This is a genomic window from Bacillus seohaeanensis (genome assembly GCF_042684945.1).
Classification (GTDB): domain Bacteria; phylum Bacillota; class Bacilli; order Bacillales; family Bacillaceae_B; genus Rossellomorea; species Rossellomorea seohaeanensis.
Genome location: NZ_JBHUMF010000012.1, coordinates 1 through 57,671 on the forward strand (window position 1 = coordinate 1; position 57,671 = coordinate 57,671).

The following is a 57,671-nucleotide window of genomic DNA, read 5'->3' on the forward strand; positions in this document are numbered from 1 at the left end:
AGCAAGTGAAAGGGAGGCATTCATTTGATTGAAATCCAACATCTAGTAAAAGAGTATCGAGTTAAAAAGACAATGGTTCGAGCAGTCGACGATGTATCTCTATCTATTGAAAAGGGAGAAGTCTTTGGAATAGTTGGCTATAGTGGGGCAGGAAAAAGTTCTTTGCTAAGATGTTTAAACCTATTGGAGAAGCCGACAGAGGGAAAGATTTTTATTGAGGGAGAAGAATTAACTGCATTGAATGCTAAACAGTTAAGAAAAGCAAGACAGAAAATTGGGATGATCTTTCAGCATTTTCATCTAGTATCCTCGAAAACTGTTTTTGACAATATTGCCTTTTCGTTAAAAGCTGCTGGAATCCCTAAAACAAAGACGAAGAAGAGGGTGGAGGAATTGCTTGACCTTGTTGGCTTGGCTGATAAAAAGAACGATTATCCATCGCAGCTTAGTGGTGGACAAAAACAGCGAGTTGGTATTGCGAGGGCGTTAGCAAATAATCCTACAGTTCTTTTATGTGATGAAGCAACGTCGGCATTAGATCCAAGCACAACGCAAAGTATTCTTAAATTGTTAAAAGAGATTAATAAGAAACTTGGTTTAACAATTGTTTTGATTACACATGAAATGGAAGTCGTAAAAGAAATATGTGATCGGATGGCGATTATGCAAGATGGAAAGGTTATTGAAGAAGGTTTAGTCTATGATATCTTTGCCTCTCCAAAACAACCACTGACAAGAAACTTTATTGAGAGCGTTCTTCAATTTGAAATACCAAAAACAGTATTGGAGAAAAGGGTTGGAGAGATTATTAAAATACAATTTAAAGGATCTATTGCGGAAGAAGCAGTTGTTTCGGATGTCTTTCAAAAGTTCAATGTAAAAGGGAATATTTTGCATGGAAAGATTGAATACATACAAGATGTTCCGCTCGGGATTTTCATCATGGAAATTATAGGAGATGCGGCTGAGATAAAGACTGCTATAGAGTATATTAAAGTACGAACACAAAGCTTGGAGGTGCTAAACAGTGCTGCCTGAATCCATTGTAACTATTCTTCCAGAACTAAATAAGGCATTTTTTGAGACAATATATATGGTAGGAATTTCACTATTAATTGCACTTATATTTGGATTGCCTCTAGGAATTTTATTATTTGTAACTGATAAGGGATTGTTTTTGCAAAATAAATTAGTGAAAGCAATAGTAGGTTTTGTAGTGAATATGGTTCGATCTGTTCCATTTATTATCCTTTTAGTTGCACTTTTACCACTGACAAAACTTATAACAGGAACAACGATTGGACCTACTGCAGCTTCCGTTTCACTTTCTGTTGCGGCCATCCCGTTTTTTGCAAGAATGGTAGAAACGTCTTTAAGGGAGATTGACAAGGGAGTAGTGGAAGCTTCGGTTGCTGTTGGAGCTACCCCTTGGATGATTATAAAGGATGTATTGCTTCCTGAAGCGAAACCAGGAATTGTTCAAGGAATTACCATCACAACAATCAGTTTAGTCGCTTACTCTGCAATGGCTGGAATTGTTGGCGGTGGTGGAGTTGGAGACTTAGCAATTCGCTTTGGGTATTACCGCTATGATAATACAGTGATGTTAACAACAGTTATCATTTTAATTTGTCTTGTACAGTTAATCCAGTTAGTTGGTGATCAATTAGCAAGAGTAGTAGATAAAAAGTCATAATTATTGGGGGATAAGGAAATGAAAAAGTGGATTTATTTTTCTTTATTAATTTTTGTTGTAGGTATTTTAGGGGCTTGCAGCAACAGTGAAAATGCAAGTTCGGAAGATAAAAAGAAGTTAGTGATTGGGGCAACGGCGGGTCCATATAGCGATATGGTAACCAAGGCAGTTAAACCATTAATGGAAGAAAAGGGATACACTATCGAGGTAAAAGAATTCAGCGACTATATTCAACCAAATATCTCTCTATCCGAAGGAGATCTAGACGCTAACCTTTTCCAACATAAAATTTATATGGAAACATTTGCGGAAGAACATAATATTGAACTCTCTGAAGTGAAAATTGTACCTACTGCACCAATGGGAATTTACTCAAATAAATTTGAAAGTATAGAAGATATTAAAGAGGGCACTCCAATTGCTATTCCAAATGACCCAACAAATGCTGCCAGAGCATTTCAAATTTTAGAAGATGCTAAACTAATAACGTTAAAGCCTGATACAGACCCTTTAACTGTATCGGAGAAAGATATTCAAGAAAATAAGCTTAACTTAAAATTTGAACCTCTTGAAGCAGCACAATTGCCTAGAGCAGTAGAAAGTGTGGATTTATCGGCAGTTCCTGGTAACTATGCTCTTGCTGCTGAGATGGATTTATTAGATGCATTACAGTTAGAAGATATGCCAGATGACTATCGTAATCGTGTGGTAGTGAACACAGAAGATGTAGATGCTACTTTTGCCAAAGATCTTAAAGAAGTAGTTGAATCGGCAGAATTTGAAAAAACAATTGATGAAGAATTTAAGGGATTTGGAAAACCAAAGTGGATGACAGAAGAATAATAGTATAAAGCAGCGTCTTAGGGCGTTGCTTACTTTTTTAGTAAGTGTGAAAGAGAGGGAGATAACGATGAATGCTTCATTAATAGTAAGGGGCGCTCCTCAATACTACGAATGTCGAGTAAATATATTGAAGGAACTTGAGTCATTATTGTTACAAAGGAAGAAAAGTCGTGTGCTAATTATTCATGGACAGAAGTCGTTGCATGCTGTTCAGTCTTTTCTACCTTCTTTTCAACAAGTTGAATACAAGTATATGGAATACCGCGGGGAATGTTCATTAAAAGAAATAGAAAGAATTTCAAAGTTTTACATACAAGGGGACTTTGATAGCGTGATAGGAATTGGTGGTGGCAAGGTATTAGATCTAGCGAAAGCAGTCAGCAATGAAGTTAGAGGTTCATCTATACTAATTCCCACGCTAGCTTCTACATGTTCAGCTTGGACACCGCTTAGTGTTATTTATGATGACGCAGGAAAGTTTCTTTATTATGAGATTTTTCCACAGAGTGCAGATGTTGTAGTAGTTGAACCCGAAGTAATCTTATCCTCACCATCAAGATATTTAAGAGCTGGGATAGCGGATACTATTGCAAAGTGGTATGAAGCGGATGTTGTGATTCGCAACGTAGCGGAGCCACCTGTTCCAGTCATGGTAGCCCATCATTCCGCCCGTTTATGTAAGGATATTCTGCTTGCAAAAAGTGTAGGGTGTTTGGAAGATATGGAAAAACAGCGATTATCAAAGGATTTTGTAAAAGTAGTAGAAACGAATATTATGCTCGGAGGAATGGTAGGGGGATATGGTGATGATTACGGGAGAATAGCAGGAGCACATGCAATTCACAATGCATTAACGGAATTTCCGTCCACCCACCATTTATTGCATGGGGAAAAAGTTGCCTATGGGATTCTCGTTCAATTGGCAATAGAAGGACAGTGGGAAGAGATTGAAGAATTAGTTCCTTTTTATAAAAAGCTTGACCTTCCTATCACACTAGGAGATGTAGGGGTTTCTGGGCAAAAGGCTATAAACGATTTAGCGAAATATGCTATGGAAAATGCTTCATTGCAACTAGTGGATTCTGCTATAAGTGAGGATGGAGTTAGAAGTGCTATAGAGGAATTAGAAGTGAAAGTGTCTGTGTTAGTATGACTTTCTAACTTGCTATCTAGAAAGAAATGAAAAAAGCCGATGTCTGCTATAAAAATAGTAGACTCGGCTTTTTTAGGTTTTCTGTTCTTGAAATGGGAAAGCTGCTTGGTCAATTTATCGATGAAACGACAAATGTCGACAGGTCTCCAAACTTTGATGCTGTTTACTCTGACAGTTTCCCATCTTCTATATAGACAACCCGGTCACATAGCTCTAACATTCGTTTATCATGTGTGACCATTATGGCTGCTTTTTCTCGTGAGTGTACTTCGTCGGCTAGCATTTGTACAACAGTTTTTCCTCGTTCAGAATCAAGGCTTGCTGTTGGCTCGTCAGCAAGAATTATCTCTGGGTCATTCATCCATGCGCGAGCAATCGCAACACGTTGCCGCTCTCCGCCGGATAAACTTTCTGGGTAATGATTTCGACGATGACTTAGTCCGAGTTGATTTAACAGGTTATTTGCTCTTTGTTTAGCGGTTTTATTGCGCTTACCCGCAAGTTCTGAAATGAGCAGTAACTGATCATAAACAGTTAAATACGGTATCAAATTGGATGATTGAAAAACGAACCCGATTTTTTCTAATCTAATTTGATTCATTTTTTTAGGAGAAAGTGTGTTTATTTCCTGATCTCCTAGGACTACCCGACCACTAGTTGGCGATAGTAGGGCACCTGCGATGGAAAGAAAGGTACTTTTACCGGAGCCAGAGGGACCGACAATCGCAACAAATTCACCGGCTTTCACTTGTAAGGAAACACTATCCAAAACTTTTACTGCTGTATCTCCATCTCCATAAATTTTATTAATATTTTCAAGTAGAAGTTTCGTACTCATTATGCAGCCCTCCCAATTGCTTCCATTGCATCTATTTTTATGACGCGATATAAAGATAATAATGATCCAACAACGGAGACAGCTAAAAATAGCATAGAACAAATTAAAGCTAGTTGTGGATCAAGGTCAAACGGCATACTGGCAGGGAGAATGGCTGATACACTATAAGTTAGTGCAACACTAATAACAAGACTCAAAGTCGAAAGAGCCAATACTTGAAAAATAATATTTCTAGCTAGCTGACTAGACTTAGCTCCGATTGCTTTCAAGACACCAAATTGGTTGATTTTTTGAATCGTCATCACATAAAAGAACACGGCCAATACAACTGCTGCAATAATAAAAAGGAATACAATCATCATTAGTAGTGACCCTTGTTCCTGTTGGTATCCTGGAATCCCTTCTAACGCTTTGTCTTTACTGATTACGCTAATACCGGATACTTCTTTTTCAATTTGCTGTGCTTTATCGTGATTTGCTGTTAAAGCAATTGCGTTAAATGGTTTATTTCTAGAAGATGGACCTTGGGAGGACACCTTCTTGTTAATAGAAGCCCATTCTTTAAAATTAATGTGAACTACTGGTGTGTGACTATAAGATTGTCCTTTGGTAAACCCGACAATTTTAAAATCCTTCCCTGAGGCTTGATCTGTTACATAATCACCAATTTTAACGTCGTTATCTTTAAACGACTGATCTACTACTACTTCATTTGTTGTTGTGTTATTGATCATTTTCCCTTCAACAAGACCGGGAGAGAGCATACTATTCACATCAATAGCAAAAAACGTTGCATCGATTTTTTTAGATGACTCCTTTTTAGTAAGGGTGGCCATTTGCACACCTAATGGAGTTGCCGCTGTTTCGTCGAGATATTGGCGGATATCGTGAAACTTTTCTTCTAATAATAGCGAACGATTTAATCTATTATCTGACTCCTCTTGTACTATTAAATAATCTGTGTTCATTGTTTTTATGGCAGAAGCATTGTCAGAGGCTAGTCCGTTTGCTAAGCCCGATACGAAAAGAACTAACCATCCAATCAAAATCATAATTAATGCTATTAAAAAATAACGTAATTTAGCATATTTCAATTCACGTAATGCAAGAAACATGCAAGTTCATCTCCATTCCTTAAGTTTTTTTCCTTGATTTAAAGTATAGGAAAGAAAAATGAACGGAGTATGAACAGTTCATTACATTAAGGGAAGGTGGACATAAAAGGTAGTACCCTTACCGACTTTGCTTTTCGCATGGATTTGTCCACCATGTAATTCGATGATTTTTTTGGTAATAGCAAGTCCTAAACCACTACTGCCTTCTTTGCGGTTCCTCGCTTTATCAGCTTTGTAAAAACGATTAAAGATAAAGGGGAGGTCACTTTTGGAGATACCTATTCCATTATCCTCAATCTCTATGTGGCATCCATCATCGTTTTTTGAAAGCTTGATGGATATCGTTCCGCCCTGATTGGTAAATTTAATACTGTTTGTAATAAGGTTTGTCCAGACTAAATGAAGTAATTTTTGATCAGCATGGATGACAGTTGAAGGAAGCTCCATGTCAATGGCTATGTCTTTTTGTTGCCAATTCCACTCTGTCATAAATAGCACTTGCTTCATTTGAGCAGCAAGATCAAAGCTATCTTTTTTCATTATTTTGTCTTCTTTATCTAAGGAAGCGAGTGTTAATAATTGTTTGCTTAATAACGACAATCTCCTACTTTCATCTTCAATAATGGAGAGATATCGTTTCCGCTCTTTTTTCGATAATTTTTCTGTTTGTAACGTTTGCGAAAATCCTTGTATCGAAGAAAGCGGAGATTGAATTTCGTGTGAAACGTTTGAGACGAACTCTTGGCGCATTTCTTCTAGTTGTTCTAAGCTTCCTGCCATTTGCGAAAAGTGATTAGCTAAATTGCCTATTTCATCCCGCCGTTTTACGTTTAAATCAATAGTATACTTTCCTTTTTCAATACTTTTTGTTGCTTCTGTCAGTCTTTTTAGCGGTTTTACAATATAACGGGTACTGATCGCAACGAATAGAATACTGATTAAAATTGTTAATACAAGTAGAATAGCAAAAAAGATTCTCAGTTCTCCAAATTGAACTTCAACATCAGGCCTTATGAAAAGGGCATAGGGCTTACTATCGACTGTTACCTTTACACCTATTGTGTTTGTTAGTCCATTTTCAAAAAAACCAGTAGTAAAAAAATTTGTCGGAAAGCGGCTAATACCATGATATACATCGCCATTTAATACACTTTTTATAACCTTTGACTCTATATTCTTATCTTTAAATGCTTCGCCATAAAATGAACCTTTTCCATCTTTATCTACTAAATAAATTTGATAACCGAGACTCCCAACATTGTTTAAGTAGGCGTCAATATTGACATTGGAATTTGATTTATAAAATACTTGAATATCTTTTGCCATACGGGTTACCTTTTTATCGTTGTATGGTTTTAAAAATTGTTGGTAGTAAATATTTGAAAAAATAAAGGCAAGAACACTGCTTATGATCATAACGACAATGGTTGTTAACACAATTCGTGAGTAAAGTGTTTTCATTTTTTTGTAACCTCTAGTTTATAGCCAACTCCTCGAACAGTTTTAATAGAAAAATCATCAGTTCGATTGGAAAAACGTTCTCGTAATCGTTTGATATGTACATCAACTGTACGATCGTCTCCTTCGAAATCTACTCCCCAGACGAGTTGAATTAATTCCTCACGGGAGAATATTCTGCCGGGGAAACTAGCAAGTTGGGTTAATAATTCAAATTCTTTCATCGGAAGCATAAGTAGTTTATTGTTGCATGTAACTTCATAACTTTTTCGATCAATAACAGTTCCATTAAGCTCAATCTTTTCGGCATTTACCATTTGATAACGGCGGAGTAATGCTTTGATTCGAAATAATAACTCTTTTGGCTCAAATGGCTTTGTTAAATAATCATCTGTACCGACAGAGAACCCCTTTTCTTTATCGGAAAGTTGGTCTTTCGCTGTTAGTAAGATAACAGGGAAGTCATAGTATTTTCTTATTTCTTCACATAATTGAAATCCGTCTTTATTGGGCATCATTACATCTACAACAGCTAAATGAATCTGCTCTTTTGTAATCCAAGCGGATGCTTCTTCGCCATCGGCTGCTTCAAAGACGACAAAACCTTCCGCTTGAAGATAGTGTTTTAATAACTCGCGAATGTGTGTGTCGTCGTCTGCGACTAAAATGTGGATCATGTGTTTTCATCTCCATATATGCACTTTTTTACAAGGCTGCTTTTGTAAAAGTTGTTGTTTGTGGGGAAGGGGCCGTTCCTTTCTACTGCAGGCACCCTATGTTTTCAACTGTTGTTAAAAGCAACCATCTTTAGAAATCAACGTTTTATAAAAGTAGTGTTTTAGCAACAAAAAAGGAGCATTTTTTGTTAAGTGTACCTTTTTTCCTCTTCTATTTCTAGGTAAACAAGTTTAATAGGTAGAAGAGATATTTTCCTCTAAAGGATAAAGTAGTGGTAAAAGGTGAATGTAAACCTTATAAAATGAAGAGAAGTATCCCAAAAGGCGTGGTGTGTAGTTATCGAATTGTATAGAGAAGAAGAGGAGCGCGTTATCTTTATTAAAGAGGGAGGGGGGAGACATAGGAACAGCACCTTATGTTATCGAGCGAATAAAAGGTGGAGAAAAGAGCTATGACACTTATTCGAGGCTAAGGATCGGAAAGGAAGTCTATGATTATGTAGCAAATAGTGTTGTTGCTCAACGCCTGTCTTTTGCTGCAGAAAACAATGTCAATTCTCTTTATTATAGTAACAAGAAATATGTAATAGAGGAGAGGCTCTGATGGTAATCAGAACCTCTAACAGCGTAAACCGCATTGAAAGTACAGCGACTTACTAAAGTTAATCCAATGAGGTAATCATTAATACCCCGAATAGATGGCAGTTACCAGTTTTCCCAACGTCCTTCTGAATCAACACTAGCAAGTCGAACCCAGCCATTTTGCACTTTTTCCCGAAATGCGGAATCGTTATTTAATAAACGTTTTATATGCTTCCTAGGTGCTTGGATGACAATCAGCAAACGAAGAGGAGAGTGATAAGCCTCATCATCTGATTTCATAACGGATTGCCAAGGTAGTCCGGATAATAAGTCACTTGCATTCCCCTGCATCACACCGAGACCTGCTGTTACCGTTTGTGTTGCCTTATTTCCACTACCATAATAATGAGGGGCCACCGTTGAAGCATAATATTGTAGATTAATCCATTGGGCCACCGTTCCTGGTCCTGCAATAATGTTAGCTAAGACGTCACCACTTTCATCCTGCTTCCAATTATAATTATGAAGGAATGCTCTACCTTCTAAATCACTGCCTTGAGTTAATTCACGCTGACCGATAATAAAAGATGCATTACGAGCTAATCCCCATTCCGGACGTATCTCACTCCAATCTTCTGCAAATCGGTGTGCTTCCGCTGTCGGATTTTTAAATGTAGATTTGAAATTCGGTAATTGAGCTAGACGTTCTGTATTTGCATTATGACTTACTTTCGGCATAATAGCTTCAATACGATTAAATGCTTCTTGGGCAGGTTCGGAAAGTTCAGGGACATAAATCCATTGTAATTCATCCACTGTTGTTTTATGTTCAGCGGCTGCGAAAACCGTGTCCTTAGGGATTGTAATTCCTTCAGTAGAAAGCACTTCTCTTACTTCTGGAAGGTTGCATAAAGTAGCTAAAACCCTTGCATTGAATCCACCTGCCGCTCCACCACAGGCACCACATTCAAGAGAGGCAGCGTACGGATTGTTGGTACTTTGGCTACCGTGTCCGCATATTACGACTAATGGTGCGAAATTTTCTGTTAGCCCCATCATTTTTAACGTTTGTCGCACATAATTTATTTTTTCTTCTTTAGAAAAACCAACCGGTATTTCCGTATCTGTGTCATAAACATGATTAATGGAGAGTCCTGTATCAGGTTTGCGTAACCAAGTTTTACGAAGGTTACGAATAAAACGACCTGCCTTTGTTGGCACAAAACTTCGTGTTACCATTTGTAGACTAAGCCAAGGTCCACTTAATTCAGGTAAAAGTAAGCTCGACAGTACATTCTGTTTCATTATTTTAAATGTATAGCTTAATGAATTGTCTACCTGCTTGCGTTGTAGGTAAGATTCCAGTTCATTTTCACCTGTCAGTTCCTTTATCTGATGTTGAGGTTTTTGAATAATCGGCAAGGAAGGGTGGCTGTGATTACTACCAAGGTCACTAGTTGCAATCGGCACCCCGAAGAAACCAGCAACTCCAATTGTTTCAAACGGGCCTTCTTTTTCAAGTTGTCGACGAAAAGGCTCTGAACGTACATCAATACAGAATGCTAATTGAGCTAACGCAGCCTTTTTATCGTTAGTTACACCTTGTTTAGAGATTATCTTCTGACTTAATCGCTTTGTGTGTGTTTGTTCCCAAGCTTCCAACCAAAGCTTCCTGCGAAGTCTCTCGTCAAAACGATAGGCAAGTGATAAAAATTCGTTTTGTTCAGAGACGGACATTTGCGACCATTCCTCGATGGAAAGGTCCCCCCAATGGATCCAAGATGCTAAAAGGGGTGCAATCGAAACTTCTTTCTTAGGTCGTTGAATGGACAAAGGTAAATAAGGTTTTAGGAGAACCCATTCCATCGAAATTCGAACGGCTAAATATTCCGTTAAGAGTGCATGTTCGTGGCTCGACTGTTGGGAACGCCAAAGCATCATTCCTGCCCACCCAGGTAAGGAAAGCAAATGGCCTTCCAAATAGTTCTGTACCTTTGACTCAGGGATTTCCAGTGCAGATAATGCTCCTATTAAAGCCGTCTGTGCATCTTGTGGCCAATCTTTTAAACGTTTACGCTGATTTTTACTAAGTGCTGGATCGTATTGAATGAGACGACGCCATGCACGATAGAAACCTTCTTCACGATTTGGCATTGTCCACCCTGCCTCGGAGTCATCAAGATATAATTTACACCACTTGATAACATGATGATCGAGAATATTAACTAAGCTTTCGCCATCTTGATTCCCTATAAGCGCACTTATTGGTTGCATGGAGAAGTTCTCGATACCCTCAGTGTTTAATCCACTTGTTTCCTCTACTAACTTATTTAATTCAGGTGATGCTAAAAGGCTAGAAGGCAATGTATTTAACTTTAAAGCTTCCCGACAAAAATGTTCTGCTGTCTTCCGTGGTATATGAAAAGAATGAGAGTCAAGCCAACGCTGCAACCCCAATTGTAGAAAAGATTCATCAATCTCATCCCGTTCTTTTGCAGAATGAATGATAGAAGCACTAGGGTATATATCTACATCACGAATACTTTTTAGCCAGTCTGCAACTTGTTCAAATGATTGCTTTTCAAGCCCTGCCCAAGGGCTACGCGCTGCAAACATAGAAATGGGAGAAAGTGGTGTGATTACTCGGCTAGCAGCTTCAACTAAATCATTCATATCATTTCCTTGAACATCAGTAGTTGTATTTTTTTTAGTTACATCTTCTTTCGTTAATACGGATGTTGCGCTCATTACCGATTACCTCCTTGAGATGCATATTGTTTAAGGTAGTTTGGATGACGTTCTACTGACTTTTGTTTTGCCTCACCAATCTGAACTAACCAAAGATAAAGTACAGAGAATAAAACAGAGGACCGATTACGAGCAATCAGAGCACCAATAGAGCTACCAAATAGCAAGAGGCATACGGCAAAGATAACGGCCCACATTGGAGGTTGGGCACTTTGATAAATGGTTGTATGCAGCCACTCATAGAAGAGGTGATGAATGATAAAGTAAAGGATGGCAGAGCCAACTAAAAATGATAAGCCAGCAATTCGACCGATTGTTCCTTTTCCAAAGGCAACAAGCTGTTTCCAAGACAAGGATAATGACCACCCTAGGATTAGTGCACTAATTAATTGATAACCTTCTCCAGGGGCCGACACCCAAAAAGCAATCCCTATAAGTAAGCCTAAGCCACGTCCAGCCATGATCCATAAATAGGATGACTTGTCATTAACATGAGTCGAAACTTCAAAACGACGTACTGCTGAACCAGCCTGTAAAAACAATGTAGCTTTGAATAAACCATGTAAAACAAGATGAATAATAGCGGCTAAATAAGCACCTAATGCACACTGAATGAGCATGAACCCCATTTGTGACATCGTTGAGCCAATTAGCTGACGTTTATAGTCAACTTGGACTAAACTAACGCCAGATCCGATTAATACGGAAATACTAGCGAGAATAAGTAAAACAATTTGCGCTATATCACCATTAAAAAGAGGTGAAAATCTAGTTAACATTATCCCACCTGCATTTACTAAACCAGCGTGCATAATTGCAGAAACAGGAGTCGGAGTTACAACAGACTCTATTAGCCAGCGTTGGAAAGGCCATTGTGCTGCTGGAATTATTACGGTTAACACAATTAATAGACTAATACATGTTTTCTCCAATGTTCCAAGTTGAGCTAAGCTTTCATTCGTTAACACTAATGATAACTGCCATTGACCCGTAACTTGAGAAAGCCAGATGACCGCGGATAACAGAGCAAACCAACTTATTGTAAATAAACGACTGGAAACCTTTGCTGCTTCATTAGCTACTTTCCAGGTACTGTTTAACCTTATGAGTAGAGTCAACCCGACAAGAGTTGCTCCCCAACAAATGACCATCAAGCGAAGATCATTACTTAACCATGCAACGGAAGCGGCACTTGTAGTAAATGTGAAAAGCGTAAAATATTTTCGATACGAGCGATCTCCCATTAAGTAACGTACGGAAAAACGCTGAATGATTAAGCCGATGGAAAGAACAAAGAAGGCCATTAGCCAAGCTAAGGAATCTAGATGCCAAGGACCGACCACTTTATTAACGTTAGTATTAACAAGTGCAAGTAAGGAAACCAATGGTGGTAAAGCAACGATACCAATATGAATACGAATAAAACTTAAGGGGATCCGTGGATGTAAAAACAATAGTCCACTTAGCCAAGAAACAATAAGCATAATAAAAAATAATGTTATAAGTGTTGACGAACTCAGTGAAACGAACATTTAAAATTCTCCCTTTTACTGGCATTAACGTATAAAAAAATCCTTTTCATTAAGGTGATGTTTTTTCTCGAATTTCATGTATTTTTATTTACTCTTTGTATTATTGGTTAGATGTTTTTACTCAATAAAAAAACCGACAACTTTCACAATTCCATGATGTTATAACATCACGGAATTATGAAAAATTGTCGGTTTCACTTCAACTAGCTTCAGCAAAGCTTTTTGAAGAGCTCCCTTTTTATAGGATATAATAATTTATGTTTTCCTTTTTATTCAAAGACAAAGTCGGTGCATCACTAATCCGATACTCTAGATTATGAAATATATCGATTTATGTTACTTTCCCGTTCTTATATTAGGAAACTTTTTCATTCAGTCAATAGTAACTATTAAAAAAATGCTAAAGCCCTAATTTTTATAAAAAGGTTAAAATAAACATCTACCGATTTTTTAAGTTAACTATAAATTATACCATATTATAGAATTTGTCAACTTCTTCATGAGCCGTTTTTATAAGCTTTTTTAAATTATAGTTTAAAAAAATAAAAAATTCGCTAAATTGTCTGTTATCTCCAACTCGCCTTAATCCTTTTACAGAAAGCCCTTTATTGTTGTTTTCCCTTATAAATTCTGCCTGTTGATTACACTTAATTTGTAGTTAAAAAGCAACAAATTTTATGAAGATAACCTTAAGATTAAAGTTTTTTCTCAAGATCATTAAATAACTTAAAAACCATTAGTCGTTCTCCTGTACGAGAGCTTATATCAGTATGAAAACTTTTCACTTTTTCTCCAGTTACAGTTAGTACAATATCTTTAAGATTTTCTACTCCTGATTCAACTAACTCCGAACGTGTTTTCTTTATAGTTAACATGCCATCCTTTGTTTCACAAACGGTATATTCTGCCGGTGTTAAAATACCTTGTAAATTCACAATTACCATATCCCGTAATATATCTGTCTTGCATGAAATAGATCCACGCCCAAGATAGTCCTTTTCCCATTGAGTAATTGCCTTACTTATCTCTGATTCAATAGAACCTTTGGATTTTTTCATATAGTATATATCCTCCTCGAACAAAATATGTTAATACTACTAACCTATCAATCTAGATTATTCTATTTTCATTCACTGTGGGGAAGGTTAACAGATAGGATAGTATAGAGTTTTTAATTAAAAACTAACAAGCCTTTATCATAGTAATCAAACAACTATACCTAAGTATAACATTTTTGTACAACTCTCCTGCATACGAGTTAAAACGGCCAATCGCTTATCCGGAAATTTTGTTGCTCTGAAAGACTCGTACTGCTTTTCCTCAATAAAGTTGTTGGTGAAATCTAGAATATTATCCGATGGTGAGCCTTTTTATCCCTTAATAAGCTTTCTCTTTTATTTTAAACTTTCCGTGAGATCTAATTAGTGGAAACTAAAGATAAGATAAACTTTCTTATGTAGTTTTAGTATGGTTGCGAGTAGATTGTATAAGACGTAGAAAATGAAGGGGAAAAAGCTAACCTCCATACCACCCGTTTTTGTCGGGTGACAATGGAGGTTAGTGTTCTTTATACTGTTTCTATATTAAAAATTACTTCCGTTTTTTTAGTATACTCCTACAGCATCCCATGCAGATTTAACAGCATTATATGTGGAGCTTCCGTTGCCATAAAGATCAGCAGCAGACTGAAGAAGTGCCGCACGAGCATAGCTGAAGTTACTTGTTGGTGTTAAGTAAACAGTTAAAGCTCGGTAGTAGATTTTCTCTGCTTTTGTTTTTCCGATACTAGAGATTGTATGGTAGGCAGCCTTATTTGGAATACCTGAGTTAATGTGAACCCCTCCGTTATCTGCCGATGTGTTTACATAGTCATTCATATGTTCTGGTTGCCCGTAACGTGATGGGTTGGAAAGACTGCGAAGTGCGTCACCTGATACACCTGGAGTATAGACGTCTTCCCCCATTAAATAATCCTCTGAATCTAGGAAATAACCAAATACGTCAGAAAAGGATTCATTTAGAGCACCAGATTGATATTGGTACTGTAACCCAGCAGTACGTTCTGTTACAGCATGTGTTAGTTCATGAGCGACTACATCCAATGCACCTGAGAGAGAGGTAAAGGTAGAACCATCACCATCGCCGTACACCATTTGTGATCCATTCCAGAAAGCATTATTGTAGTTATAACCGTAATGAACAGTTGATACGAGGGACGCTCCATTGTTGTCAAAACTATTTCGATTATGTGTATTCAAGTAATAATCGTATACCTTCTCCGCGTTTGCGTGGGCATCTACTTCCGCACCCTGAGAGCTAGATGTCCATGCATTGTTGCTATCTACGGAGTAAGATCCTGGTAAACTTGAACGGTTATTTGCAGTTCTTGTTTCAATAACTCCATTCATTGGCTTAGTAGTATCAAATAAATAGTAGGTTCCGTTTGAAGAATACGTATTTAACTGTTTGTAGTCACCTAGAACGCCATAACCATAACCGGATGTTGCGGCATCAGCTACAGCATTATAAGATTCTAAAACTTTTCCACTCTCGGCATCCACAAAGATTTGCCAGTTAGCACCATATGGTTGAATGAATTGTAGTTGCACTTTATAGGCAAGGTTAAATTCTCCATCCATTTCATGGACAACCAGCTCTTTCTTTACATTTGTATTTTTAACAGAATCTTTTGCCGCTCCTAAAGATGGTTCATCAGAAGAACTTACAGCTGTATCTTTTTCTGATAAATCAATATGTTCCCAGGCAAGGTCAATGGCTTTTTGTTGGTTGACCTTAGCTTTTGTATTCTTCACTTGTTTCGATGCTTCTTTATATAGTTGTCCTGTCGCAGCAATTACTTCGTTGTCTTTATTGGCATGGACAACAAAGATTGCTCCATCTACAGGCACACCTTTTACTGATTGAGAGAATTTATAATGAGTAATTCCAAGTTCGTCTGTAGTCTTTTCTAGGAGAGTTAACTCAGTATGTGGATTAACCTCAAATAAGTCCTTATTTGCTTTGAGAAACTCTTTAACAGATTTTTCGTTTTTAACCTTGTCTTTTGATAATTTACCAGATAAAAACATGGGAGAGTTTTTCTCTTTTTTCATTACCTTTTGTTGCAATTCCATTTTTGATAGAAGAGAATCTGAAGGTTGTGAAGCAAATGCGGATGTGCCTGATAAAGTTGAGCCGAATACTAGAGAAGTTCCTAAAACAATACCTGCTAGTTTTTTTGACATATATAATATACCCCTTTGATTAGATTCATAGAGAAATAGCTACTTCTTATTACCATCGATGGTAATGTGAGTATAGTAGAAACAACTAGTCATAGGCAATCCTTATATCTAACTATTTAGACTATTCAGAACTCATCTCACCTTATTACATAACTAATAGACCAGTCAGTCTTTAAATAGCTAATAAATTTAAAAATCAATATTCTTTTAGGAATAACAATATAGGTGTAATAGAAAATAATACTTTTTTGAAGAGTAATGAAGAAAAGTTTGGATAAATAATAGTAAAATGAGTAGAGTAGAAGGTATTTTAAAGAGTATACAGAAGGTAACATTGACTTAATGATTAGGGATGCTTCTCCTTTATGAAAAAAGGCTAAAGAATTAGTGTTTTCTAGATATTACTTATTGACATTACCGATTAAATTACTTACGATAACGTTGTTAACAATCAAAATGAATGTCGGCTTTCGAAGAGGTTCATAGCATTTACCCTCTATAAAAAACTATGGTTCTAGGGATACAGTACAAAGGTGTCTTTGTATCATTCTATTAGAGTAAAGTAGTTTGGAGTTGCTGGTTTTTTAGGCAATGCTATGTCTTCCTTTTCGCAAAGAGCGGAAATAGGAGGATTTTTTTATGTCCGGAAGAAAAGATGAAGAACTACAAGATGTAACATTACTAGGAAATCAAGGTACTGATTATTTATTTGAATACGCTCCACAAGTACTCGAAACTTTCGATAATCAACATCCAAATCGTGATTATTTTGTGAAATTCAATTGCCCGGAGTTTACAAGCTTATGTCCAAAAACACGTCAACCGGATTTTGCGACCATTTATATTAGTTATATACCAGATATTAAAATGGTTGAAAGTAAGTCGCTTAAATTGTATCTATTTAGCTTTAGAAATCATGGTGATTTCCATGAGGACTGTATGAATATTATTATGAATGATCTAATTGAACTGATGGATCCAAGGTATATTGAAGTATGGGGGAAATTTACTCCTCGTGGCGGCATTTCCATTGATCCGTATTGTAACTATGGTAAGCCTGGAACGAAATATGAAAAAATGGCTGATCACCGTCTTATGAATCACGACTTATACCCGGAAAAAATTGATAATCGCTAAGAAAATAAAAATTGGGACTGCTTTTAAACTATTGAAGCAGTTCTTTTTTTATGTATTATTAAAATCGGTAACTAGTATGATATTTCTATTGCCGAAACAATTGGGGAAGTATTATACTAGCTTGAGATTATTTAAAAGGAAGGGGGAGCGAAATGAAGCAGCTTCATTATTCGTTATTTGTTTTATTAGGTGCATGTAGTTACGGAATTCATGCTTCTATTGTGAAAATTGGTTTTGCTCAAGGTTTTACCGTCACGGAAGTAACCGGTATACAATATTTATATGGAGTTCTTATTCTCTTCTTGGCCTTTTTGTTTGGTAAAAAGGTTAAATTTGATGTAAAACAGCTTGCATCCCTCTTTGGCGTCGGAATCTTTTTAAGTTTAACCGGAATTTTTTATGGTATGAGTTTGGCAAGAGTACCAGCATCAATTGCGGTTGTTATGCTTTTTCAGTTTACTTGGATCGGACTGTTAATCGAGGCTGTTTATCTAAAAAAAATTCCTTCTAATAAAAAACTGTTATCGGTTGTATTTCTATGGGCGGGGACATTGTTAGCAGGTGGTATAGGTTCCGCGTCCGGTTTCCGCTGGTCAGAAAACATCGAGGGTATCCTCTTCGGTTTTCTTGGAAGTATTACCTTTGCTTTATTTATTTTCTTTAGCGGAAAAGTTGCTCAGGGTGTTCCTACATTACAACGTAGCTTATTTATTGGCATAGGTGGCTTACTGACGGTGTTTATATGCTTCCAACCATCATTTTTGAAAGAGCCTGTAGAAATAGTAAACATGGCAGGGTTTGGTTTAGTAGTAGCCTTATTTGGAATGATATTACCAATAGTCCTTTTTGCGATTGGAACACCACATTTAGACTCAAGTATTTCAACGATTGTTGGTGCTGCTGAACTACCGGCAGCAATTATTGCGGCAGTGATCATTCTTAACGAGAGCGTTAGTGAATTACAGCTGGTCGGAATTTTACTCATATTAATTGGTATTATTATTCCACAAATACATTTTAGAGCTCATCGTCCAAAAAAACAGTATGGATGATAATAAGGGACTAATCTAAAGGCATCATGTTAGGTGCTTTTGGGTTAGCCTTTTTAGTTTTATTCAAAAAAAGGCTGTAAACGCGAGCAAACGAATGGATAGTTAAATAACGTAATTTCGAAATGGAACCCTTTCCAATTTTCACAATAGTTAAACCTTCCCATATTCCCTTTACAAAGGTAATGAAGGCTTATATAATCCCGTTATTCAAGCATTTAAATAATACGTAAAAATCATATAGAAAAAGGAGGTTGCGGCGATGCGGCAAAAAGTAATTACTTTCTTGTTGATGAATTTCGGTGCGTTTCTTGCTTCGGTGAATGTTCATTTTTTCTTATCCCCTAATAGCTTAGCGACGGGGGGAGTAGGTGGAATGTCCATTTTAATGAATGACATCTTCCCTAATGTTTCAATTGGACTGTTTATGATTCTTTTAAATATTGTCCTGTTTATTATTGGTATTATCTTTCTTGGTTTTAATTTTGGTGCCAAAACAATTTATACGAGTTTTGCCCTTTCTTTCTTTGTTTGGTTACTTGAAATTATTGCACCGATGAGCGAACCACTTAGTAAGGATCTCTTGATTCAGTTAATTATTGGTCAATGTATTGCTGCAATCGGTATGGCAATTGTATTTAATCAGAAGGCATCTACTGGTGGAACAGATATTATTGCGATGATTTTAAATAAATATTTTAATATAGAAGTAGGAAGAGGCGTTTTGCTTGCCGACCTTTCCATCGCGTTGTTTTCTGCTGTGCTATTTGGACCACAAGTCGGAATGTACGCTTTCTTTGGAGTTATCCTAAATGGACTTGTGATTGACTATGTGTTGCAGCAATTTAATACAAATAAAGAAGTTGTGATTATTAGTCAGCATAGTGAGGAAATCAAAGCATATATCGTACATGAGTTAGGAAAAGGTGCGACAATTCATACAGCTAAAGGTGCTTTTACCTCAGACCAAAAAGAAGTTATTACAACGATTTTAGGAAGAAAAGATTTTTCTAGATTAAAAGGTTACATTACACAAATAGATAATAGAGCGTTTATTACTGTTCATAATATGCAGGAGATATTGGGGCAGAATTTTAAACGTTTAGCTTAAATACAACGTTGAAAAGTACCGAATACTTGTTGAGGAACAATAGAAATAGCAGAGTAAAAGGTTTGGCAAGTAGCTGAAATTACAATTATTCTGTTGCTTGATTGTTGTTATACTAATTTAACATTACAAAAAGGCTGTTTTTGAAAAGTTTGTTGTTTTTGGGAATTGTATCTTTTTCATAGCGAACTAGCCGCTAAGCTAGACATTCGTTTCGTCTGTTGTGGGGTCTAGACTTTTCCCCTAGATCCTGCAAGAATCAAGTGCCTTCCGCTCCCACTCACTCTACGTTTTCCATGTTGTTAAAAGCAACAATCTTTTAGAAAACAGCCTATAAAAAACTTTTAAAGTAAGAGAACTCTACTGAAGTAAATCTAATATAAAAAATGAAGCTTAGAGCTAATACTCTGAGCTTTTTTCGTGTTCTATCTATGTTGGTATTTTCGTTTTGATTTAATTTTTAGTTATAACCATTTACTTGTCGTGTTTTAATATTTCTCTTTTAAAACTGAACTCGCTATTCAACATGAAGTTTCCCTTTTATAAAACATAAAGCTTTTTCTTTTGAAAATTTGATTGATTAGTAGTAAGTGAATATATATTCACTAATTCATATCAGTAATCGGTAGTTATTTACTAATGTTGTCTAGTTATAAATAGTATTAATGAATTATTTTGTCGAAATTATATAGAAATATATTTTTTGATGTTTATAATGACTAGTTGTAAGAATATTACCATATGAGGAGGGAAATACCAAATGAGGAAATTTGCAATTGGTAGCGTTATTTTAGGTGGTTTATTAATGGTTTCAAACAGTGCTTCGGCAGAACAGAATGTTGTTGATGTTGAGCAAAATAAATCAGTAGTAAACTTCCACATTAATGAGCAAGCAGACTATTATAAAGTATTTCAAAATGGAGAAATCCTTTATCAAGGGGTGTCACCAAACTTTAGTGACTCTTTAGAGAATGAATTTGAAAAATATAAGGTCGGGATCTACAAAGATAATAAGTTAGAAGAAGTAGTTAACCTAAAAGTAGATAACGAGGAGGGATCTCAGGATAAAGTTAATAAATCCCTCATGATTAAGGAAAAGGATAATTTAAAGGAAGATATTATGTCGAAGAAAGTTGACGGTAATACGCTTGAAGCTATTATTACAGATGAAGAAGTTCTGCTAACTTGGGATGCCTTACCAGATAATGATGGTAAGTATGAAATTTTCAGAGATGGAGAGAAAATAGGGCAAACTAAAAAACTGACGTTTACAGATAAAAAAGTAAAATCTGGAGAAAGATATGTATATAGTGTTGTCGGAGAGACAGAAGTCAATGCTAAACAAAAAGCAGCTATTAACAAACAATTAGGGGATGAAAGGTTAAAAAAGGCTTCTAAGAAGGAATTGCAAGAAATGTATACTGTGAGGGGAACATTAACTAGTATTGTAAATACACCAAGTAATACAGAAGAATACTTAACTAAGAAGGAAACTTTACTTAAAGGTAAGAAAACAGAAGATAAAGGAAATGAATTTGGTATAGCATCGTTTCCAGGTACTTCTGAATGGAGAAATTACATATTCAGATATACTACGTTTATTCCCCAAGAATCAGTAGAAGATCCAATGCCTTTTAACGGAACATACCTTCACGGTGATGATAGAAGTTTCGATTACTTTTCTAACGATTATAGGACTAGAGTAGATGTTAATGCTTTTCTTACTTGGAATGACTTTACTTATGATAGATATGTAGGGGAATCATTAAGATGTGAGGATCGTGCTTGTACTGATATTATTGAGAGGGACACAGCACCAAAGTCAGGAATTGAAGTAATTGAAGATTACTCATCAAGCAGTAAAATGCAGTGGAGAGTTAAGCATGATGTGGGTATTCCATTTGGTAGTATATATCCAAATATTAACTATTACTATGAAGCTACCTTAACCTCTTCTCCTTCTTTAAGTATTAGTGGAGCCCATGATAAAGCGCCAAGTCACGAATTTTATATGGCTACTTATGCCAGTGATGATATGGTACCATTACATTTGTTTTCAGTAGATAGCGAGTGGGATTTCGCATATCTTACGCCAGGAACTCCACAAGAATATTTTAGTGTTTCTATGTAAAAGCTTAAGTAAGTCAAAGAGGCTAGGACAAATGTGTTCTAGGTGAATAAAAATCCGAACTAATTCTTTCATTTGAAGGCAAATTAGTTCGGATTTTTTTATAAGTCTTAATAAAACTTGTTGTTCTTTTTAACTTGTTCTAGCTGTTGATTAGAGTGCAAGACGAAGACTCCTGTGGGAGAAGCGGAGCAGGTGAGACTCCGCAAGAGCGAAGCGATGAGGACGCTCACCGACCGCCCGCGGAAAGCGAAGTCTTGACACGGAAATCAACAGCAGTGTTTAACAGCGATTACTAAATGATTTAACCTGACATTGTTCGTCTTTAGGGTATAGTATTTTAGTTATGTTCCAGCCTCTTGTCTGTGCTTCTATGTTTTTTCTAAAATAGTACTATATAAAATTAATAGGGTAGTTCTTTTCTTAAAAGTGAATGAACGAACCAATATACAATGGAGGTTAGGAATATAGAAACTATTACTTCTAGATTTTTATAAAAGGGAGTATGACTATTAAATACATTATATAATGCAAAATGAACAATAAAAGAAAAAAGCAAAAGTAAAGCTAAAGAACTCAGACTATACCTCTTTTTAAAATATTTTTCTATTAGGACTTGAAGAGGTGAAACAATAACAAAGTAGATAATAAAAAACAACAGTGTATACCCTGCTAATATGAGTAGAGACGAGAAAGAGAATTCTTTTACCATTTCATTCAAACTATACTCTGATATTAGATAGATTATGCTTATTATCAAGGCTGAGATAAAGGCTACAGTTATCCTGTTTTTCAAGTTGATTACCTTCCTTTATTTAGTATTAATGTATGGGAATTCTAACTTAATTAGAAAATATGGTCAACATTCTTTATTCCTAGTTAGAAGAATAACTTTAAAGAAAGAGCGTAACTTGTTCAAATAGGAAAACAGGATAAAATGACTAGTGAAGCAGTAGAAGCAACATAGTAAATGGAGTATGAAATCGAAAGGTTTGTGCAGTTGATTCCTATTATAATATAAGGGGTAAGTGCATTTTGAGAGTCAGTTGGCATAGTGATTAGCAAAGGAAGCGATTGGTACTGAAGGTAATCGACTTTCACATTTTCGAATACTAGGTAGCATTAAAGAAGGATATTTTTAAAATAGAGGAATTTATTACCTACATCATGTATAAATAACGGGTAGGGGGTGAAAGCAATGAATGAGCGGAAATTAGAAGAATTAGAACAAAAGATGAAGTACTTGGAAAAAGAACTATATGTAGTAAAAAGAGAATTGATAAGGGCAAAAGAGGAATCGGTGGAGCGACCTAGTCAAAAGGTGGCAGTATCAACTACTAAACAAGTTGAGCAGGAAGTAGAAAAGCAAGCTAAAAATCAGACACAACCAGAAGATAAAGGAATTGACTTTTCCGTTGAATGGTGGCTTCCAAAAGTATTCCTTTTCGTATTATTAATAGGAAGTATTTGGGGATTTATGGCTGCTTCTCAGAACGGTTGGCTAACTCCTGGCTTTCGTGTTGTTATTGGAGCAGTTGTTAGTATTCTAATGTATGCCGGCGGGGAACGTTTTATCAAAGATCAACGCAAGCTGGGTATCACGCTTTTATCAGGAAGCATCGTCTTGTCGGTAATTACGCTGTTTTCGGTAAATATATTATATGGTTTTATCAACGGGATTGTAACGAATATATTATTAGTACTATTGATTGCAGCAGGAATATGGCTTTCTCATCATCATAAATCGCAGCTAATATTGTGCTTAATTGGTGTAGGTGCTTATTTATTTCCATTTATTTTTGCTGGAGAAGCACGAAATGAATGGTTATTTTATGGTTATCAATTAATTATCTTTTTCCTTTTAACAACGTTTAGTTTTCTAAAAGGTTATCGTTATGGATGGAATATTTCTTATTACCTGCTTTATTTTACAATGCTATTTTTTGCTGCTTTTGGAATGGGAGAGATTACGATAAAAACAATCTTTCCGTTTGCCATCCAGCATGTCTACTTATTAGCGATCATTATATTGGATAAAGGAAAACGATTAAATGCGGAACTTATTCCCGCGTTTGTGTCAGGGACTTTTATTTTGATGGGGTTAATGCAGGTTGTATATCTGGATATTCCGCTTTGGTATTATGCCTTATTAGGAGTAATTTATATTGCTATTTCCTTTTTTCAGAAAATGGAGAAGAAGTCTACGAAGGATGTTCTGCTACTGTTAGGGTCCGTTCACTTACTTCTACTTATTTTAGAGTATGTGGAATATGATTGGAGCTTTTTATTGCTAGGCATTCAGGCAGTTGTCTTGCTTATGCTAGCCTATCAACGGAAAAGTTACATTAATCTTGCTGCATCGTTCGTGTTGATTTTTATCTCGTTTTTTGGAACAGTTCTACAACCAGTTGGACACTATTTTGGTGAGGTCGTACCAGCGTTTCTTTTATATTTTGGATACGTTTATACCCTTAAGAGGAATAATAAAAAATTCTTGACGATGTCTCCATCGGTGTTAAAGACATTCAGTACAGGATTAGTGTTCCTGTTCCTACTAAGATCTACTTCAGAGTTAGTGAATGATTGGTTGTATTCAGATCGAATGACTGCTTTTACGGTGGCACTTGCAGCATTTTCCATTTTTTATTTAATTTTCGGGGAAAGTAAAAAAGATATTTTTTACAGATGGGTTGGAATTAGTTTTCTAGGAATTACGTTAGTGAAGTTTTTCCTTATGGATTTAGTGTTTCTTGATTTTGCCATCCGAGCGATGATTTTGATTCCAATCGGTGTAATAGGGCTTGTGCTGTCTAGACTATTGTATAAAAAGAAACAATAGATGTTATTTTGGTCTTGTATTAAATATCAGAAAAGTTGTATAATATAAACAATTACTATGTGAAGGAGGTGGAGTTGAGATGAGTCGTTCTGTAGGGTTGCATGGACAGTTTTTAGAGTATATTTACATTTGCCGTGCAATTTTTCATGTTGTTGCTTTTAACGGGATACGTATGCCCATTTTTAGCAATTAAATATGAAACAGAACGGTAAGAGGTCTCAAATTCCACAAATATCCTTTAAATCGGAAAAAGAGGGCTTCATGGCTCTCTTTTTGTCGTTAGAGTGAACATTTAAAAAGCGTTGTCAAAATACTTCAGCATGTGTCGAAGTATTTTGATTAGCTTGATTTATTGGTCATAGGTGAGCCTTTTGCTTACCTGTGGCCTTTTTTTATAGACGCAGCCTCTTACCGTTATCAAATTGAAACAATGAGAGGAAATGATAGAAATGATACTTTGCAGTGCACAACAACTAAGTAAAATGTTCGGCGGGAATTTAATTTTTGAGAATATGACATTTGAAATAAAGTCCGGTGATAGAATTGGTCTCGTAGGTAGAAATGGAACGGGAAAGACAACGATATTCAAACTTCTTTCAGGCGTAGAACAGCCAGATCATGGGGAGATTCATTTGAAGAAAGGAGCGAAAATTGGCTATCTTGCCCAAATACCACAATACTCAGAAGAGACAACAGGCATAGAAGTTTTACAATCCGCCTTTGTTTCTTTAGTGCAAACAGGGGAAAGGATCAAGGAGCTGGAGAAGCAGATGGCATCGGAAAAAAATGAGGATAGCCTGTCAAAGCTTCTCGAAGAATATGGAAAGCTTCAAGATACATTCACAAACTCCGGTGGATATGAAATGGAAAGTACTATTGCAAAGGTTGCAAATGGTTTAGGCATAGAGGGGTTGCTCGATAAACAATTTCAACAATTAAGTGGGGGAGAACAAACGAAACTATGCTTAGGGCTTGTTTTATTACAGGAGCCAGACCTCCTGCTTCTAGATGAACCAACTAACCATCTTGATATTGGTGCAGTAGAATGGTTGGAATCGTTCTTAACAGACTATGAAGGGACAGTCATGTGCATATCCCATGATCGCTACTTCTTAGATAACGTCATTACGAAAATATATGATTTAGAAGAGGGAGAGCTCACGGTTTACCATCAAAATTACTCAGGATTTGTGAAAGAAAAAGAAGAACGGCTACTTATTGAATTTCAAGCATACCAAGAGCAACAGAAAAAAATAAAAAAAATGAAGGAAGCAATTAAACGATTACGAGAATGGGCGAATCAAGCGAATCCCCCAAATGAAGGGTTGCATAAGAGAGCCCGCAATATGGAGAGAGCATTAGAAAGAATGGAAAAACTGAAGCGACCTGTATTAGAAAAGAAAAAGATGGGCTTGGAGTTCGAGCAAACAGACCGTAGCGGTAAAGTTGTTTTCTCCATGGATGGTGTTGCAAAAGCATTTGGGGATAAACCTTTATTCCAAGAAGCAACGTTACTTGTCCATTATCAAGATAGAACAGCAATTGTCGGAAAAAATGGTACAGGTAAGTCCACTATTATTAGAATGCTCTTAGGAGGGGAAATCCCTGATATTGGTGAAATAAAACTAGGAAGCAATGTGAAACTTGGGTATCTTTCGCAACATTTTACAATGAAGGATCCTAAAGTACGATTAATTGACGCCTTCAGAGACGAAGTGGCGGTAACCGAGGGAGATGCAAGGCATATTTTAGCTAAATTCTTATTCTATGGACCTAACGTCTTTCGAAAGGTTGGAGATCTTAGTGGTGGAGAGAAGATGAGGCTTAGGTTAGCACAATTAATGCATCAGGACATTAATTTTCTCGTATTAGATGAGCCGACCAACCATTTAGATATTGATTCACGTGAGGTATTAGAGGATGCGCTAGAAGACTTTCACGGAACCATTTTAGCTGTCTCTCACGACAGGTACTTTTTAAATAAATTGTTTAAGAAAACGTATTGGATTTACAACCAGAAACTGTATGGTTTTGATGGAGCTTATCAATGGGCCAAGGGGAAGCTTCATGAAATGACAGAAAGAGAGGTTCCAGAAAAAAATAAAGACAGTAAGATACAAGATTCTAAACCGACTCAAACTCGGAAAGCACTTGAGCAGACACCTTCGATGGACGAGATTGAAAAGGATTTAGAAAAAATAGAGGAGTCCATAGTTGAAATTGACCAGCAGCTATTAAGAGAGGACGGGTTGGAAAAAATACAACAGCTCTATGCAGAAAAAGAAATATTGGAGAGGCAACGAGATGAAAAATATGGGCTTTTAGAAACATTACTTTAAACATAAAATTCCTGTGACCTTCGGCTATTCGTATGAAACCTCAATTTCATACGAATAGCCAAAAAATAGATTTATCACCAGCATTTTATTGCAGTAATCTATCGAAATTGAAAGTTTTTTTATTCCCTGAAACGGGCATTTACGCATATAGTTTATTGTGTGTACTTTTCTAGGAGGGGAGCCTGTCCATGTATTATTTTCATCACCCTAGTTACTATCATCCGGCTTATCATCATCCTGGGTATTGGCCAATCCGACAATATCCAGCTATTGACCCGACTCTTTTGTATGATTCAGCGAATGAATCCAAAAAACTTATGAAAGAAGCGAGTATAGTTCTTGATAGATTATCTGCGTCAAAGCAATTTGACACTGAATTAATGTATGCTGCACAAACTTCAGATATTAAAGAGGTTAAACGTTTAATTCATTCTATAGGAGTTACGTCGGATGTAGATGTTCATTACGATCCTGATGGGTTACGGTTAGAGTTTACATCAAAAGTAGCCGATATGGATTGCTGTCGGTTACTAATTGCATTGCGCTGGCGTTAGAGTATATTAGTTGCTTGATTTTTCAGGAAAAACGTTATTAAAAAAGCTGGTTCCCTTGAAAAGGAAGTAGCTTTTTAATGATTATAGGGTGAACCTTTGGAAACAAGAAAATACTTGAACCAGAATCGGAATTCATCAAACAGTACTGGATAATCAAACGAGAACTTTTCTAAGAAATCTTCTAATACTTCTGTTTCAACATTATCCAGGAGACCAGTTACGTAAAGTGGGACTTGAAATCGTTTATACAAATCGCTATAACCATAAAAACTGAATAAGTCCTCTATTTGCTGCTCTTCCATTGTCCTCACCACCTGTTAATTAGTCTTTCATATTTTTTTCGTGAAATACTTACATTTTGTTTTTGGGTAAAATATTAGCTTATTTTTGGAGTTGTTTTCGTAAGTTTTATTGTTTGTGGGGAATAGACCGTTCCTTTCCACTGCAATCCACTCTATGTTTTCAACTGTTGTTAAAAGCAACAACCTTTTGCAAACAAGTGCCCGTAGCAGAAATCAACGGGGAGAATGTATAACTGAAAACAATAATCTATGAGAAAAGAGCCTTTTTTAAAACTGTAAGTGAAATTAAGTCAATAGTACAAGCATATCTATCGCTAACTCATACTATGTAATATGTGAAGCCACTCCTTTCATCTTCACTAAAAGGGACCGATAATTTAGTTTATCGGTCCCTTTCTAATAGTGTTGGTTATCATTATCTCAGCGAAAAGACAATTATCCACATTTATCCCGTGAGTGCCACTCAATCGCCATCAAAAAACCACTCTAATTTAAAAGGGCGGTAGTAATTAGATGTTATTTTGCGGCCTTTTGTAGTTTATGAATAACGGAAAGCGAACGACCTGTTCCGATTGCAACAGATTCAAGCGGATTAGGTGCTAAATGGACGGGAACGATAATTTCACTACTTAGCCATTCTTGAAGTCCATTTAGTAAAGCGCCGCCCCCAGTTAAAATTACTCCTCGATCCACAATGTCTCCGCTAAGTTCAGGAGGACAATTTTCAAGTGTTGCTCGAATTGTTTCAAGGATATGAAGAAGCGATTCTTTTAATGCCCCTTGTATTTCAGGCGATTGTAGGGTAATAGTCTTTGGCAACCCGGTTACTAAATCGCGTCCTCGAATATCAATTGTAAGTTCTTCGTGGTCAATCAATGCATGACCGACTTCCATTTTGATTTGTTCCGCTGTTCGTTCACCAATTAGTAGATTGTATTTTTTCCGAACATGCTGAATGATATCTTCGTCCATTTGGTCTCCACCAACGCGGATTGTATTACAGGATACAACCCCGCCATATGAGATGATACCAACCTCTGTCGTACCACCACCAATATCGACAATCACATTAGCAACTGGTTCTTCTACCGGAAGATCCGCTCCGATAGCTGCTGCTACGGGTTCCTCGATAAGTGTAGCTGTTTTTGCTCCGCTGGCTTTGACTGCATCTTGTATTGCACGACGTTCAACAGAGGTAGCGCCTGAAGGGGTACAAACAACTATATTTGGTTTACGGATAGATAGTCCAAGTAGCTTACTCGCCTTTTTCATAATTTGTTTTAACATTTCTGTTGTCATATCAAAATCAGCAATTACACCATCTTTTAACGGGCGAACTGCAACAATTTTTCCAGGGGTTTTTCCAATCATACTCTTCGCTTCAGTTCCAACTGCTAAAACACTTTTGGTTTCTGTATCAATAGCGACAACAGAAGGTTCATTTAAAATAATTCCTTTATTTTTACTATATACAAGAATATTAGCTGTTCCTAAATCAATACCAATTTCAGAGTTTGAAAACATCAGTATTCCTCCAACCTATATAATTCTAAACACTTATAATACTTCTATACAGTATAGGAGATTTATGAGGGTTGTACATGTGGGGAAATTTGCCAGTCGACAAAATGTTACAAGATTTTTTATAGAAAAAAAGGTAAATAAGTGGTCTAAATACTGTTATATCAATTGTCTTCCGATAGATTTTGAATTTTCTTCCTTTGTACTCGAAGCATTTCGTTATATAAATTTAAACTGTTTGTAAAATAAAAAGTAGGGTGACGATATTCGTCACCCTACTTTTTTACTGTTACAATTTAAAGCGGCTTAATAATTCATTCATCTCTGAAGTCATATTATTTAGTTGTTGAACTTGTTCATTCATCTGTTTGAAGGAGGATTGTTGTTCTTCTGTAGATGCTGAAATCTCTTCTGTACTTGCCGCTGTTTGTTCTGTTACAGCTGAAATATTTTCGATTGCTGTAATAACGTTATGAGTCTTCTCATTAGACTTCTGCATGGCATGTTCCAGATTAGTAAGCTGGTCGGAAATAATGGAGACATTTTCTGAAATATCTTCAAAGGATTTTTCTGTATCAACCATAGAATTTAGTTGCTCTGTAGACAGTTCATTTCCTTTTTGGGAAGATTGAGAGATTGTTAAAATGCCTGTTTTAATATTATTAACCATCTTAGTAATTAATTCTGTAGCACTGGAAGAGTCCTCTGCTAGTTTTCTTACCTCTTGTGCGACGACAGCAAATCCTTTTCCAGCCTCTCCAGCCCGTGCTGCTTCTATTGCAGCATTGAGTGCTAATAAATTTGTTTGTTCAGCAATTTCCTTTACAGACTGTGCTGCACTTTCAATTTCACCTGCATACTGGGAAAAGTGATCAACAGAAATTTTTATATCTTTTGAGGAAATTGCTATTTGTTCAGCATAGTTCTTCTGGTTGTTTAATGAGGTCTTTCCAGCTTTTACACTAGATAAAGCTATTTTACTAGACGCAGTAGAACGTTTGCTTTCCTGAACATTATGAGAAAATTCCTCTCCAAATTGTGACATTATCTCTGCTGTTGATTGAATTTCTTCTGAAATTGATTGACTTCCCTTAGCGAGTTCTGTAGTAGATACTGCTACTTGGTTACTGCTTTCCGTCAAACTTACCATTCTATTGCTAACTTCACCTGTAAATTGCTTCACCTTGGTTCCGATGTCTTCAACGGAAGTGACTGTATTTCGTAGGTTTTCAATCATCTCGGCAAAAGCTAACTGAAGTTTATCAATTTCATAGCGGCTTTTACGAGAAGAGTTCGAGTCTGTTTGAACAGTCAAATCACCACTGGCAACACTTTCGGCATCTTTTACGATTTTATTAATCGGCTTCACAATGCGACCTGCTAAATATAAGGATAGACCAATAGATAATAAGATAATCGTTATTGTCCCTATAATAGTAGAGAGAACAATAAAGTTTATTTTTTGCTGTGTCTCTTGAAGTAAATTGTCGTACCATTCGTTTGTTTGTTTTTTTAGTAAGAACATATCGTTTAAAATACCCGATATTCGAATAGATTGCCGTTTAATTTCTGCTTTACTATTAGTGTCTAGAGCGGTAAGGGACGCCTGAGTCAGTTCATCGAATTTTGTAGTGATTTTTGTCAGGGTCTCTTGTTGATCATGTTCATCAATTAAACCCTTTAGATTAGTGATTTGCTCCTGGGTTGATTTCATTAAGCCTTGCACTTCTTGTTTATTAGCATCAGTAGCATTAAAGGAATAATTAGCTAGAGATTGTTTGGTGACAATAAGATTTCCTTCCAAATCTTCTGTTTTCAGTAAAATCTCTACATCTTCTTTTGCCGAACTTTGAATATTAATTAATTGATAAATAATATAGCCAATAATAAATGTCGAGAGGATTAACGGGATGATTCCTAGTAGTATAAGTCTTTTCTTTAAAGTCATAGAATCCTACTCCTTGTTTTTATTGAATGTTAATAGGTATATCACCTGAAATAATCTTTTCTGTTGCTTCTTCTATTTTCTTTTTCTCTTCGCTAGTTAATGGTGCAACTCGAATAGGTGCTAATCCAACTCCATCTTCCTTCAATCCTAGTTCATATATAGGTTTGCTTATCTTTCCAGTTTCTTTAAGGCTTTTCGCTATATCAAATACGGCATTATCAATCTTTTTCACCATAGACGTCACAACGGCTTTCTCTGCTACAAAATATTGATCCGAGTCTACCCCAGCGGCATAGACGTTCGCTTGCTGTGCTGCTTGGAGAGCACCTGCTCCGGTAAAACCTGCAGCATGGTACAAGAAATCTGCACCTTTTTTAATTTGTTTGTTGGCAATTTTTGCTCCCAATTTGGCATCTCCAAAATTATTGGCATTTTCCTTGAAAATAGTAATGGATGGATTAACGTATTTTGCCCCCTGTTCAAATCCCTTTTCAAAGCGTTTAATTACTGGTACATCATCTCCAGCTATGTAACCGAGCTTATTCGTCTTCGTTGTCATCGCTGCTACCATACCAACTAAAAAGCTACCTTCATGGTCTTTAAATGTAATAGAAGTAACATTGTCTAATTCTGAAACCCCATCAATCAATAAAAACCTTTGTTTTGGGTGGGTTTTTGCGGTTTTTTCAAGGGCTTCTTGTACGGAAAATCCTAATCCAATTATTAAGTCATGTTCTTGTTTCACTAACTCGGCAAAGGCACCTTCAAAATCCCCATCTGGTGCTTCCCTATAATCAAATAATATTCCTAATTCATCACGAGCTTTCTCTAACCCTCGAAAAGCTGAGTCATTAAAGGAGTCATCACCTAGACCCGTGTCAGATAATAATATTCCAATACTTTGCTCCTGCTTATTATTTTCCTGGGGGGAAGAGGAGCAACCAGTAATAAAAATGGTCAGTAAAAGTAGAATGTATCCTAATTTATTATTCAATATGTACCCTCCTTGAAGTTAAAAGAACTTGAATTTTTGTATGTATAAAACGCCTTAATTTGTATTGAGGTGTTGAAAAGGAAAATGTCTCGAATACTTAGGTGGTGAAGCAGGGCAACAAATTATGATATAGATGTTCTTCAAAATGGGCATACCCTTTTTATCGGAAGAATAAGAGAATTGTTTAGAGGTCCGTCCCAAAGTGAGTTAACGCGTTAATTGACCAAGTCGATATTGCAGGCTGCTTTAGCGTGTTTTAAAAATGAAAAAGCCTGACCAGATTTGCATGGACAGGCTTTGATCGTTAGTAGGCTTTAGCGAAAAATTCAGCTAGCTCTTGGCTGTGTTTTTTTCGAGCTTTTCGGTGCTGTGCACGGTCTTTTGCTGTTTCATTTAGCCATTTTTCTTCTTCCGTTTGTGGAACAATTTCCGGAATTTCTACAGGTTTTCCATCTTCAAGGGCAACGAAGGTGAGAAAGGAAATGGCAGCTACTTTTGTATCTCCTGTTAATAGGTTTTCAGAAGTTACCTTCACAGATATTTCCATAGAACTGCGCCCTGTGTAGCTTACGATTGCTTCTAGTGTTACAGCATCTCCGACTACAATTGGTTCTAAGAAATCAACGGAATCAGTTGATGCCGTTACAACGGGCTTCCTTGCATGTTTTAAAGCAGAAATAGATGCTACATCATCAATATATGCCATTAATTTTCCACCAAATAGTGTTCCATGATTATTTGTGTCTGGTGGAAGTACATGTGCTGTTTTAATTGTTTTTGTATCTTTCATGAACTTTTGTTCTCTCATTTACGTAATCACCTTTCCAAATAAATTAAATAGTCTACCTCTTAATATACACCAAATCCCTTTTAATGAAACATGTGGAAAAATTCTCACATTGACTGTTACGTTACGTGTTTGCGTTTGGTTCCTATTTAGCTAAAGAGTTATAATGGAAATTTATTAGAAAAAAGGTTACTCTTATGGATAGCTGAAGTTATACATATTTAGGAGGAACAGTTATGATTCGATTTGGTGTAGTAGGAACTAATTGGATTACTGACGCTTTTTTAGAAGCTGCAAGTAATATTGAGGATTTTAAATTAACAGCAGTATATTCGAGAACATCTGAAAAGGCAAATGAATTTGCAAGTAAATACGGTGTTGAAACTACTTTTACAAACTTAGAAGAAATGGCTAAAAGTGATGAAATAGATGCTGTTTATTTAGCAAGTCCTAATTCATTTCATGCAAAACAGGCTGTCACTTTTCTTCAGAATAAAAAACATGTATTATGCGAAAAGCCTTTGGCATCCAATATACGGGAAGTTACATTGATGGTAGAAGCCGCAAAGGAAAATAATGTTCTATTAATGGAAGCGATGAAGTCATCGTTTTTACCTAATTTTAAAGTGATTCAGAATAACCTGCATAAGGTAGGGAAAGTGAGAAGGTATTTTGCGAGTTATTGTCAGTATTCTTCTAGATATGATGCATACAAACAAGGAACAGTACTAAATGCTTTTGATCCAAAATTCTCAAACGGATCGTTAATGGATATAGGAATTTACTGTCTCTATCCACTTATTGTGTTATTTGGAAAACCACTAGAAGTAAAAGCAAGCGGAGTTTTATTAGAAACAGGGGTAGATGGGGAAGGTAGTGTTCTCCTCCGTTATAAAGATTTTGATGCTGTTATAATGTATTCAAAAATTACCAATTCCTCTTTACCATCAGAGATACAAGGGGAAGAGGGGAATATGGTTATTGATAAAATTAATACACCAGAGAAAGTAGAAATACAGTATCGAAATGGTTCAGTGGAAGATCTTACCGAGACACAGTCAGCGTTGTCTATGTATTATGAAGCAAAACAATTCATTGAACTCATTCAAGCAGGGGAAACAGAATCACCAATTAATTCATTTGAGAACTCTCTTACGGTGATGGAAGTGATGGACGAAGTTAGAAAGCAAATCGGCGTTGTGTTTCCAAACGACAATAGTTGATTTGTAAGAACAATAAAAGGGGCTGAAGAAAATTCAGCCCCTTGATCATTTTTATTTTGTTTTTTCTAATAAGTTATGAAGAACATGTTTTTTATAAGATTCTACTTTACGTTCTTCATAGCGGCGAACACCCGCTTTTTTAAGTTCTTCCACGTACCAGCCTTTGCTTCCTAAATGCATCCGAAGACACCCTTTCTTTACGTTTTTGTTGGAATCTCTGACTAATTCGGGTCGAGAGTAACGATAAAATTTCCTTCGGGACACATTGTAACATCTATGAAAATAGCACGAAACCCCTTGATAGAAATTTAATAAATTTGTATTTTGATAGTGTGGAATGTGAGTGTGGAACGGATAGTGTGGAACGTGCCAGGAACAAAAGAGGTGGAATGTGCCAGGAACAAAAGAGGTGGAATGTGCCAGGAACAAGAGGGGCGGAATGTGCCAGGAACAAAAGAGATGGAATGTGCCAGGAACAAAAGAGGCGGAATGTGCCAGGAACAAAAAGGGTGGAACGTGCCAGGAACAAAAGAGGCGGAATGTGCCAGGAACAAAAGAGGCGGAATGTGCCAGGAACAAAAGGGGCGGAATGTGCCAGGAACAAAAGGGGCGGAATGTGCCAGGAACAAAAAGGGTGGGGGATGTGCCAGGAACAAAAGAGGCGGAATGTGTCAGGAACAAAAGAGGCGGAATGTGCCAGGAACAAAAGAGGCGGAATGTGCCAGGAACAAAAGGGGCGGAATGTGCCAGGAACAAAAGGGGAGGAACGTGCCAGGAACAAAAGAGGCGGAATGTGTCAGGAACAAAAGAGGCGGAATGTGCCAGGAACAAAAGAGGCGGAATGTGCCAGGAACAAAAGAGGCGGAATGTGTCAGGAACAAAAGAGGTGGAATGTGCCAGGAACAAAAGGGGCGGAATGTGCCAGGAACAAATTGTGAAAATAGCAAAAGGGTGAGGAACTAATAACCTCACCCTTTACTTAATGATTAACAATTTTATTCAAGGATACTTGTTCCTTTTCAAATCGCTGGAACATTATATAGTAGATACCAGCACTAACCAAAGCGAGAATGGAGATAATTAAGAATGTCCAGTTATAACCAATCCATAATGTTGCTGTAATGGCTAACGGAGCAATCGTTCTTCCAATGGTATATCTAAGACTCGCTGCTGCGAAATACTGCCCCCTCATATGGTCAGGTGCGAGTTTAGAGATAAAGCTTTGTTGGATACCAGCAGTCATCAGTTCAGCAAGTGTGAAAATAGCCATCGCTAAGACGAACACCCAAACAGAGCTTGTTTGTCCAAAAATAAAAATGGAGAAGGCATATACAATGGAGGAAATAACAAATATATTTCTCTCTCTAAATTTAGTCACCCATTTTGTCACAACAACTGTTAACAGTGCAACGAGAAATCCATTTTCTGATAATATAAAGCCAAAGATTTGTTCACCAACAAGCGTGAGTGACCAGTCCCCAATAGAAAAGAGGGTTGCTTGTTCTACAGTATCTTTTATATAAACAGGGAATAACAAATCTAATTGCATAAATGTTTGAGCAACTAAAATCCCTGCAATGATAAATAATAGAAACGTTCTGTCTTGAATAATAACTTTATAATCTTTAAATTGAGCTGTTATAACGCTATGCCATGCTTTCTTTTTTCCCTCTGTAACAAGAAGTCTTTCTTGATTTTGAGGAGCTGTTTCCCTCGTCATTTTCATCAATAACAGCGATAACATCATACAAATAAGTGCTGCAACTAAGAGGAGTTCAAACCGATAGTGGACATAGAATATTCCACCAAGGATTGGTCCAATGACAACAGCAATGTTTATGCTTGTGTAAAAAACGGCAAACACGCTGCTACGGTCTTTTTCGTCTACTACATCAGCTACCATTGCTTGACTTGCGGGCCAATAAAAAGCACCGAATACTCCCGCCAAGCTAAAGCATAAAAAGCCAATAATAGCAGAGTCCAACCATGGAGAGCTTGCGAATGCAAATATTAGAAAAGCAAATCCTTGCCCGAAAGCGGAAATAACCATCATTCGCTTCCTACCAAATCGATCCGCACAGTAGCCTCCCATTAAATTTGCAAAAACGGAGAACACTTGAGAAAGAATTAACATTAATCCAGCTACGCTTTTTCCAAATTCCTCTGTAAAATAAATCGTTAGAAAGGGAAAAAACATCCAAAACGTAGTATTTATCATCGCTTCCCCAAACAGTCGTACTTTTAGATTGCTATCCCAATCTCTAATTCGCATTCTATTTCCCTCCCCGTATATACATAAGATGAACTACAATATCATATATCGAGAACCGAAATAAAACAAGATAGTTTATCGATATTTTAGAATTTTTTTACTCTTGCATAGGGAAAGGGGGAAATATAGAAAAAATAATGAGCTAGTAGTAGAGAGGGGGAAGGAGCGGAAACGATCGGCAATGGAAAAAATGATTCAGTCGTAACGAATATATGAAAAAAGCCGGACCAAGCCAAAAGGCAAATTAGTCCGGTTTTTATTAGGATTCTTATACTGCCCAATCACCTTTGCGGAAGATTGGTTCTGTTGTTCCGTCTTCTTTTATTCCGTCGATATTCATTTCAGCAGAGCCAATCATAAAGTCGACATGTGTGATGCTGTCGTTTAGGCCGTTTTCAGCAAGTTCTTCTTTAGACATTTTCTTTCCACCTTCAATACAGAATGAATAGGCACTTCCGATTGCAAGGTGATTAGATGCATTTTCGTCAAAAAGTGTATTGTAGAACAGAACGTTCGATTGAGAAATTGGTGAGTAATGAGGTACTAATGCAACCTCTCCTAGATAGTGTGACCCTTCATCTGTTTCTACAAGACGTTTTAAAATATCTTCGCCTTCTTCTGCTGTTACATCGACAATGCGTCCATTTTCAAATGTAACAGTGAAGTTATCGATAATATTACCGCCGTAGCTTAATGGTTTTGTACTAGAAACAGTACCGTTTACTCCTGTTTTTAGTGGAACAGTGAAGACTTCTTCTGTTGGCATATTTGCCATAAAGTTAACATTTTGTTCACTAACGCTTCCTGCGCCAACCCATAAGTGACCTTTTGGAAGTTCGATTGTTAAATCTGTTCCAGGTGCTGTGTAGTGGAGTTTATGGTAATTTTTTTCGTTTAGATAATCAACTTTTTCATGAAGTTTTTCATCATGTTGTTTCCAAGCTTCCACTGGATCATCTTGGTCGACGCGTACGGCTTTAAAAATCGCATCCCATAATTCTTCTACTTGCTTTTCAGAAGGAGAATTAGGGAACACTTTAGCAGCCCATTCTTGTGATGGAGCGGCAATAACCGTCCAGCTGATTTTATCTGATTGGACATATTGACGGTATTTTGCCATTGCTTGCCCAGCTGCCTTTTGGAAGTTAGAAATTCTTTCCGGATCTACTCCTTTTAAAAGATCAGGACTAGAAGAAACGATGGACATAAATGCTGCGCCATTTTCTGCAAGTTCCTCATTTTCTTTTGCCTTCCATTTAGGGAACTCGTGGAATGATTCATCAGGTGCAAGTGTGTAGCGGTATCGTGTTACTGTGTCATCGTTCCAATTAACGTTTACATGTTTTGCTCCTACTTCATACGCTCTTTTTACAACTAAACGTGTAAACTCAGCAGTATCGATAGAAGCATTAATGACAAGTGTTTGATCTTTTTGCACATTTACACCGACACGAACAGCTAAATCAGCATATTTTTCTAAGTTTTTTTGGAAATTAGTCATATATGTATTCTCCTCTTTTTTCAGAATGTTCTATTACATTTTTATTTTAACAGTGAGTGGTATGTTTGCAAGTGTTTACCATTAAAAGTTTTTTATGCATATATAAAAAACCTTCCTCAATTAAGAAGAAGGAAAAAGTTTTTACTTATTATTGTTTTGAAATAGTAGTCTAAAGTCTACAGGATTAGCAACGATGTCCCTTAATGTATATTCATCAAGAACTGTTAGATAAGCGTTCAATGCTTTTCCTAGCACATGTCTTAAACCACAAACAGGCGTGATGGCGCAAGTATTGTTTTGGCCATCAAAACATTCAACAAGGTGAAAATCCTCTTCGGTTTTTCTTATAATTTCCCCGATGTTAATGTCATCTGGTTCTTTTGCTAGTTTGATGCCGCCATTTCTTCCGCGAACGGTTTCGATAACTTCCATTTTCCCTAATTCATACGTCACTTTCATAAGATGGTTCTTGGAAATACCATATGCTTCTGCGATTTCTTTTATATTGGAAAGTTCATCTTTTGGCTTAGATGCCAAGTAGATTAGAACCCGTAAAGAATAGTCTGTGTAAAGTGTCAATTTCAAGGATTTCACCTTCTTTGCGTTTAGTAATTACTTCTTCTATTATACTTGGTGTTCACTGGGCTGTCTAAATGTGTCTATATTATTAAAGATGTATTCAAGATATTGCTTTAATGACTAATTCCAGTTAAGTTAAAGATGTATTAAAAATATATCTTTTAGAGGTGAAAGAAATGTTATCTCAAAAATCTATTGATATCGTAAAATCAACTGCACCAGTCTTAGAAGTGAAAGGTGTAGAAATAACAACCTGCTTTTATCAAATGCTATTTTCTAATCATCCGGAATTACTAAATATCTTTAATCATGCAAACCAAAAACAAGGAAGACAACAAACTGCGTTGGCAAATACGGTATATGCAGCTGCACAGCATATCGATCAACTAGAAGTGTTACTACCAGCAGTGAAACAAATTGCTCACAAACATAGAAGCTTAGGAATTAAACCAGAGCATTATCCAATTGTTGGTAAGTATCTTTTGAAAGCAATTAAAGAAGTGCTAGGGGATGCCGCAACGGACGATATTCTTAAAGCGTGGGAAGAAGCGTACGGTGTGATAGCACAAGTGTTCATCGACATCGAAGAAGAAATGTACAAAGAGACTGAAAGTAAACAAGCGGGATACCGTGGATTTAAAGAATTCTTTGTTGCGAAAAAAGTAGAGGAAAGTGACGTTATTACATCTTTCTATTTGAAACCAAAAGACGGAGGAAGTGTTCCTACGTATCAACCAGGTCAATATATAACTGTAAGATTACGCGTTGATGAGGAAGAATATGTCCTAAATCGTCAATATAGTTTATCATCTGCTCCTACTAAAGAATATTTCCGAATTTCAGTAAAACGAGAAGCAGAAAATGAACCAAAAGGAAAGGTTTCAAATTATCTTCATGACCATATCAATGAAGGAGATAGTATAGATGTGAGTGCTCCTTCTGGTGACTTTTATTTAGATATTGATGAAACTAATAAAAAAGCAGCTTTAATTAGTGGTGGGGTTGGAATTACACCAATGTTGAGCATGCTTGATACAATAGCTCAGAAGACACCTGAACGGAAGACAGCATTCATCCATGCAGCAAGAAACGCAAAAGTTCATGCATTTAAAGAAGATGTAAAGGAACTCGTTGCTAAATTAGATGCTGGTGAGTTATGTTTTGTGTATGAAGATAAGAATGAAACAGATGCTCACTTCACTGGATATGTAAATAAGGAAGTTTTAGCTAAGTATGTTGATGACAATACAGATTGTTATGTATGTGGTCCTGTTCCATTTATGAAAGCAGTAGTGTCTGCATTGCGTGAAATGGGAATGAAAGAAGAAAATATTCACTTTGAGTTTTTTGGACCAGCAATGGATATGGCTCCAGAGCAAAAAGAAACAGTAAATCAATAATAATTAATGTGGAGGCTGATCAGTTGTTTATGATCAGCCTCTGTTTATTATAATGCTTCAATCAATGAAGAGTCTTCATTAATTGAAGCTCTCTTTATAATCGATGCTGATCATCATCAACACGATTTTTAAAAGCTTCTTGTGTTACGATTAATTCTTCATCCTCTATTCTTTCTTTTGTATGTTTTTCTGTTAATCCATCTTTAGGAAAATCTCCTGGATGGCCTTTTCGCTTATGGTTAAAGCTTGCACCTCTTGCCATGTATACCACTCCTTATTGTTTGTTCTGTCATAGTTTTTCCAGCCGGTATAAGAATATGTAGCATGTTCTTAGAGAGAAAGAAATGTCAAACTTTCGACATAATAGCTAAGTGCAAAAGAATGGATAAGTAGAATATAATAACAGTACAAAGATCGGAATAAGCAAAGTAGGAGGGATGAAATGGATTTTTCTACACTTATTGCGGAACAAAGAATTAAAAAAGCATATGAAGATGGGGAGTTTTCTAATTTACCCGGTTTTGGAAAGCCAATGAACCTAGATGATGATAAAGGGATACCTGATGAGCTCAAGATGGCTCATCGCATTATGAAGAATGCTGGTTTTTCAATGGAAGAAACAACACTTCGCAAAGAACTTGTTCAAATAGAAGACCTTATTCGTATTTGCGAGGATGAAGCGGAAAAGGAAGAATTGAGAAAAAGTTTAAATGAAAAAATGGTAAAATTCAACTCACTCCTTTCCAAAAAAAGAATAAATACAAATAGCTCTATATTCAAAAATTATGAGCAGAAAATAGAAAAAAAACTATTGTAATTAGAAAAGTGGAAGCGGCTTGGTCAGCTCGTGAAGAAAATAGGAATTCCCCTCAAAAGGCGCTTTTTGCCTTTAGAGGGGAATTATCTTTTTCACAGCGAGCTAGCCGCTGGAACTAGACAAAGAAAAGTGGAAGCGGCTTGGTCAGCTCGCGAAGAAAATAGGAATTCCCCTCAAAAGGCGCTTTTTGCCTTTAGAGGGGAATTATCTTTTTCACAGCGAGCTAGCCGCTGGAACTGGACAAAGAAAAGTGGAAGCGGCTTGGTCAGCTCGCGAAGAAAATAGGAAATCCCCTCAAAAGGCGCTTTTTGCCTTTAGAGGGGAATTATCTTTTTCACAGCGAGCTAGCCGATAAAACTAGACAAAAAGGTCGGGAATTTTTCATTTAATTCCCGGCTCTTTATAGTAGTTACGATTGAATTTTAACTTTAATTCGTTCTGTAGTTTCCAATGTATCGTGAACATATTGTGCAATTTTTTCATTATCGGTATTCAGTTCCTCAATGGTTGCACTTATTTCCTCTAATCCTGCTGAAGCTTCTTCAATAACTGCTGCTAAATCTTTTGTTGAGATATCTACTTCTGCTGTCTGCTCTTTTACAGAAGTTGCAGAGGCATGCAAATTATTAAATTCACTTTGAAGGTGATGCAGTTTTTCTCGTAAAGAGCGAAAGGAGGTGGTAACATTTTCTGTCGCTTGTAGATTCTCAGATAGTTTGGCATTACTTTGCTCCATTTTATCGAGAGCACTTGAGTTAACAAGGTTGACAGAAGTTAAGTTGTCGTTAATTTGTTGGGCGGCCTTTCTTGTTATTTCAGCAAGTTTTCTAATTTCATCAGCTACAATGGAGAAGCCTTTACCTGCTTCACCCGCTCTTGCTGCTTCAATGGAAGCATTCAACGCGAGTAAGTTCGTTTGGTCGGTAATATCTTGGATACTGCTGGTAAACGTATTTATTGTTTCAATTTTTTTTGTTAAGTCTTTAAAGGTTATACTTAGTTCTTCAATCATCGTTTTTAATTCATTCATATTTTGATGGAGATTTATTATTTTTTCATTTCCGTTTAGTGAAATCTTGTTTGCTGCTTCTGAATAAGAGTATAGCTCATTAGACATAGTAGCAATCGCTGTCATTTTACTCATTGTCAGTCCTGCAATAGCAGCGATGGAATTAATTTGATCAGTTTGTGTTTGGCTGCCTGCAGATATTTCTGAAACGGCATAGTTCATTTCGTTCTGTGAGATGAGATGTTGTTGAATGCTACTATTGATTTGCTTAACTTTTGAGGAAATGGTTAAAAGCTCTCCTTCTAACTCTTTATTTTGTTCCTCTTTCACTTTCCCCTCATTTTCGGCGTTACGAATAAAAGACTGTAGTTGTTTAAATTGGTTTTGATTTAACTTTATTAAAACTCCAAGCACGATTCCTTCGGAGATATAAACAAGTAAAATTGGCATAAATAATTCAGAAAAAATAACATCGTCACTAGGAGCCACCCAATTATTTACGAGTAATAGTATAAATCCCATCGTATACCCAAGTGTAAAAATTCCCGATTTGAAATGAATTGCTGAAAATAGTGCTAAAAAGATTAAAATGATAAGTAAGGAAGGGTTACTTCCTAGCAAGAGAATGTTTAACCCAGTTAATAGATAGGTTGTAACAACAACGAGGTAAGCAAATAATTCAGCTTTCTTTAGTACTAATTGAAAGACGATGTAAAAACCGAACAAGCATAAAATTTGGGAGGCATAAATCATTATTGTGGGGATTCCTGAGTGAGTTAAAATTGTAAAAGCTAGAGCAGAAAATAAAGATAAGGAAAAGGAAACTAACATCAGTGTGTTTTTTTTCTTTATATCCTGATGTACAAGGTCATGAATTGTCAAAATAATCGCCCCTTACGTAAGAATATCGTCATGAAATGTCCTTTATTAGTATTATCCTGTAAAAAACGGAAAAATCAATATATTTAATTAATTATTTGATAATATTTTCCTAGTAACTTAGAATCATTAGATTGTGAAGGTTTAGATATTTTAAATGAAGAAAATAGCTTGAATGTATCAAAATTTCATTACTTTAGCCGATAAAAAAAGTAACAAGAAATAATATATAAGGTGGAACAGAAATTATGGATAAAACAACAATAATAGGACTAATTTTAGGTGTAGTAGCTGTTTTCGTTGGGATGGTAATGAAAGGAGCAGGTCTTGCTAATTTAATAAACCCTGCAGCAATCCTTATTATATTAGTAGGAACGGCTGCCACTGTAATTATTGCATTTCCTTCATCTGAAATTAAAAAAATTCCAAAATTGTTTGGAATTATTTTTAAAGAAGCTAAATTACAACAACCAAAGGAATTAATTACGTTCTTTTCAGAAATTGCCGATCTTGCTCGTAAAGAGGGACTTTTAGCGTTAGAAGTGAAAGCGAATGAAGTAGAGGACGTATTTTTGAAAAATGGATTGTCTCTTGCAGTTGATGGACAAAATGCTGACTATATTAGAGATGTGTTAAATGAAGAGATAGATGCAATGGAGGAAAGACATTCAGCGGGAGCATTAATCTTTACACAAGCAGGTACATATGCACCGACTTTAGGGGTACTTGGAGCCGTTGTTGGTTTGATTGCAGCTCTTGGTGATATGAGTGATATAGATAAATTAGGTCATGCTATATCAGCTGCTTTTATAGCGACTTTATTGGGGATTTTCACAGGTTATGTTTTATGGCATCCGTTCGCCAATAAATTGAAACGTAAGTCACAACAAGAAGTGAAATTGAAAATGATGATGATTGAAGGAATTCTATCCATTATAGAGGGAGAAGCTCCGCGAGTGATTGAACAAAAGCTTGCTTCCTATTTACCAGCAAGTGAGAGAGTTAAATTATTAGAAGGAAGCGGGGATAATGATGAGGCGGCGTAAGAAAAAACGTCATGAAGAACATGTAGATGAATCTTGGCTCTTACCTTATTCTGATTTATTAACACTTCTTTTAGCTTTGTTTATTGTTCTTTTTGCTTCAAGCAGTATAGATGCCCAAAAATTTGAAGCTATGTCCAAAGTCTTCAGTGAAGTCTTCCATGGTGGAACAGGAGTCATGCAGCATCAAAGCCCTGTTGAGGAAGGCGAAACATTTCAAGAAGAGACGAAGGAAGTAACGGAAGACGATAAAGAAGAAAGCACTCATGCTGTAGCATATAAAAAAGACCAAGAAGAGTTAAAGGCGATTCAAGAAAGGGTAAATAATTATATTGAAGAGAACAGTTTGGAGGGGCAATTTGCTACAAAATTGACTTCAGAAGGACTGTTATTGACGATTAGAGATAATATTTTATTTCCATCTGGTTCAGCGACAGTAGATAGAAAAGATGAAAGAATAGCAGAAGAATTATCTCGTTTACTAGAAATGAAACCGCCAAGGAATATAATTATAAGTGGGCATACAGATAATGTTCCAATAGGCAATGCAAATTTCGAATCAAACTGGGAATTAAGTGTTATGAGGGCAGTTAATTTTATGAAGCTCCTTTTAGACAACCCTGACTTGGATCCAGAGTGGTTTAGTGCTAAAGGGTTTGGAGAGTTTGAACCAACGGCCTCCAATGATACGGCAGAAGGAAGAGCGAAGAACAGAAGAGTAGAAGTGTTAATTTTACCGAGAGTGCAACCAGAATAAATTCAAAGAACTAATTCCTTTTTTGCGGAATTAGTTCTTTTTTATAGGCTGTTTTTATCAAGGTTGAGAATTGAGCTATCCTTTAAAGCACTGTTTGCCTAATTAAGATGTATATACTCTTTTAGCATGATTTCATTTATATGTGTGATTTGATAAGGTAAGATAGGGATAGAAAATAATGAAACGAAAAGGGAGAAAAATGGAAGAAATAAACGGTAACCAAACTATTTTTATTGACCAGTTGCAGGCTCCTGCTTTTATTGTAAAGAATAACACGAGACTAGTAAGAACTAATCAGAAGTTTGAAGAACTAGTAAAAATATATCCTAATATATTAAACGAAATTCTACAAAATGAATATGTGGAAATTGGTTCTTATCTCGTTACAACAAAGAGCTTAGAGGCCGAAGACAAATTATACGTTTTAACACCATTTCAAGAACCAATCCAGAATATTAGCAATATGGAGAGACCTCCTAAGGCGACGAATGTAGATTCAAGGTCTGTTATCTATGAATCATTAATATATAATAGTCCCACATGTGTTTGTATCGTTGATAATCAAGGGATAATACTGGAGATGAACCCATCGTTTCTTTCTTTATTTAATTTAACGGAGGAATTGATAGGTACCCATTTATTGGAACATTCTTCATTCTCTAACTCTTCGTTAGCGTTACTTCTTGTAGAGGGGCTTCGGGGAAAGCGATTTATGGGGAAAGAAGTTGCTTTTCCTATTGATGGAAAAGATTCCTGTACGGTAAGTATTACACTGGCTCCTGCTAGTTTCACTAGTAAAGGGGACATAGAATCAGTCGGCATTATTATGCACGATATGACGGAGAAAAAAAGGTTTGAGCAGGAGCTGCTTTCATTAAAAGTAGAGCTAGAAAATACGCTAAAATTGCAAAAGTCAATCACCTATAAGATAAAAAAGAAAAAAGATAACTTTATCATTGATATGGCAGCAGGTGATTTATTAAACAGGCTTGATTTAACTCCTGAAGATATAATTGGAAAACGGATACAAGAAATTTTCGATCATAGCCATATTCATAGACTCCAGCCTAAATTAAAATCAGTTTGGGAAACAGGGAAGGAGTTAACATATGAAGGAAAGTACAAGTCATTAGAGTATATTTCTTCTGTGGTACCTGTAATAAGAGATGGAGAAGTAGTGGAAGTGATCTGTTCTGTTTCAGATATTTCCTTGTTAAAAGATGTTCAAAGAAAGCTACTGGAGAATGAACAAAAATATAAATCAATTGTTCATTACAATCCTGATTATATTTTTATGCTAAATACAAGTGGCATTATTAATGAAATTAATCCTGCTGCTTATGAACAGTGGGGGAATATGGATACAAGTATAATAGGAGGGCATTTTAGTCGTTTTATTGTAGATGGTTATCGTAAGAAAGCAATTGAGCAATTTGAAAAAACCTTTAAAAGTGAACCTACAAAGTTTATCACTGTTGTCGATGATGGAAAAGGGGGGAGGATGCACCTTTCCTTAACGAATATTCCTGTTAAGATTAATGATGAAGTCATTGGTATTTATGGTATCGGTAGAGATATTACGGAAAAGTTAAAAATGGAAGAGGCCTTGATAGAAGCAAAAGAACTACTCGAGGCTTATTTTGAGCATTCTGCCGATGGAATTGCATTACTTGATCCAGAAGGTCAAGTATTAAAGGTGAACCAGCAATTTGGAGACATGTTCGGCTGGAAGGAAGAAGAAATAACAGGGAAGCCTATTACCTTCATACACCGAAAGGATCAAGTAGATCAATTCAAGAGAAATATTGAAATAGTCAAAGCTGGAAAGCGTATTAATGATGTTGAAACAGTGCGTTATCGAAAAGACCAAACACCGATTGACATAGCATTTAATTTGAGTCCTATTTTGAATAAGCAAGGGAATTTGATTGGGATATCAGCCATTATAAGAGATTTATCAGAAAAGAAACGTCAGGAAGACTTATTAAAAAAATCAGAACAACTGGCGATGATAGGGCAATTGGCTGCAGGGGTAGCACATGAAATTAGAAATCCGTTGACAACGTTGAAGGGATTTCTACAGCTTATTGTAGAAAGCTCCAATAATAGTTTTTACTTAGAGGTCATACAAGGAGAGCTCGATCGAATTGAACTGATTACAAACGAATTTCTGGCATTATCCAAACCGAGAGCTGTCCAATTTACGATGTGCTCATTTACTTCATTGTTGACTAGTTCTGTTGAGTTTATCAAAATGGAATGTTTGAAACAAGGGGTAGATGTTCAATTCTCTGTTGATGATGTAGAAATCTATTGTGATGCCCATCAAATGAAGCAAGTAATACTAAATGTTATGAAAAACGCATTAGAAGCTATGCCAAAAGGTGGGTTATTAAATGTTTCCTTAGAAAAAAAGGGGAAACATGCCAAACTGCTGATTCAAGATAACGGAAAAGGAATCCCTCCAGAAAGAATGAAGCATCTAGGCGAACCATTCTATAGTACGAAAGAAAAGGGTACAGGATTAGGGTTGATGATTTGTCAAAAGATTATGAAAGAACATCACGGTTCTTTTACGATTCACAGTGTAATGGGAGAAGGGACGAAAGTCGAAATTAAAGTTCCACTTGGAAAGACTAATTAGTAGGTATCGATTGTAAAGAGAATTTGCAATAGGTATAGGTGTGCCCTCGTCGTTTTTATTAATGTTGTCGAAATAAGTATGAATGGGGTTATTGCTTATTTTGACAAAAAACTTCATCGTAATGTTACGAGGGGAGGGAAAATGTTTATTTTCCAGGAAATATTGGGGAAGAACAAAATCTGCAAGTTATGAAACGACAAGAGGAATTTGTCTAACGATAGCGAACACCTTGGGTCTCTATACAGCTGCTAAAACGAAAAAAGCTGCTGATACAATGAATATCAGCAGCTTCTTTATTGGCTAGATTGAGTGTCTAGTCCTGGCAAGGCACTTGCGCATTTGTTTCTATTGTTTTCTCAAAGTTCCTAGTTCTTCAACGATTGCTTGCATTTCACTAGGACTAAAACGATCTTTTTTATTCACCATTTCATAAATGTCTTTTAGCTCTCCGTACATTTCCTCGTCGAAATGAGAAGGTTTAATCGCACCAACATTAACGACACGAAGTTTTTCTTTAATAGCATCAATCATATACTCTACATTTGCAGTCGACTTCTGTGAAAGATCCATTCTCTTCATCCTTTCCATTCTAAACTATTATATCTGTTATCTCTCTATCTTAACATGCTACAATTAATTGCGTTAGGATAATTTTCAACAGGAAATTCTGGATTTTCAAATGACTTTGATAATACCCAAAGTCATTTGAAAAATAATGTAATAAAGAACAATATCCTTTTTATAATAGATTATAATACAAATATCCCTTTCTAAACATACATCCAAGAGCCTTTTAAAAAGATGTTTTACAATGAAAATTAGTGGGGAATAGAAAAGCGAAGGCGGCTCGTTTAGCTCGTGAAGAAAATAGGGATTTCCCTCATAAGGCGCTTTTTGCCTTTAGAGGGAAATCATCTTTTTCACAGCGAGCTAGCCGCAGTAGCTGGACAAAGAAAAGCGAAGGCGGCTCGTTTAGCTCGTGAAGAAAATAGGTTTTTCCCTCATCCCTCCCCGAGGAGTCTTGTGCCTGTAGCGGAAATCAACAGACTAAATTTATAGGTGAAAACAACAATCTATGAGAGAAGAGCCTTAGATAATGATAAGAATAAGGAGAATGAGAATGATTAATGTACTATTTGTTTGTCTAGGAAACATATGTAGGTCCCCAATGGCAGAGGCGGTTTTTAAATCTTTAGTAAAAGAGAAAGGACTAGAGAACACTATTAAGGTAGATTCAGCAGGTACAGGAAACTGGCATGTAGGGAACCCACCTCATGAAGGAACACAGGAAATTTTACAGAAAAATAATATTAGTACAACCGGTTTAACAGCAAGGCAAATAAACGAAAATGATTCCAATTATAATTATATAATTGCCATGGATGAAAGTAATAAGGAAAATATATTAGATGTACTTGGTTCGCGACATCAAGAAAAAGTTTTTCAATTATTGGATCTCGTGGAAGAAGCAGTAGATAAAAATGTCCCAGATCCATATTTTACAGGAAATTTTGAAGAAGTATTTGAACTTGTAACAAAAGGATGTAATAACCTTTTAAATAAAATTATGGTGGAGAATAATTTCGAAGGAGGGCAAAGATATGGGGAAAAGTAAATTTTTGAAAGGTGTTATCGTTGGAGCGGCAGTGGGGGGACTGCTGTCTTTGCTAGATAAAAATACAAGACAAGAAGTGGGAGCTTCAATAAAAAACAGTGGTGATTGCATAACAAAGTATTCTAAAGATCCGCAGTTACTAATTGACTCTTCTAAAGAGATTTATCAAAAACTTCGAACAACGGCAGATCAAGTAAGTCAAGATATTCATTTTATTAATGAAAAAGTAGATGAAATAAAAGGCATGACGCCTCAAGTAAAAGAAATGATTGAGGATACAAAAGATACTTTTCAACACTCTACTGAGGTATACAAAGAGGCTTTACATGAGGAAGAGGAGCAAGAAGAATTAGACTCATTCAAAGGCTATTAACCTGAGGTGAAATTATGGGAAACGAAGTAGTTGAAGGAGGATGGGGGAATTTTTTAAAAAAACTTTTTATTAAAATCAAAGAAACAGATGTAACGGGTTTAGCGGCACAACTAGCTTACTTTTTTCTTTTATCTCTTTTCCCGCTATTAATATTCCTTGTTACATTGCTTCCCTACCTACCATTTACGCAAGCTGATATTCTTGGAGTCATACGAGACTTTGCTCCTGGAGAATCGATAGCTATGATAGAGAATACGTTAAAAGAGATATTGTCTAATCGAAACACAGGATTACTTTCATTCAGTATTATCGCTACGATATGGTCAGCTTCTAATGGAATGAATGCGGTTGTGAAAAGTTTAAATAGGGCATACGAAGTGGAGGAAACACGGACATTTATTGTGGCAAGATTAATGTCGATGGTACTCACTCTAGCGATGATTTTCGTTTTCGTTATTGCCTTATTATTACCGGTCTTCGGGAAGCAAATAGGAGTATTTTTATTTACTCAGTTTGGTTTTTTTGACCATTTTCATACGATTTGGGATAGAGTGCGCTGGACGATTAGTCCAATCATTTTATTTATTGTATTTGTAGGATTATACTATTTTGCTCCTAGTAAAAAAATAAAATGTTTAAGTGCTTTCCCCGGAGCAATTTTTGCTACAGTCGGATGGGTGTTAGTTTCGTTGGCATTTTCGTATTATGTCAGCAATTTCGGAAACTACTCCGCCACCTATGGGAGCATAGGTGGAATCATTGTATTAATGATTTGGTTCTATTTATCAGGGATTATTATCTTGGTTGGCGGACAAATTAATGCATTGGTTCATATTAAAGAAGGAAAAGACTGCTAATCTCTTGCTAAAATCATTTGATTCCTTAGGAGCTATTTTAAAGGGAAATTTCTGATTGAAAGAATGTCTGTTATAAGGCATTCTTTTTTACATTTTCGTTTATGATAATCTAATCGCGTCTACCTTCGTTTTTCTTGTAGGATAAAAAGGTAGAATATAATAAAAAATGGAGGTGAAAAAGTCTTTGTTAATAGCGGCCATGATTGAAAGGTTAGGAATTATTGTAACGATTGCTTTTATTATGACAAGAATTGGGTTTTTCCGTAAGCTAATCGATGAAAAGCATCAGGTAAAGAGATTCCAAACACTTTTACTTATTATAATATTTGGTGTTTTTGGTATCATTGGTACATACACAGGACTTATCGTTAATCCGTTGGAAGATCAATACGGAAAATGGCAATGGAGCCTTCAACAAGAGGAAGCAATCGCCAATTCACGTGTCATCGGTGTTGTTGCAGCGGGTCTATTGGGAGGCTGGAAATTAGGATTAGGTGCAGGGATACTTGCTGGTGGACATCGTTATTTTATGGGAGGATTTACAGCGTTATCCTGTGGAATTTCAACGATTATTGCTGGGCTCTTAGCAGGATGGATTGGTCAAAGAGAGAAAAGGCTGAAATTGATTTCACCAAAAACAGCTTTTTTCATTGGAATGCTAGCAGAAGCTATCCAAATGCTCGTTATCCTTCTTGTGTCAAAACCAGTGGAGAAAGCGTATTATCTCGTATCCGATATCGGTATTCCGATGATTATTGCAAATGGGATAGGAACGGGAATATTTATTTTAATAATAAAAAGCGTTGTGCAAGAAGGAGAAAAAATTGGTGCAGTACAATCGCAAAAGGCACTTCGAATCGCGGATAACACAGTGAAGTATATGAGAAAAGGGCTTAATCCTTCCTCGGCATACTATACATGTCAAATACTTATGAGAGAAGTCCAAGCAGTTGCAGTATCAATAACAGACAGGTCTCATATTTTAGCACACGTCGGATCGGCATCTGACCACCATAAACATGGGGCTTTCATTCAAACGGAAGCAACGAAAAAGGTAATAGAAACAGGAGAGGTTATGGTAGTCGAGAAAAAAATGATTCAATGTGATCGTTCAGATTGTCCGTTAGGCGCTGCTATAATGGCGCCATTGCTAAAAGAAGGACAGGTTGTAGGCACATTAAAGTTTTATTTTAAATCAGAAAAAGACATTTCATCAATCTTAATTGAATTGGTCAAGGGTCTATCAACACTTTTAAGTCACCAACTTGAATTAGCGGAAGTTGATTATCATAAAGAACTAGCAAAACAGTCAGAAATAAAAGCACTTCAAGCACAAGTGAATCCGCATTTTTTATTTAATACCATTAATGTCATCGTTTCACTTATACGAGTTGATCCGAATAAAGCAAGAAAACTACTTTTATCTTTATCCCATTTTATTCGACAGAATCTAACTGGAAGTACAAAGCCAACCTCTTCTTTAAAGGAAGAGTTAGGGCATGTGAAAGCATACTTGCTTATTGAAGAGGCTCGCTTTTATGACAGACTTCAAATTTTTTATAAAATTGATGAGACAGCATTGCATGTACAGGTGCCATCGATAACATTGCAGCCACTCGTAGAAAATAGTATTAAGCATGGAATGAGAAATCAATTGGAAGGCTTCTACTTAGAAATTTCAATTTCGAGCAGTGAGGAATGGGTGACGATATCTGTACAAGATAATGGTGCTGGAATAGAAGAGGAAAGGTTAGCTACATTAAAACAAAAACCAGTAAAGTCGGAAACGGGAACGGGAATTGGATTATACAATGTTAATAAGCGACTCGAGATGATGCTTGGACAGGATTCTGGCTTACATATCCAATCAACAGTGAATAAAGGAACCTCTATAACATTTAATGTGAAAAGGTGAAGGGAGGAGAGGGAGCGATGGACGTAATTATTATTGATGACGAACCGTATAGCAGAGTAGAACTGAAACATTTACTAGAGGAATACAAAGATATAAAAGTGGTAGGTGAAGCTAGTTCTGCAGAAACGGGCATTCCATTAATATTAAAAAATGAACCTCAGGTAGTATTTTTAGATATAGAAATGCCTGGAATGAACGGTGTAGAATTGGCAGAAACATTGACAAAGTTAAAAAATAAACCAGAAATAGTTTTTGCTACTGCTTATCCTGACTATGCAGCAAAAGCCTTTCGAGTTGACGCGATTGACTATTTGCTCAAACCATATGACGAAGAACAACTGCAAGAAACGATTGCTAGATTGCAAAAACATTTAAAGCCAGAAGTTACGATAGAAAAACAATCAATGAAAGGCAAGCTAGCTGTTCAAGATGAAGATAAAATTGTTTATCTGCAACCGAAAGAAATACAATATATCTATCGTGAAGAACGTGATACATACATTTGTACATCTACAAAAAAATATATAAGTAAATCACCTATTAAAGAGCTAGAAGCAAAACTAGCAGGATATAATTTCTTCAGAGTACATAAAAGTTATCTTGTGCAACTATCCTACGTGAACGAATTGATTCCTTGGGGAAATGGTGTGTATCAATTAAAACTGTCAGGGGTAAAAGAACCGATCCCAGTAAGTCGGAATTATGTGAAGGAATTAAGGGAGAGTGTAGAATTATAGGAAAAGGCTGGCCTACATACTTATCCAATGCACAACGGTGTCTGTCGCCTTATCTTTTCTTAAAAAAGTATGCCCTACTTACTATTTGAACAAAGTGGCTACATCTGTTGGGGACTGACAACGAAAAGTAATCGGCAGATACTATATTAAAAAAACGGCTGGGCAACCGTTGTGTTTTAATTGAGTACCTGCTAATTACATCACGGTGTCAGTCCCCACCTACTAAGAATTCTATTAAACAGGAAAGTAAATCATTTACTCTTCAAATAGATAAGGGGACAGACCCCGTCTGCATTATATGGGGTGTAGTGCAAGGTATTAAAGCGATGTAAGATAAACAAGAAATATGTCATGATAAACACAATTTTCAACATGTTAGGCGGAATTGTGACTTTTTTGTGAATCTGTCTGTTAAAATGAAAGCGTATTCATTAATAAATAAACGGAGGCGGATCCTAATGGTCACATTCCTATTATCTATAGTTATTTTAATTATTGGCTACTTTACATACGGAAAAGTAGTTGAAAGAATTTTTGGTGTAAAAGATGAGCGATCAACGCCTGCTTATTCTATGTCTGATGGTGTTGATTACGTACCGATGGGGACAAAGAAAAACTCAATGATTCAGTTACTTAATATTGCTGGAGTTGGTCCTATCTTTGGTCCAATAATGGGTGCTCTTTACGGGCCTGTTGCATTTCTATGGATTGTGTTAGGATCCATTTTTGCAGGTGCCGTGCATGATTACTTAACAGGTATGATTTCAATTCGAAACCGCGGAGCACATTTACCGGAATTAGCAGGGAAGTTTTTAGGAAAAACAATGAAGCATGTTGTAAATGCCTTTTCTATTCTTTTATTAGTATTAGTTGGAACCGTTTTCGTAACGGCACCAGCTACACTTATTGCAGATTTAACACCAGGATGGATCGGTTTAGGCGTAATTATTGCTGCAATATTTGTGTATTATATTGTGGCAACACTACTACCAATTGATAAAATTATCGGACGTCTTTATCCATACTTTGGAGCTTTATTATTAATAAGTGCAGTTGGGGTTGGAGCTGGACTTGTTATTACAGGCGCAGATATTCCAGAGGTAACATTAACAAACTTACATCCAGCAGGAACTGCCATTTTTCCATTATTATTTTTAACGATTTCTTGTGGCGCACTTTCTGGTTTCCATGCAACACAATCACCAATCATTTCTCGTACAACGCAAAAAGAGAAACAAGGCCGTAAAATCTTTTATGGAATGATGATTCTTGAAGCAATTATTGCGATGATTTGGGCTGCGGCTGCTATGAGTTTATTCGAGCCGGGTGAATTAAATGCTATTTTAAACGACGCAGGACCAGCGGCTGTTGTAAGTGAAGTGTCAACGCTTATGTTAGGTGCATTTGGCGGAACACTAGCAATTCTAGGTGTCATTGTACTACCTATCACTTCAGGCGATACAGCGTTTAGAAGTGCTCGTATGATTATCGCGGATTATATCAATGTAAAACAAATGAAAATCTCGAGCCGTCTTTGGATTGCTATCCCATTGTTTGTCATTTCCGTTGCGCTTACTCAAATTGATTTTAACTTATTATGGAGATATTTCTCCTGGGCAAACCAATCGACAGCGATGATTGCACTCTGGGTTGGAGCAATGTATTTGGCTCTACAACGAAAAAATCACTGGATTGCATCTATTCCAGCGGTGTTTATGACAATGGTTACGTTCACGTATATTCTAAGTGCTCCAATCGGATTTGGATTATCCATGAACATTTCCTATACAGGAGCAGCTATCATTACAGTCGTTTGCATTTTCGCCTTCATCATTAGTCTGAAAAAACGATTGAATACAGATACAGAAATACAAGTAGATGATGACTTACCACAAACTGCTTAAAAAGAAAAGCGGAAGCGGCTTGGTCAGCTCGCGAAGAAAATAGGGATTTCCCTCGAAAGGCGCTTTTGGCCTTTAGAGGGAAATCGTCTTTTTCACAGCGAGCTAGCCGCAGTAGCTAGACAAAAAGAAAAGCGGAAGCGGCTTGGTCAGCCCCGACAAGCATAAGACGAGTATCCCGGAAAGGCGATCTTTGCCTTTTTGGGGTACTTGGCTTATGACCTCGAGGGGCTAGCCGCAGTAGCTAGACAAAGAAAAGCGGAAGTGGCTTGAACGAAATAAAAAAGAGTTTGCCGGTTTTTTCCGGGAAACTCTTTTTATATTTCGTGCACAATATTAGTGTAAAGAAGGAGGGGTAAACAATGACAAAACATACGAAAAAAGATGGCGGAACGAAGCAAAAAGGTAAAAACAAGCCAAAGCATAAAACATCGGGTTCTGCTAATGGCCAAAACGGATATCACTAAATAATTTTGCTAAAAAACTCGTTCTTTAATCACTTAGATGTAAAGAGACAAAAACAACAGTAATTAAAGCGGGACTGTACCACTATCTAGTACAGTCCCGTTTTTTATTTTAAGAGTCGTAATCCATTTAAAATAACTAATATTGTACTTCCTTCATGACCAATAACGCCGAATGGTAGCTGAAGTAGTTGTAAAAAGTTTGTGGAAATTAAAATCATGATCACTGCGATAGAGAAAATAATATTTTGTTTAACGATGCGATTCATTTTTTTCGAAAGCTTGATGGCATCTGCTATTTTCGCTAAATCATTTTTCATTAGGACGATGTCTGCTGTTTCCAATGCGACATCTGTTCCTTCTCCCATTGCAATGCCGACATTCGCTGTTGCAAGAGCAGGAGCATCATTTATTCCATCGCCAACCATTGCGACAGTTTGATAATTATCTTTTAGCTTCTTTAGCTCTGAAACTTTTGTTTGTGGAAGACATTCTGAAATATAGGATTTTACATTTGCCTCAGCAGCTATTGCAGCAGCTGTTTTTTCACTGTCACCTGTTAGCATGATTGTCTCAATTCCTTCTTCTTTTAGCATTTGAAGGGCTTTTACTGTTTCTTTTCGGACAGTGTCTTTTAATGCAATAACCCCAACAATTTTCGCTTCTTCTTTTATAAAAACAGTTGTTTTTCCTTGTCTTTCAAGCTCTTCATAAATTCCGTTTGAAAATTGTTTTGCGGCGCTTTTATCTACAAATTCTGCTTTTCCTATTTTCCATTCTTTATCAAACAAAATTGCTTTTACTCCCCAGCCTGCAACATCTTCAAGGTTTTGTGGCTGTGAGAGCTTTGTAGTTGTCTTTTTTTTAACATGGTGGACAATTGCTTGTGCTAATGGATGATTCGATTGATTTTCAATGGAAGCAATAATTCCTAGCAACTGGTTCTCTTCATAGTCTGAATGTAAAATAACGTCTGTTACGACAGGCTTTCCCTGTGTTAAAGTACCGGTTTTATCAAATGCAATTGCTTTGAGGTTACTAAGATTTTCTAGATGTATGCCACCTTTAAATAAAATCCCATTCCGTGCACCTTTTGAAATAGCAGCTAAGGAAGCTGGCATAATTGATGCAACAAGTGCACAAGGAGAAGCAACGACCAATAAGACCATGGCGCGATAAAATGTTTCTGTCCAGCTCCAACCTAATAAAAAGTGGGGGACAAACAACATAAGAAATACAACGACTAAAACGATTTTTACATAAGTTCCCTCAAACTTCTCAATAAAAAGCTGAGAAGGGGATTTTTCACTTTGGGCTGTCTGAACAAGATCAATAATTTTTTGAAATAACGACTCACTGTTCGGCTTTGTAATTTTAACGGTTATCGCACCATTCATATTAACCGTTCCTGCGAAAACCTCATCCTCTAATTGCTTCGTAACTGGAAGTGATTCACCGGATATTGCTGCTTCGTCAATCGTTGTCGTTCCAGACACAATCACTCCATCTGCCGGCACCCTTTCACCAGGTTTAATCAAAATAGTATCACCGATTACAAGTGTAGAAACATGAACATACTTTTCTGTTCCTCCTTTAACAAGGAGTGCTTGTTCTGGTTGAAGATCCATAAGAGAGGAAATTTCCTTTTGGCTTTTGTTCATTGTATATGTTTCAAGCGCACCACTGAGAGCAAAAATGAATATTAGAATAGCACCTTCTGCCCAATAGCCGATAATAGCGGATCCTATTGCTGCAAATACCATGAGCATTTCTACATTTAACTCACGGTTTTCGATTGTTTCTTCAATACCTTCCTTTGCTTTTGCGAAACCACCAATAACGAAAGCTAATAAATAAAGAACAATAGAAAGAGTAGTTGTTTCTTCGGGAGAAAATAACCAGCCCAATAAGATAAAAACTCCACTGACTAAGGCCGCAATTAACTCAAGGTGAGGAAGTACTTTTTCCCATAGTACAAATTTTTGATTTTCATTTTGTATGGTTAAGGTCTTTGGTTGAGATTCCATTCGCATCATACCCCCTATGTTTTTCCTTTGATAATAAAAAATATTTGTTTTTTGTTACGTCTAGCTCCAGCGCCTAGCCCCTCGAGGTCATAAGCCGATCAGCCAAAAAGGCAAAGGGCGCCTTTCTTGTCTGCTCGTCTTACGCTTGTCGGGGCTGTTCAAGGCGCTTCCGCTTTTGGTTACGTCTAGCTCCAGCGCCTAGCCCCTCGAGGTCATAAGCCGATCAGCCAAAAAGGCAAAGGGCGCCTTTCTTGTCTGCTCGTCTTATGCTTGTCGGGGCTGTTCAAGGCGCTTCCGCTTTTGAGTCTTATTGATAACAATAATCAGCGTCATTTCCCCTATAAAACGACGAAAGCTGCCATCTATAAAAGATGACAGCATGATTGCTTTAGATTTATTACAATATTTAATTTAGGATATAGGTGTATGTCCTTTCGATTGTGTACAGAAAGGAAACGTCACTTAGTTTCAAATATCTTACCATATATACTATGCGCTAAAAAGAGATTTGTTTAAAAGAAGTCCTTAACTTTTCAGGCTATTATCTAATACGGATTGTGGTTTTTCACCAAAAAAGGCTGTAAACGCAAAGATAATGAATAATAAAAAGCTTATTATGAGGAAAAAGCTTATATTCTCAAAAAACTGAATAAACAATCCACCTGCATACGGACCAATAAGGCTTCCGATACTAAAGGCAACTCCACATAGTAAGTTTCCCGTTGGAAGGAGGTTTTTAGGCATTAAGTCTGTCATATAACTAATTCCAAGACTGAATGTGGAACCGACTACCATTCCAGCTACAAACAAACATGTGCATAGTAAAATGAATGAATTTTCCATAAGACTAGCAGAAGTAAAGCTGACAGATCCAATCAGTAAAATATAAATAAGTGTGGTTCTTCTTCCGATTTTATCACTAATAATGCCGAGTGGTAGTTGAAAAACAATTCCACCTATCGCAAAACAAGTCAAAAGAATAGAAATATTTCCTACTTCTAAGCCCATTCGTAAGCCATAGACAGGGAAACTCCCATTAAGTGAGGCTTCAAGGAATCCATAACC

The 57,671-nt window shown here is 36.5% G+C and carries 46 protein-coding genes (1 of these 46 running past the window's edge); 24 read left to right on the forward strand and 22 right to left on the reverse strand.

The genetic code is table 11. The features are described from left to right. Nucleotides 1-24 precede the first annotated feature (24 nt). The 4 genes from ACFSUL_RS04815 to ACFSUL_RS04830 all read left to right on the forward strand — a co-directional run bounded on the left by ACFSUL_RS04815 (nt 25) and on the right by ACFSUL_RS04830 (nt 3,692). On the forward strand, nt 25-1,038 hold the full coding sequence (locus ACFSUL_RS04815; RefSeq protein ID WP_071413378.1) for a methionine ABC transporter ATP-binding protein: 1,014 nt from the start codon (nt 25-27) through the stop codon (nt 1,036-1,038). Then, nucleotides 1,028-1,696 carry a methionine ABC transporter permease gene (locus ACFSUL_RS04820; protein WP_071413379.1) on the forward strand — a complete coding sequence of 223 codons (669 nt, stop codon included), beginning with the start codon at nt 1,028-1,030 and terminating at the stop codon, nt 1,694-1,696. The genes ACFSUL_RS04815 and ACFSUL_RS04820 overlap by 11 nt, the downstream gene beginning before the upstream one ends. Nucleotides 1,697-1,714: 18 nt before the next feature. After that, the gene (locus ACFSUL_RS04825; RefSeq protein WP_377933206.1) at nt 1,715-2,539 is read left to right on the forward strand and encodes a MetQ/NlpA family ABC transporter substrate-binding protein; all 825 of its coding nucleotides are present in this window, start codon (nt 1,715-1,717) and stop codon (nt 2,537-2,539) included. A gap of 67 nt (nt 2,540-2,606) precedes the next feature. After that, nucleotides 2,607-3,692, forward strand: coding sequence for an iron-containing alcohol dehydrogenase family protein (locus tag ACFSUL_RS04830; protein ID WP_377933208.1), 1,086 nt, complete (start codon nt 2,607-2,609; stop codon nt 3,690-3,692). A gap of 163 nt (nt 3,693-3,855) precedes the next feature. On the opposite strand, the gene ACFSUL_RS04835 is transcribed toward ACFSUL_RS04830, so the two are convergent. From ACFSUL_RS04835 to ACFSUL_RS04870, 8 genes are all read right to left on the reverse strand, one after another. Continuing rightward, nucleotides 3,856-4,530, reverse strand: coding sequence for an ABC transporter ATP-binding protein (locus tag ACFSUL_RS04835; RefSeq protein ID WP_377933210.1), 675 nt, complete (start codon nt 4,528-4,530; stop codon nt 3,856-3,858). Beyond that, nucleotides 4,530-5,645, reverse strand: a complete 1,116-nt coding sequence (locus ACFSUL_RS04840) for an ABC transporter permease (protein ID WP_377933212.1) — start codon at nt 5,643-5,645, stop codon at nt 4,530-4,532. The genes ACFSUL_RS04835 and ACFSUL_RS04840 overlap by 1 nt, the downstream gene beginning before the upstream one ends. Before the next feature lie 81 nt (nt 5,646-5,726). After that, the gene (locus tag ACFSUL_RS04845) at nt 5,727-7,106 is read right to left on the reverse strand and encodes a sensor histidine kinase (RefSeq protein ID WP_377933214.1); all 1,380 of its coding nucleotides are present in this window, start codon (nt 7,104-7,106) and stop codon (nt 5,727-5,729) included. Continuing rightward, entirely contained in the window at nt 7,103-7,780 is a 678-nt protein-coding gene (locus ACFSUL_RS04850; RefSeq protein WP_377933216.1) for a response regulator transcription factor, read from the reverse strand. The genes ACFSUL_RS04845 and ACFSUL_RS04850 overlap by 4 nt, the downstream gene beginning before the upstream one ends. Nucleotides 7,781-8,485: 705 nt before the next feature. Beyond that, nucleotides 8,486-11,110, reverse strand: coding sequence for a DUF2309 domain-containing protein (locus tag ACFSUL_RS04855; protein ID WP_377933218.1), 2,625 nt, complete (start codon nt 11,108-11,110; stop codon nt 8,486-8,488). Continuing rightward, nucleotides 11,110-12,642: an NADH dehydrogenase subunit 5 gene (locus ACFSUL_RS04860; RefSeq protein ID WP_377933220.1), complete on the reverse strand. Its 1,533-nt coding sequence runs from the start codon at nt 12,640-12,642 to the stop codon at nt 11,110-11,112. The genes ACFSUL_RS04855 and ACFSUL_RS04860 overlap by 1 nt, the downstream gene beginning before the upstream one ends. 695 nt (nt 12,643-13,337) lie before the next feature. Then, a complete protein-coding gene (locus tag ACFSUL_RS04865) occupies nt 13,338-13,700 on the reverse strand; it encodes a DUF2294 domain-containing protein (RefSeq protein WP_377933222.1) in 363 nt (120 codons plus the stop codon). A 546-nt stretch (nt 13,701-14,246) separates the two neighbouring features. Then, nucleotides 14,247-15,887, reverse strand: coding sequence for a M4 family metallopeptidase (locus ACFSUL_RS04870; RefSeq protein ID WP_377933224.1), 1,641 nt, complete (start codon nt 15,885-15,887; stop codon nt 14,247-14,249). 639 nt (nt 15,888-16,526) lie between these two features. On the opposite strand from ACFSUL_RS04870, the gene queF reads away from it, so the two are divergent. The 8 genes from queF to ACFSUL_RS04910 all read left to right on the forward strand — a co-directional run bounded on the left by queF (nt 16,527) and on the right by ACFSUL_RS04910 (nt 27,041). Continuing rightward, nucleotides 16,527-17,024: a preQ(1) synthase gene (gene queF / locus ACFSUL_RS04875; protein WP_071413390.1), complete on the forward strand. Its 498-nt coding sequence runs from the start codon at nt 16,527-16,529 to the stop codon at nt 17,022-17,024. A gap of 152 nt (nt 17,025-17,176) precedes the next feature. Further along, nucleotides 17,177-18,076 carry an EamA family transporter gene (locus ACFSUL_RS04880; RefSeq protein ID WP_377933226.1) on the forward strand — a complete coding sequence of 300 codons (900 nt, stop codon included), beginning with the start codon at nt 17,177-17,179 and terminating at the stop codon, nt 18,074-18,076. Between the two features lie 259 nt (nt 18,077-18,335). Next, complete coding sequence (locus ACFSUL_RS04885; RefSeq protein WP_377933228.1) at nt 18,336-19,184, forward strand: YitT family protein; 849 nt, start codon at nt 18,336-18,338, stop codon at nt 19,182-19,184. Nucleotides 19,185-19,941: 757 nt separating this feature from the next. Continuing rightward, complete coding sequence (locus ACFSUL_RS04890) at nt 19,942-21,312, forward strand: hypothetical protein (protein ID WP_071413393.1); 1,371 nt, start codon at nt 19,942-19,944, stop codon at nt 21,310-21,312. 1,195 nt (nt 21,313-22,507) lie between these two features. Continuing rightward, entirely contained in the window at nt 22,508-24,148 is a 1,641-nt protein-coding gene (locus ACFSUL_RS04895) for a DUF2339 domain-containing protein (RefSeq protein WP_377933231.1), read from the forward strand. Nucleotides 24,149-24,227: 79 nt separating this feature from the next. Beyond that, entirely contained in the window at nt 24,228-24,341 is a 114-nt protein-coding gene (locus ACFSUL_RS04900) for an RAxF-45 family protein (RefSeq protein WP_377933233.1), read from the forward strand. 256 nt (nt 24,342-24,597) lie between these two features. Beyond that, nucleotides 24,598-26,487, forward strand: coding sequence for a ribosomal protection-like ABC-F family protein (abc-f, locus tag ACFSUL_RS04905; protein WP_377933234.1), 1,890 nt, complete (start codon nt 24,598-24,600; stop codon nt 26,485-26,487). A 188-nt stretch (nt 26,488-26,675) separates the two neighbouring features. After that, a complete protein-coding gene (locus tag ACFSUL_RS04910; RefSeq protein ID WP_377933236.1) occupies nt 26,676-27,041 on the forward strand; it encodes a hypothetical protein in 366 nt (121 codons plus the stop codon). Nucleotides 27,042-27,115: 74 nt separating this feature from the next. Here ACFSUL_RS04910 and ACFSUL_RS04915 read toward each other — a convergent pair whose 3' ends face one another. From ACFSUL_RS04915 to ACFSUL_RS04935, 5 genes are all read right to left on the reverse strand, one after another. Then, nucleotides 27,116-27,343, reverse strand: a complete 228-nt coding sequence (locus ACFSUL_RS04915; protein ID WP_377933238.1) for a hypothetical protein — start codon at nt 27,341-27,343, stop codon at nt 27,116-27,118. 516 nt (nt 27,344-27,859) lie between these two features. Next, nucleotides 27,860-28,867 (reverse strand): rod-share determining protein MreBH, encoded by a 1,008-nt coding sequence (gene mreBH / locus ACFSUL_RS04920; protein ID WP_377933240.1) that lies wholly within the window; start codon nt 28,865-28,867, stop codon nt 27,860-27,862. A gap of 286 nt (nt 28,868-29,153) precedes the next feature. After that, the gene (locus ACFSUL_RS04925; protein ID WP_377933242.1) at nt 29,154-30,812 is read right to left on the reverse strand and encodes a methyl-accepting chemotaxis protein; all 1,659 of its coding nucleotides are present in this window, start codon (nt 30,810-30,812) and stop codon (nt 29,154-29,156) included. Between the two features lie 19 nt (nt 30,813-30,831). Further along, entirely contained in the window at nt 30,832-31,806 is a 975-nt protein-coding gene (locus ACFSUL_RS04930; protein ID WP_377933244.1) for a BMP family lipoprotein, read from the reverse strand. A gap of 304 nt (nt 31,807-32,110) precedes the next feature. After that, the gene (locus tag ACFSUL_RS04935) at nt 32,111-32,614 is read right to left on the reverse strand and encodes an acyl-CoA thioesterase (protein ID WP_377933246.1); all 504 of its coding nucleotides are present in this window, start codon (nt 32,612-32,614) and stop codon (nt 32,111-32,113) included. A gap of 215 nt (nt 32,615-32,829) precedes the next feature. On the opposite strand from ACFSUL_RS04935, the gene ACFSUL_RS04940 reads away from it, so the two are divergent. Further along, nucleotides 32,830-33,816 (forward strand): Gfo/Idh/MocA family protein, encoded by a 987-nt coding sequence (locus ACFSUL_RS04940; protein WP_377933248.1) that lies wholly within the window; start codon nt 32,830-32,832, stop codon nt 33,814-33,816. A 51-nt stretch (nt 33,817-33,867) separates the two neighbouring features. Here ACFSUL_RS04940 and ACFSUL_RS04945 read toward each other — a convergent pair whose 3' ends face one another. The 4 genes from ACFSUL_RS04945 to ACFSUL_RS04960 form a co-directional block, all read right to left on the reverse strand. Further along, nucleotides 33,868-33,996: a DUF2639 domain-containing protein gene (locus ACFSUL_RS04945; protein ID WP_377933250.1), complete on the reverse strand. Its 129-nt coding sequence runs from the start codon at nt 33,994-33,996 to the stop codon at nt 33,868-33,870. A 799-nt stretch (nt 33,997-34,795) separates the two neighbouring features. Continuing rightward, nucleotides 34,796-36,088, reverse strand: coding sequence for an MDR family MFS transporter (locus ACFSUL_RS04950; protein WP_377933252.1), 1,293 nt, complete (start codon nt 36,086-36,088; stop codon nt 34,796-34,798). A gap of 268 nt (nt 36,089-36,356) precedes the next feature. Further along, on the reverse strand, nt 36,357-37,589 hold the full coding sequence (locus ACFSUL_RS04955) for an aminopeptidase (protein ID WP_377933254.1): 1,233 nt from the start codon (nt 37,587-37,589) through the stop codon (nt 36,357-36,359). A 141-nt stretch (nt 37,590-37,730) separates the two neighbouring features. Then, on the reverse strand, nt 37,731-38,174 hold the full coding sequence (locus ACFSUL_RS04960) for an RrF2 family transcriptional regulator (RefSeq protein ID WP_377933256.1): 444 nt from the start codon (nt 38,172-38,174) through the stop codon (nt 37,731-37,733). Nucleotides 38,175-38,344: 170 nt separating this feature from the next. On the opposite strand from ACFSUL_RS04960, the gene hmpA reads away from it, so the two are divergent. Beyond that, complete coding sequence (gene hmpA, locus ACFSUL_RS04965; protein WP_377933258.1) at nt 38,345-39,568, forward strand: NO-inducible flavohemoprotein; 1,224 nt, start codon at nt 38,345-38,347, stop codon at nt 39,566-39,568. 94 nt (nt 39,569-39,662) lie between these two features. On the opposite strand, the gene ACFSUL_RS04970 is transcribed toward hmpA, so the two are convergent. Continuing rightward, nucleotides 39,663-39,830 carry a hypothetical protein gene (locus tag ACFSUL_RS04970; protein WP_377933260.1) on the reverse strand — a complete coding sequence of 56 codons (168 nt, stop codon included), beginning with the start codon at nt 39,828-39,830 and terminating at the stop codon, nt 39,663-39,665. A gap of 180 nt (nt 39,831-40,010) precedes the next feature. On the opposite strand from ACFSUL_RS04970, the gene ACFSUL_RS04975 reads away from it, so the two are divergent. Beyond that, nucleotides 40,011-40,385, forward strand: a complete 375-nt coding sequence (locus ACFSUL_RS04975) for a DnaJ family domain-containing protein (protein ID WP_377933262.1) — start codon at nt 40,011-40,013, stop codon at nt 40,383-40,385. A gap of 409 nt (nt 40,386-40,794) precedes the next feature. Here ACFSUL_RS04975 and ACFSUL_RS04980 read toward each other — a convergent pair whose 3' ends face one another. Continuing rightward, entirely contained in the window at nt 40,795-42,225 is a 1,431-nt protein-coding gene (locus ACFSUL_RS04980) for a methyl-accepting chemotaxis protein (protein WP_377933392.1), read from the reverse strand. A 296-nt stretch (nt 42,226-42,521) separates the two neighbouring features. On the opposite strand from ACFSUL_RS04980, the gene motA reads away from it, so the two are divergent. From motA to ACFSUL_RS04995, 3 genes are all read left to right on the forward strand, one after another. Further along, nucleotides 42,522-43,319, forward strand: coding sequence for a flagellar motor stator protein MotA (gene motA, locus ACFSUL_RS04985; RefSeq protein ID WP_377933264.1), 798 nt, complete (start codon nt 42,522-42,524; stop codon nt 43,317-43,319). Continuing rightward, nucleotides 43,306-44,073, forward strand: a complete 768-nt coding sequence (motB, locus tag ACFSUL_RS04990) for a flagellar motor protein MotB (protein ID WP_377933394.1) — start codon at nt 43,306-43,308, stop codon at nt 44,071-44,073. The genes motA and motB overlap by 14 nt, the downstream gene beginning before the upstream one ends. Nucleotides 44,074-44,251: 178 nt before the next feature. Continuing rightward, the gene (locus tag ACFSUL_RS04995; RefSeq protein ID WP_377933266.1) at nt 44,252-46,717 is read left to right on the forward strand and encodes a PAS domain S-box protein; all 2,466 of its coding nucleotides are present in this window, start codon (nt 44,252-44,254) and stop codon (nt 46,715-46,717) included. A 345-nt stretch (nt 46,718-47,062) separates the two neighbouring features. On the opposite strand, the gene ACFSUL_RS05000 is transcribed toward ACFSUL_RS04995, so the two are convergent. Further along, nucleotides 47,063-47,287 carry a DUF1128 domain-containing protein gene (locus tag ACFSUL_RS05000; RefSeq protein ID WP_071413418.1) on the reverse strand — a complete coding sequence of 75 codons (225 nt, stop codon included), beginning with the start codon at nt 47,285-47,287 and terminating at the stop codon, nt 47,063-47,065. Between the two features lie 550 nt (nt 47,288-47,837). On the opposite strand from ACFSUL_RS05000, the gene ACFSUL_RS05005 reads away from it, so the two are divergent. The 6 genes from ACFSUL_RS05005 (at nt 47,838) to ACFSUL_RS05030 (ending at nt 54,118) form a co-directional block, all read left to right on the forward strand. Next, nucleotides 47,838-48,332 (forward strand): low molecular weight protein-tyrosine-phosphatase, encoded by a 495-nt coding sequence (locus ACFSUL_RS05005; RefSeq protein ID WP_377933268.1) that lies wholly within the window; start codon nt 47,838-47,840, stop codon nt 48,330-48,332. Further along, nucleotides 48,319-48,705: a hypothetical protein gene (locus ACFSUL_RS05010; RefSeq protein ID WP_377933270.1), complete on the forward strand. Its 387-nt coding sequence runs from the start codon at nt 48,319-48,321 to the stop codon at nt 48,703-48,705. The genes ACFSUL_RS05005 and ACFSUL_RS05010 overlap by 14 nt, the downstream gene beginning before the upstream one ends. 14 nt (nt 48,706-48,719) lie before the next feature. Next, nucleotides 48,720-49,562, forward strand: a complete 843-nt coding sequence (locus ACFSUL_RS05015) for a YihY/virulence factor BrkB family protein (protein WP_377933272.1) — start codon at nt 48,720-48,722, stop codon at nt 49,560-49,562. Between the two features lie 184 nt (nt 49,563-49,746). Next, nucleotides 49,747-51,477, forward strand: a complete 1,731-nt coding sequence (locus ACFSUL_RS05020; RefSeq protein ID WP_377933274.1) for a LytS/YhcK type 5TM receptor domain-containing protein — start codon at nt 49,747-49,749, stop codon at nt 51,475-51,477. Between the two features lie 17 nt (nt 51,478-51,494). Then, a complete protein-coding gene (locus ACFSUL_RS05025; protein WP_377933276.1) occupies nt 51,495-52,214 on the forward strand; it encodes a LytR/AlgR family response regulator transcription factor in 720 nt (239 codons plus the stop codon). Between the two features lie 458 nt (nt 52,215-52,672). Beyond that, nucleotides 52,673-54,118 carry a carbon starvation CstA family protein gene (locus ACFSUL_RS05030; protein WP_377933278.1) on the forward strand — a complete coding sequence of 482 codons (1,446 nt, stop codon included), beginning with the start codon at nt 52,673-52,675 and terminating at the stop codon, nt 54,116-54,118. A 568-nt stretch (nt 54,119-54,686) separates the two neighbouring features. Here ACFSUL_RS05030 and ACFSUL_RS05035 read toward each other — a convergent pair. After that, entirely contained in the window at nt 54,687-56,606 is a 1,920-nt protein-coding gene (locus ACFSUL_RS05035) for a heavy metal translocating P-type ATPase (protein WP_377933280.1), read from the reverse strand. Between the two features lie 525 nt (nt 56,607-57,131). Continuing rightward, nucleotides 57,132-57,671: the 3' end of an MFS transporter gene (locus ACFSUL_RS05040; protein ID WP_377933282.1), read on the reverse strand. 648 nt of this gene lie beyond the right edge of the window; the window shows 540 of its 1,188 coding nt (coding positions 649-1,188); its start codon lies beyond the right edge, outside the window — the gene reads right to left on this strand; its stop codon occupies nt 57,132-57,134.

Bases quoted from the DNA above. Each gene is read 5' to 3' on its own strand.
- ACFSUL_RS04900 (WP_377933233.1), top strand. From the start codon at position 24,228: ATGAGTCGTTCTGTAGGGTTGCATGGACAGTTTTTAGAGTATATTTAC.
- ACFSUL_RS05025 (WP_377933276.1), top strand. From the start codon at position 51,495: ATGGACGTAATTATTATTGATGACGAACCGTATAGCAGAGTAGAACTG.
- ACFSUL_RS05005 (WP_377933268.1), top strand. From the start codon at position 47,838: ATGATTAATGTACTATTTGTTTGTCTAGGAAACATATGTAGGTCCCCA.
- ACFSUL_RS04925 (WP_377933242.1), bottom strand. From the start codon at position 30,812: ATGACTTTAAAGAAAAGACTTATACTACTAGGAATCATCCCGTTAATC.
- ACFSUL_RS04845 (WP_377933214.1), bottom strand. From the start codon at position 7,106: ATGAAAACACTTTACTCACGAATTGTGTTAACAACCATTGTCGTTATG.
- ACFSUL_RS04895 (WP_377933231.1), top strand. From the start codon at position 22,508: ATGAATGAGCGGAAATTAGAAGAATTAGAACAAAAGATGAAGTACTTG.
- ACFSUL_RS04840 (WP_377933212.1), bottom strand. From the start codon at position 5,645: ATGTTTCTTGCATTACGTGAATTGAAATATGCTAAATTACGTTATTTT.
- ACFSUL_RS04935 (WP_377933246.1), bottom strand. From the start codon at position 32,614: ATGAGAGAACAAAAGTTCATGAAAGATACAAAAACAATTAAAACAGCA.
- ACFSUL_RS04910 (WP_377933236.1), top strand. From the start codon at position 26,676: ATGTATTATTTTCATCACCCTAGTTACTATCATCCGGCTTATCATCAT.
- hmpA (WP_377933258.1), top strand. From the start codon at position 38,345: ATGTTATCTCAAAAATCTATTGATATCGTAAAATCAACTGCACCAGTC.
- ACFSUL_RS04830 (WP_377933208.1), top strand. From the start codon at position 2,607: ATGAATGCTTCATTAATAGTAAGGGGCGCTCCTCAATACTACGAATGT.
- ACFSUL_RS04825 (WP_377933206.1), top strand. From the start codon at position 1,715: ATGAAAAAGTGGATTTATTTTTCTTTATTAATTTTTGTTGTAGGTATT.
- ACFSUL_RS04835 (WP_377933210.1), bottom strand. From the start codon at position 4,530: ATGAGTACGAAACTTCTACTTGAAAATATTAATAAAATTTATGGAGAT.
- ACFSUL_RS04890 (WP_071413393.1), top strand. From the start codon at position 19,942: ATGAGGAAATTTGCAATTGGTAGCGTTATTTTAGGTGGTTTATTAATG.
- ACFSUL_RS05035 (WP_377933280.1), bottom strand. From the start codon at position 56,606: ATGGAATCTCAACCAAAGACCTTAACCATACAAAATGAAAATCAAAAA.
- ACFSUL_RS04970 (WP_377933260.1), bottom strand. From the start codon at position 39,830: ATGGCAAGAGGTGCAAGCTTTAACCATAAGCGAAAAGGCCATCCAGGA.
- mreBH (WP_377933240.1), bottom strand. From the start codon at position 28,867: ATGTTTTCAAACTCTGAAATTGGTATTGATTTAGGAACAGCTAATATT.
- ACFSUL_RS04865 (WP_377933222.1), bottom strand. From the start codon at position 13,700: ATGAAAAAATCCAAAGGTTCTATTGAATCAGAGATAAGTAAGGCAATT.
- ACFSUL_RS04940 (WP_377933248.1), top strand. From the start codon at position 32,830: ATGATTCGATTTGGTGTAGTAGGAACTAATTGGATTACTGACGCTTTT.
- ACFSUL_RS04915 (WP_377933238.1), bottom strand. From the start codon at position 27,343: ATGGAAGAGCAGCAAATAGAGGACTTATTCAGTTTTTATGGTTATAGC.
- ACFSUL_RS04885 (WP_377933228.1), top strand. From the start codon at position 18,336: ATGCGGCAAAAAGTAATTACTTTCTTGTTGATGAATTTCGGTGCGTTT.
- ACFSUL_RS04855 (WP_377933218.1), bottom strand. From the start codon at position 11,110: ATGAGCGCAACATCCGTATTAACGAAAGAAGATGTAACTAAAAAAAAT.
- ACFSUL_RS05000 (WP_071413418.1), bottom strand. From the start codon at position 47,287: ATGGATCTTTCACAGAAGTCGACTGCAAATGTAGAGTATATGATTGAT.
- ACFSUL_RS05015 (WP_377933272.1), top strand. From the start codon at position 48,720: ATGGGAAACGAAGTAGTTGAAGGAGGATGGGGGAATTTTTTAAAAAAA.
- ACFSUL_RS04995 (WP_377933266.1), top strand. From the start codon at position 44,252: ATGAAACGAAAAGGGAGAAAAATGGAAGAAATAAACGGTAACCAAACT.
- ACFSUL_RS04980 (WP_377933392.1), bottom strand. From the start codon at position 42,225: ATGTTAGTTTCCTTTTCCTTATCTTTATTTTCTGCTCTAGCTTTTACA.
- ACFSUL_RS05010 (WP_377933270.1), top strand. From the start codon at position 48,319: ATGGGGAAAAGTAAATTTTTGAAAGGTGTTATCGTTGGAGCGGCAGTG.
- ACFSUL_RS05030 (WP_377933278.1), top strand. From the start codon at position 52,673: ATGGTCACATTCCTATTATCTATAGTTATTTTAATTATTGGCTACTTT.
- motA (WP_377933264.1), top strand. From the start codon at position 42,522: ATGGATAAAACAACAATAATAGGACTAATTTTAGGTGTAGTAGCTGTT.
- ACFSUL_RS04850 (WP_377933216.1), bottom strand. From the start codon at position 7,780: ATGATCCACATTTTAGTCGCAGACGACGACACACACATTCGCGAGTTA.
- ACFSUL_RS04870 (WP_377933224.1), bottom strand. From the start codon at position 15,887: ATGTCAAAAAAACTAGCAGGTATTGTTTTAGGAACTTCTCTAGTATTC.
- ACFSUL_RS04955 (WP_377933254.1), bottom strand. From the start codon at position 37,589: ATGACTAATTTCCAAAAAAACTTAGAAAAATATGCTGATTTAGCTGTT.
- ACFSUL_RS04880 (WP_377933226.1), top strand. From the start codon at position 17,177: ATGAAGCAGCTTCATTATTCGTTATTTGTTTTATTAGGTGCATGTAGT.
- ACFSUL_RS04950 (WP_377933252.1), bottom strand. From the start codon at position 36,088: ATGCGAATTAGAGATTGGGATAGCAATCTAAAAGTACGACTGTTTGGG.
- ACFSUL_RS04945 (WP_377933250.1), bottom strand. From the start codon at position 33,996: ATGCATTTAGGAAGCAAAGGCTGGTACGTGGAAGAACTTAAAAAAGCG.
- queF (WP_071413390.1), top strand. From the start codon at position 16,527: ATGTCCGGAAGAAAAGATGAAGAACTACAAGATGTAACATTACTAGGA.
- abc-f (WP_377933234.1), top strand. From the start codon at position 24,598: ATGATACTTTGCAGTGCACAACAACTAAGTAAAATGTTCGGCGGGAAT.
- ACFSUL_RS04860 (WP_377933220.1), bottom strand. From the start codon at position 12,642: ATGTTCGTTTCACTGAGTTCGTCAACACTTATAACATTATTTTTTATT.
- ACFSUL_RS04975 (WP_377933262.1), top strand. From the start codon at position 40,011: ATGGATTTTTCTACACTTATTGCGGAACAAAGAATTAAAAAAGCATAT.
- motB (WP_377933394.1), top strand. From the start codon at position 43,306: ATGAGGCGGCGTAAGAAAAAACGTCATGAAGAACATGTAGATGAATCT.